This window comes from Levilactobacillus lanxiensis, from assembly GCF_016861655.1.
GTDB lineage: Bacteria > Bacillota > Bacilli > Lactobacillales > Lactobacillaceae > Levilactobacillus > Levilactobacillus lanxiensis.
This window is the reverse complement of the sequence record NZ_BOLN01000002.1, coordinates 287,420-345,090: the sequence shown is the minus strand read 5'-3', so window position 1 is coordinate 345,090 and position 57,671 is coordinate 287,420. Positions and strand designations below refer to the sequence as shown.

Sequence of the window (57,671 nt, the reverse complement as noted above, 5' to 3'; positions counted from 1 at the left end):
CGCGCATCGCTTGGGTCGTGTCACCGGTTTGATTGAAGCCGTAAGTCATCCGGAAACGGTAGGCGTCGCGGTTCGTTTGGTAATCGCTGAAGGTATCCGTGGCGGTCGTATCCTTGCTACCAAGCAGGGCATCGGAGTGCGCCACCTGGTAGGCTTGCTTCATGAGGTCGCGGTTGTTGCTGTCGTTTAAGGTGGCGGCGGTCATGGCCGTCCCGACCATCCGACCACCCATGACGGCGAGTGGGGAGTGCCGGCCAGCCAGAACGCGGTCGTAGCCGACTTCGGAAGAACGCGTCAGGAGTTCTTGGAAGCGTTCAGGCACGGCGTAGGCCAATGTCAGGCCACTTTCAAATGCAGCGGTCGTGTGGCCACTAGGGAAGTCGTAGTCGTCGGCCTTGGCAGCGGCCATGACCTTGGACAGGGCGGGCACGACTTTGACTTGATCACTCTGGCGGTATGGCCGGACGTACTTCACCACGTGCTTTACGACACCAGTTCCGGAGAATGGTGAGCGGGCCGTGGTGTTCACGAGTTGGACCAGGGGCCCGAGTGTTGAAGTCGTAGACGCCCAGTTGACCTTGCTGTAAGGGGCGTTAGCGGGAAGCGGTTCGCTAGGCATCGAGTTGAAATCGGTTTGGGCGTCGGCGTTCTTGACGAAGGCTGTGGCGTAAGGCCCTAAGCCTGAGATCAGGTTGTAGCGCAGGTCCCGCCGGTCGGTGAGGTAGGAACGCTCGGCCTCGGCATCATTTCTGTGCTGCGTGATGTCGGCTGCTTTGGCCACGTTTTGGGCCAGCAGGCCCTCATTCAGCTTCTTACCGTCTGCCCAATATGTAGAGAATTCAGCCATTTCACCCACGACTGGATTATTTTGTTGGGTCGTGTTCTTGCTGACGTTGGCTTGGTACGTGTCCACAAAGTAGCCGTAAGGCGCGGCTTGTGGGGTCAGGTTGTCCGTTACCGTTTTGGCTTGGGCAACCGTGGTCATCAGGGGTAAAGTGACGGCTGCGAGGGAAACCATCGCGGCTGCTTTGCGGGTCCAGGTGCGTTGTCGCATTTTCATGAAAATTCCGCCTTTCATCTTGAACGTGTCGAGTCGTTTTCAACTTTCAGGTACATTTTCATCATAACCGACCTAGTTTGCAAAGTCAGTAGGGTTAATGAAAATGATACAGAAAGCATACGGAATCAATACATAGCGTTCGTTTTAGACCGGTAAAGTAAGTGATTTAACTAATTAAGCACTGGGATGTCTTAATGGGTCAAATGAAAGCGATTCACTTTACTGTTATTTTGCCTGCTCATTCGATATGATGTGTGCGGAGTCGGGTTTTAAAAATTAGCATTGGAAAGGAATTTTGTGATGATCACTGTCAACGAATTAACGACCAACCTAAAGCAACCACTTCAAATTGAAATTTTAACCGGAGAGGAGTGGTATGGGGGCGACATTTTTGCTGGCTCACAGTATCCCTTGACCAAAGGGAGTTCGTACAAGTTAGACCTGTTCCACCTGGAAACGTACAATCAGGTGGCGCCAGCCTTCGTTTCGTCCAAGGGTCGCGTCTTGACCAGTCAGACGCCATTTTCACTGACAGTTAGCGGGGACCGCCTGAACGTTGTCACGCAGGATCACGTCAAATTAGTTGCGGGCAATGACGGTCTCAAGGGGTCACAGCAATGGCTAGCTCAGCATACATTTGAGTTGGGCAGCCTGCCGCCACAAGAGTTCTTCGAGCTTCCCCAGTGGAATACTTGGATGGAGCTGTTGTACAAACAGAATCAGACCGACATCTTAGCTTATGCACACAGCATTGTTGATAATGGCTTTCCGGCCGGCATCATCATGATTGATGACCTGTGGGCGGATTACTATGGTCGGTGGGAATTCTCGGCGCGTAAGTTCCCAGATGCTCCGGCAATGATTCAAGAGCTACATACTTTGGGCTTTAAAGTGATGGTCTGGGCCTGCCCATTTGTCAGCCCAGATTCACCAGAGTTCCGCGACTTATGGGACCGGGATATGCTGTTGAAACGTCCAGATGGCAAACCGGTCGTTCGTGAATGGTGGAACGGCTACAGCGCCATCCTGGACCTCAGCAATCCGGCCACCTATCAATGGTTCAAGGAAACCCTGCAAAATCTCCAGGAAACCACTGGGGTGGACGGGTTCAAATTGGATGCCGGCGATAGCTACTTCTACCGGGACGATGACGTGTCCCACATGAATTTATCCCCGGTTCAACAGACCGAGTTGTGGGGCAAGTTTGGCAAGGAGTTCCCTTACAATGAATTCCGGGCGCTCTACAAGAATCAGGGTGCACCGCTGGTAAACCGCTTACAGGATAAGCAATTCGCCTGGGGCGAGCAGGGGTTGTCTGAATTAATTCCGGATACCATTGCGCAGGGGCTGATGGGGTATTACTTCAGTTGTCCCGACATGATTGGTGGCGGGGAGATTGGTAGTCTGAAATCCCTCGAGACCTTCGATCAGGAGCTCATCGTGCGCTCGGCACAGTGCTCCGCGTTGATGCCGATGATGCAATTCTCCTTGGCACCGTGGCGGGTTTTGGACCAGGAACACTTAGATATTTGTCGGCAAACGGCTGACCTGCATCAACAATTTGCGCCAACCATTATTAAATTAGCGGAACATGCCGCTAAAACAGGGGAACCCATTGTTCAAACGATGGCCTATGACCATCCAGAAACGCCGCAAGCCTACCTGAAGAGTCAGTTCAAGCTTGGTCCCGCCTTACTGGTAGCCCCAGTCTTGGAAGCCCACGCGACGACCAAGTCCGTGTATTTCCCAGCGGGTCAGTGGCAGTCCGTGACGGACGAGACCGCAGCAACCATTACCGGTCCGGCCGAAGTGGATGTGCCTGTGACCCTCAGTAGTTTACCGGCTTATCGGCGTCTGTAATTAATTGATAGAATCGAGGATGAAAGCATGGAAATGGATCAGAGCGTCAAACAAAACAAAATTTTAACGCGAACCACGTATGCCTTTGGGGCCTTTGGTCACGATTTATTTAATCAAGTCATGAATAGCTATTTTATTATGTTCGTGACCAATCACCTATTCAACGGGAGTGATACCGCCGCCAACAACCGGATGATCGGGATTATGACGACCATTATCTTTGTTCTGCGGATTGCTGAACTGTTCATTGACCCCTTCATTGGGAACACGATTGATAAGACGAATACCAAATGGGGGAAGTTCAAGCCATGGGTGATCATCGGGACCTTGATTTCCGGGGTCTGCATGATGCTTCTGTTCAGTAACCTCTGGGGTCTGACGGAAAGTCCATTCATGTACCTGTTTGTCTTCACCTTTATTTACATCATCATGGATATCTTCTTCTCATTCAAAGATATCGGCCTGTGGTCCATGTTACCCGCACTGTCCTTCGATTCCCTGGAACGGGAAAAGACCGCAACCATTGCGCGGATTGGCTCGACCTTAGGTGGGACCATTGTGACCGTGACCATCATTCCTGTCATTCTCTTCTTCTCTAAGAGTAATGAAGGGGGTACCGGGGACTCCCGTGGGTGGTTTATCTACGCCGCCATTGCTGCCATTATCGCAATTTTGGGAGCGCTTTCTATTGGCTTTGGGACCCGTGAAGTGGAGTCACCACTGCGGGAAAACAAGGAAGAAACTGGCTTCAAGCAAGTGCTCGGTGTGTTGGTCCACAACGACCAACTGATGTGGTTATCCTTTGCCTACCTGCTCTACGGGATGGGCGCTTACCTGACCAACTCCCTGATGCTGTACTACTTCACCTACGTGCTGGGTCACGCGGCAATGTTCTCCATTCTGGGGATGGCCAACATGGTGATTGGTCTGCTGGCCGTTTCCATGTTCCCAGCCTTAGCGAAGAAATTCAAACGGCGGAACGTGTTTGTGTCATGTATCGTGATTCTTCTAGTTGCGTTGGCACTGTTCTCCTTTGCCGACAAGAACGTTTGGCTGGTCATCTTAGCGGGTGCGCTGTTTAACTTGCCACAACCCCTGATCTTCCTGGTTGTGCTGATGACCTTCACCGATATCGTGGAATACGGGCAACTGAAGTTGGGTCACCGGGACGAATCCCTGGTTCTCTCCGTTCGTCCGTTGATTGATAAGTGTGCCGGCGCCGTGGTTACTGGGATTACCGGGATGACGGCCGTCCTTGCCGGGATGTCTGGCAACGCCAAAGTTACCGACATTACCGCCAGCAACGTCATGACCTTTAAACTGATCATGGTGGTCGGACCAGCGATTGCCGTGTTGATTGGGACGTTCATCTTCCTGAAGAAGGTCAAGATTACCGAAGAAAAGCATGCGGAAATTGTGAATGAGTTGGAAAAGACTTGGAACAAAGACGAGAGTGACAAGTAAGTGAATTGACGTCAAAAAAGCGGTTGGCATGAGGTTCGTCCAACCGCTTTTGGCGTATTCAAATGGGGGCTGAGCCGGATATTAGCGAGAAAGTTCCCGCTTCAGCTGCAGATTGCCCCAGTCCTCCAGCGTCGTCAGAATCGCATGAAATGTGGCACCGTCAGTGGTCAGCCGGTAACTGTAGTCGTCCTCGGGGATGGTTTCAATCAGGCCCAGTTCGGTCAGTTTTTTCAGCCGGAGTAAGAGGTTGAACGTGGAAATACCGCGGACGGTCCGGCGAAGCTCCATGAAGTCTGTGGGAGCGGGATCAAGTTGGTACAGAATCAAGGCGTACCAGCGTTGGTGGAGCACCTCTAAGCCAAGCTCGCTACCCAAATTTAACTGTGTTAATGCCATGAGTCAGGTTCCTTTCGTGATTAGAGTGCTAGGTAATTGAACAGGCGGTAGCTGAGACGCATGCCGAAGGTTCGGTCGGGATTGTCAAAGTCGATGTCGATCAAGTCTTGAATCTTGGCGAGCCGTTTGCCCAGGCTGTTGCGGTGTAAATTGAGCTTGGCCGCCGTCTTGGTGACGTGGCAGTCGTTTTCCAAATAGACGGCCAGTGTGTGGAAGAGCGCGGCATGGTGGGCCTCGTCGTACTGCCGTAACGTGAGCAGCTGCGTGCACATGGTGTTTTTCAAGAGGGTACTGTTATCCACGTGGTCCAAAATGATGTAGATGTTGTACTTTTGCGTGGGGTTGAGCACCGTGACTGTCCCTAAGCGTCGTGCAATCTGCTCGGCCTGGCGACAGATGCTGAGAAATTCGGGCGTCTGGGCCACATCTTCGTACGGCTCAGAAATGAAGAAGACGTGGTGGGTCTGCTTTCCCAGCTTGGTCAAAACGGCCTGAGCTCGGGGCAACTGACTGGCCGACAGGAGCAGGACCAAGCCGGCCGGCGTTTCGGTCAGGGGCAGTGGTGCCGCTAAGGTTTGTAACGCGGTCACCAACGCAGCTGGATGGGCGGTTCCGGGTTCGGCGGTCACCGTGACGCAGACGATGTTGTCGGTGACCAGTGATCGGAGCAGCCGGGCGTCCGTTTGAGCGGGTGCCTGCAGGAGTTGCGCCAGCACCGCATTGACCTCACGCTGATTGGGATTGAGCGCGTACCGGTCGGTGAAGTTGTTGATGACCTGCAAGACGAGCCGTAGGTGGTCTGCGGGGATGGCTTGGGCTTGCGGCTGAACCAGGTACCAGGGATGCAGCGCTTGGGGATCTAACAGGGTCCGGGTACGTGGCTGATCAGATTGGCTGGCGGCAGTTGAACTCTGGCTGATAATCGTGCCGGCTTGATCCACGATTGAGACGGGCTGTTCTAAGTAATGACCAATCAAAGCCATGAGTGGGTCTAGTGAGGCACATTGAATGGCGTTCAGTAAAAATGCTTCGTTTGTCAAAATTATTCCTCCGGTGTGCAGAGTGCCTATTGATTTTGTTTTTTAGTGGTCATTGTTACCGCTAAACACTTGATATAACAGCGTTGTCGCGATATTTCGCTGAAAAACAGCTTAGCATTTAGTGGGCAACTTGTCCACTGATACGACGCTGGCTGGCGGGGAGCCGTTTCGATTTCAGAATGACTGTGGCCATCGTTGCATCACTCAGGAGTTGTCTGATTCGAGATGTCAGCGCTTACAAAATATGCTACGATATGTACAGCAGTTAAAACAATTGAAGGGAGCACAATCATGTCAATCTTAGTTAACCAGCACCAGTTTCACCTGCAAACGGCGCACAGTAGTTATGTCTTTCATGTGATGGAAAATGGGGAATTGGGCCAGCTTTACTACGGCCCCCGTATCCACGACCAAGCCGCTTATCCTGAGCTGATGGTCCGCGAGGTTCACGGGGCCGCGCCGGCCTGGCGGTTGGATAAACCAGACTTCCAGCCGGAAACGTTGAAGCAGGAGTTTGCTAGCCTGGGCAAGGGCGATTATCGCGACCCGGCGTTTCAGATTAGCGGACCGGATGGCAGCCGTATCAGTGAATTTCAGTATCAGGGTTATGAAATTATTGATGGTAAGCAGCGACTGGTTGATTTGCCAGCGACCTTTGACGATTCGGACGACGACGCGCAAACGCTGCTGGTCACCCTGAAGGATGCAGTGAACGGCGTCACGTTGACGCTGAGCTACGCCGTGTTCCCTAACCAGGACGTGATTGTCCGGAGTGCTAAATTTGAAAATCAGGGTGAGCAAACGGTGACGTTGGACCGCGCCTTGAGCCTGCAACTGGACCTGCCAGATGCGAAGTACGACCTGCTCCAGTTTTCTGGGAGTTGGGCTCGGGAACGTCACCTGGTGCGGTCGCCGTTACACAGCGGCACGCAAAGTATTGGCAGCTTGCGGGGCGCATCCAGTCCGCAACAGAATCCCTTCATCGCTTTGGCACGACCCGAAACGACCGAAGATCAGGGGGCAGCGATTGGCCTGAACCTGGTTTACTCCGGGAACTTCCTGGACCAAATTGAGGTGGATTCCTATGGGGCCGCCCGAGTTTTGACCGGCATCAACCCGACCGAATTTGGCTGGCAGCTGACGGCGGGAAGCAGTTTCCAAACGCCGGAAGCCATCCTGAGTTACACGTCGGCCGGTCTGAATCAACTGAGTCAGCAGATGGGGACCTTCTATCAGCATCACCTGGTCAATCCCCGGTTTGCGCAAGAACCTCGTCCCGTGCTGATCAACAACTGGGAAGGCACCTACTTTAACTTCGATGAAGCCAAGCTGACGGCGATTGCCAGTGATGCCAAGGAATTAGGAATTGAAATGTTTGTTCTCGATGACGGCTGGTTCGGCCACCGGGACGACGACACCACGTCGTTAGGGGACTGGGACGTTTACGCCGCCAAGTTGCCGAACGGCATTGCCCACCTGGCCGAACAGATTCATGGCATGGACCTCAAGTTTGGCTTATGGTTCGAACCGGAAATGATTTCCGTCGATAGTGACCTGTACCGGGCCCATCCCGAATGGTTGGTCGTGGCGCCACACCGCGAGAAGACACCAGGACGGAACCAATTTGTCCTCGACATGGCCAACCCGGACGTGGTCGATTATCTCTATGGCAAAATTAGTCAATTGATTGTGGAAGCCCATCTGGATTACATCAAGTGGGATATGAACCGGAACATCACGGAGGCCTACAGCGCCACGCTGACGGCCGACCAGCAATTGGAATTCACCCACCGCTACATGCTGGGCGTTTACCGGCTGTACGCGCGGTTGACCACGGACTATCCAGAAGTCTTGTTCGAATCCTGTGCCTCCGGTGGTGGTCGGTTCGACCTGGGCATGATGGCCTACGCGCCCCAAGCTTGGACTAGTGACGACACCGATGCCATTGAGCGGCTGCGGATTCAGTACGGCACCTCATACGGATACCCGCAAGCGATGATGGGCGCCCACGTCTCGGCCGTGCCAAACGACCAGACTGGCCGAATCACCTCGATTGAAACGCGGGCGGCCGTAGCCTACTTTGGCGACCTGGGTTACGAGCTGGACGTGACAAAATGTTCGCCAGCAGAGAAGGCGGCCATCAAGGAACAGGTGGCGTTCTACAAGCGACACCGTGAGTTGTTCCAGCAAGGCACGTTCTACCGCATCGACAATCCCTTTACCGGGGATGGCAACGTGGGTAGCTGGGCGGTCGTCAGTCCCGACGGCCAACACGCCATTGCGGCGCGCTACCAAATTTTAAACCGGCCCAACCCAGCCTACAACCGGCTATACCTGCGGGGACTGGTGCCCGACCAACAGTATCGGGTGTCCGGCGACCAGCACGTGTACTTTGGCGATGAGCTGATGCATGCTGGCCTGTTTATTCCGCACCTCCTGGCTTTAACGGAGGGTGTCGAAGAGTCGGCTGACTTTAGCTCACGGTTGTTTGTGATTGACGCGGTGAAATAGGTGAATTAAAAAATCAGGTAGCCGACGTTGTGTTGGTTGCCTGATTTTTTGTCCAATTTTGTCTGAACTAGCGTATAATTCTCATCAAATACTCATAATAGGGGGCCGAGGATATGAAAATTTTAGTTACGGGGTTTGATCCATTTGGCGGTGAGCCCATGAATCCAGCGATTGCCGCGGTTAACCAGCTACCAGATAAGATTGCTGGCGCAACAATCGTGAAGCTGGAGATTCCCACGGTGTTTGGTAAATGCGCGACGGTGGTGCGGCGGGCCATTTTGACGGAACAACCGGATGTCGTCTTGAACATTGGCCAGGCTGGTGGGCGCGCGGCCTTGACGCCGGAGCGGGTCGCCATCAATCTGGATGACGGGCGGATCCCGGATAATGCCGGGCAACAGCCGATTGACCAGCCAATTCAGGCGGACGGGGCCGCGGCGTATTTCACTCAACTGCCGGTCAAGGCGATGGCCCGGGCCATTCGGGCGGCGGGGCTGCCGAGCAGCGTGTCGACCACGGCGGGGACCTACGTCTGCAACCACATCATGTACCAGGTCCAGTACCTGCGCGCCACGGAATTCCCGCAGTTGCGGGCGGGCTTCATGCACATCCCGTTTCTCCCCAGTCAGGTGACGACTAGGCCAGGCCAACCGTCGTTGTCCTTGGCGGATGATGTTCGGGGCATGACGGCGGCCATCACGGCCATCGTGGAACGCGACGGGCAGGGTGATGTGGCGACGATTGAGGGAACGTTGAATTAGAATTTTGCTAAATGGGGATAGAAAAAATCGTGGACTGGGATGTCATCAGTTTACGATTTTTTCTGCGATGAATCTTTAGTTGAATGGTAGCTAAACCTGAACATTATCGCCGACCAGGCCAACGAAGGCGCCGTCTATATGCGCGTCCGGGTGGGCAATCAGCCAGGTGTTGGTCTTGAAGAGGAGCCGATTCAGGGGGTCATCATGGTTGACGGAAAATTCCAGGTCGCGGTTGGAGCCGGCCGGTAACATGACCAGCCAACGGAAGCCATCTTGGCCGAGCGCCTCACAGGGCACACCATGCAGGGTGGTGGCGTAGATTTCGATGGCAGTGCCTTTAGGAACCAAGAAAGCTTCCAGCTGGTCGGTGTCGTAGGTCAGGTCGTCGTGAATGTCCTGGCGTTTGCCCAACAGCAGGACCAGGTCGGTGGCGGCGAGGTTGATTTCAGAACTGCTGTGGAACTCGAGGCGATTCAGAAGGTGATTGTGCCCGATGCAGTAGCCGGTCTCGGTCGGCAGACCGCCGAAGAAGGTTTGCTCCAAGCGATGGGCCGCTTTGGTATCGGCGAGGGAAGTCTTGTTGGCCACGGCTTTCGTACTTTCAGCGGGATAGGGAACGGCAGCGAGGTTGGTGAGCAGTTCATCCAGGTCGCCAGCGTGAACGATCCGGCCGTATGGGCGAAAGCGCTCATCGGTGACATCAAAGATTTGCATCAGAATCATCCTTCCAAATTTAAGTTGCGCTCAGTATGGTCGCTAATCGTGAATTTTTTTAGACTTTGGGGTAAACATTTTAGTAAGGTGCCAATTGCGTGAAAAAAAGCCGGCTGACCAGACAATTAAGTCAGTCGACAATTTGAATTTCAGCGACGCGAAACGCTACCAGCTGGGCGATGAGGCCGGTGGGCAAAGGTTGATCATAGGGTAATTGGATAGCACCCTTAGAGGCCTTGAAGTTAGTAAGGTCATCGGCAAAATGGGCAATGGGTGCGGCCGTCGGGTACAGTCCAAGGTGGTGTTTCATAGCAGCAAAGTAAATGACCGGCTTGCCGGCAACGAAAAAGGCAGGCATGCCGTAGCTGAGTTTTTCGGTGGCGTCTGGGAGCTGGTTTTGCAGGAAGTGATACAGGTCGATTAGTTGGGGACGATGTTCTGTGGCGACTGCGGCGAGGTAGGTGGGGATGGGGGTCATTTTGGGGCCTTCTTTCTGGTTGTTTTGGGTTTATTATAGCAAAACAATGCCCCTTGAAGCCAAATGATATACTTTGGGAGCAATCTAGGTTTACTAACTATTTTACTTTTATGATTAGTAGGGTGGTAATTTGGATGAGAACTTTTAGTGCCAACGTTTGAAATTGACGGATGACTACTATCACGATACAATAGCAGGATAGATACCTTGAGAACTGATGTTTGCATTATTCTTGAAAGAGGAATTAATAATATGACGACAAGAAAGAATCCACTGGTTAAGCCATTTGTTAAATGGGCGGGTGGAAAAAGGCAGTTACTGCCAGAGATAAAAAAGTATTTGCCGAGCGGTATAAAGAGATTTTATGAACCCTTTGTTGGCGGTGGGGCAGTATTTTTGAGTATGCAGTATTCTAAGGTAACCGTTAATGACTTTAACGGGCAATTGATAACGGCATACATAGCTGTGAAGGATAATGTTGATGAATTAATTGAATTACTTAAGGAACACGAAGCCAATAATAGTAGTGAGTATTACTATCAGATGCGTTCTTGGGATAGAGATAACACGCTTTCCCAAAAGAGTGATGTTGAAAAGGCTGCTAGATTTATTTTCTTGAATAAGACCGGATTTAATGGCTTATTTAGAGTGAATTCACAAAATCAAATTAACGTGCCATATGGTAGGTATAAGAATCCATCTATTGTAAATGAGGAGGTTTTACGTGCAGTTTCACACTACTTGAATATTAATGATGTAAAAATACTTACAGGTGATTATTCGAAGGCAATTAGTTTGGCAAAGAAGGGCGATTTTGTGTATTTGGATCCACCATATGCACCGGTCTCTGATGACAAACAAAGTTTTGTTGGATATACGTTAAATGGATTTGGTGAAGATGAACAGCTTAGGTTGAAAGAGTCTTTTGATGTTCTAACTAATAAGGGTGTTAGAGCTATGATGTCTAATTCGAGGGTCCCGTTAATTGAAGAACTGTACTCGGCATATAAAGACACTACTCAGATTGTTAAGGCTACCCGTTCAATTAACTCTAATGCGGCTGGCAGAGGTAAAGTTGATGAAGTGTTGATTATGAATTACGATTATAAGTCTAATAAGTAAGGTAATGAATTATGGCTGAAAGTAAACTGGACAACGCATGGGATAAGCTATTTGAAAAATATGACATTACTAATGAGGTTGAGAGTAAGGGGAAATTTATAATAAGTGCCAATCAAATTAAGGAGTTTCGTGAGCCAAGACTAATGACAAAGTTTGATTGGAAATCTGCCCGCCCTAAAAAATTTATATCTCACAAGCTCTCTATTTTGCCAGATAGTCGCGGTGAGTATGTTATTGGCAAGTTTAGGGCTTACCAAGAACTTAACTATAAGGAGATCCGTCCGATTAGTGTGAAAATGACTGATTGGGTACGTTCCTTCGATGATTTTACTGTAAGTTCGGAGGCAGTGGCACTAAACATAGCGCAGATGACGGGTATGATCGATATGGTTTTGGGTAATGTCAGTACTCCTGCAGTAAGTACAATAACGGGACGTTTAAAGTCTGGACAGATTAACTATGATATTAGTATGATGGGCAGTCAGAAACCATATCATTTTAGTGTAAACAATAGCCAAGTAGAAATTGACGCTGGATTTGAGACACTTAATGAGTTAGTTGTAATTGAGGCTAAGAATCGTATTCCAAATGACTTTATTATTCGTCAACTGTATTATCCGTACAGATTGTTTGAGAACCTAGCAACTGGAAAGCGTGTTATACCCATTTTCTTTACTTATTCTGATGGTATTTATGCGTTTCATGTTTACAAGTTCAATGAATTGAATAACTATTCGAGCATTGAAAAAGTAAAACAAGTAAACTTCATTGTCGACAAAACACTGGACATTAATCTTGATGATATAAAGCGGATCAGCAAGGAAAGTGCTGATGTGACTCCTCAGGAAGTATCTTTTCCTCAAGCTGATACTTTTACACGTGTTCTTGATTTACTTGATGTTTTGCGAACTCCTAAAAATAAGCATCAAATTGCAGAAATTTACAGTTTTGATGAACGTCAAAGTGACTACTATGGTAATGCACTGCGTTATTTGGGGTTTGCAAAAAAGGATAGTGTCAATCATGTGTTTGAATTAACGAGACTTGGACGTAAGGTTGCGAGAATGCCTAATTCAAACGATCGAAATTTGATAATTATTCAAAATATGTTGTCGAGTAAAGCTATTAATCTAATTTTTAAAGACTTTTTGATTAACCAGGAATTCAGAAATGAATTTATCGATGATGTGATACGTAAGTATGGTGGTGTTGGTGGAAAATCAACACTACATAGACGTAATTTTACAGCCAAAAATTGGATAACTTGGATATTAGATACAGCTACGTTAGAATAACGTTTATCGACTAAAGCTAGAACCATTAAAAGTTGAACTGACAGTAAAGGCCCGGCATGCCGGGCCTTTACTGTATCAAAAAAAAACATGAGTATCATTTTCCTGTGAAATGGTTCTCCAATTAAACATACACTATTTTAGAAGATAGGTTTTACTCACATCTTTCTTAGTACTTGAACAATATCTTAATTAATTCTAAAATCTGTCATTCACTAAAACAGTGTTTCTTCTTCATTATGGATACGTCGCTTAGCGATCTCTAGGTATTCTGGTGATAAATCAATTCCGATACAGTGTCGATTAAGTAATTGGCAGGCAACAGCTGTGGTTCCGCTACCGATAAATGGATCAAGCACTAGCATTTCTTCAGTGGTTGAGGCTTCAATTATTCTTGTGATAATTGCAAGCGGTTTTTGTGTTGGATGGCGTCCAAATTTACGCTCTGATTGTTTAATAACGGGGGTTGACCATACATCTTTCATCTGTTTGCCGTGATTGTACTCACGCATTAGGTCATAATTGTAGTAGTGCTTTTGTTTGGCAAATTTTCTGGCCCAAATGATTGTCTCAGTAGAATGGGTAAACATTCGACAGCTAAGGTTGGGTGGCGGATTTAATTTTTGCCAAGTAATATTGTTGAGAATGCGATAATCGTGTTGCTTCATCAGATAGCCAACCTCATAGATATTGTGCAAACTACCAAATACCCAGATGGTACCATGAGGTTTTAGAATACGCCTAGATTCTTTCAAGAACAAATCGTTAAAAATTTCAGAGGTTTCATATTTATCATTAACCTGATCCCAAGCGCCTTTATCTACGCTAACTTTCTTTCCTCCGCGATTTGAGAATCCACCATTGGAAAGAAAGTATGGTGGATCAGCGACAATGACATCAATGCTATTGTCTGCCATTTTTTGCATGAGTTGAAGCGAATCACCTTGATATAAGCGAATTAGATTGTTTTGATAGAATGGTTGTCTCATAGGCCACCTCTTAGTATGAATTCAGATTGAATTGCCTAAGTATATGACAGTGGGTGTAAGTTGTCTCGAGAACGTACGTTTGAACTTATATGGAACACTTTAATCAGGAAGCTCTACTGTATAGAGGACTCGACTGGATAATTAGTGGTACTCAAAAAACAGCTACCTTCATCTAATTTTTGAGCTGGTGACAAGTGGAATTTGGGAGGCGAATTTGGGATTCATGTATAATGGATTGTAATTGATGGAACTAAGGCACAGATGGTCGGGGAGTTAATAATAATGGCACGTGGAACCAATAAAGCAAATAAAAATGATGTGTGGCAAAGAATATTCGACACAGTTGGCGATGAGATTACAGAGTCTATTGGTGAAAAAGGGTATTTTGATATCACTGCCTCAGAACTAAAGGATTTTAGTAACCAGCTAAATGGTCCAGATGTCCGTAATTTAGCAAAGTTCGACCGTTCGTATAGCTTGCCAACGCCGTTTAAAGCGGGTGTACAGGATATTAAAAATTACATCAACATCATGCCATTGGGGTATGTTGATAAGATCTATACGTATCGCTTGGGAAGATTCAATGCTTATGCAAATTTGGCGATTGATGAGACTAAACAGCCAGAGTTGATTCGCTTTCCGGATATTCAGACTATTTCGCCGGATACCATCCCATCAGAGAATACCTATATTGACGCGGCCTTTTCCAGTGGGATGTTAAACAAGGCATTGGATGATGGTGGTAGTCAGTTTCTGCCCGTACTGCATGGACGGATGGGGTCTGGCCCAATGGAGTTTAACATTGGAGTTGATCGGCCACAGAAGTTAACTGTGAACGGTGCGCAAATTGAGATTGACGCAACCTTTGAGAACAATCAGTCAATTGTTATTATTGAAGCCAAAGCTGTTCCAGAAGCTGATTTCTTAGTTCGTCAGCTCTACTATCCTTATTATGTGATTCATCATCGGGGAGTCACAAAGCCTGTACGTCCAGCGTTCTTATCCTTACTTGGTGGAAATTACTACTTTAATGAGTACGAGTTTACCGATCCCCATAACTACTCGACCATTCAGATGGTTAGGCAGAGGTCATTTAGATTCTTAGATAATTCACCAATTACTGAGAAAAAAGTTGTTGATATTTATAAGTCCAGCAAAGTTGTTACCGAACCTGTTGAAATTGTTTTCCCACAAGCCAATTCGTACATTAAGTTGGTCAAGACGCTCAGTCTACTAAATGATGCTTATCACGATGATGATATTGCGAGTCAGGGCTTACACAAACAAGATATTGCCAGTGTCTTTGGCTACGCAGAGCGCCAGGGGGACTATTACGGTAATTTAGTTTGGTATTTGGGACTGTGTACAAAAGTGAAAAACACTTATGTCATTAACCATAACGGACGGAAGCTATTACGGGAACTGGATACGAATGAAGGAAAATTATCGTTGATTGGGCTGCTATTGCAACATCAGCCTTTCCGGATTGTCTTCAAGTTTTTCCTCGATAATCCTAAGAAAAGAACGGTTGCACTCTCGTTAGACGACAAGCTTGAATTAGCAAACAAAGTGAAACCATATTTAAACACCGATTACAATGAATCGACGATGAAGCGGAGAATTGAGAGTACCGCTGCGTTAGTTCATTCCGTTATTTTTGATGCAATTGACGATAACTAGCCTAAATCCATGCTAAACTAAACCCAGAGAGCAGAAAGAGAACGCAAACCAACTAACAACTTATTTGGAGGCGTTTCAAATGAACCTAGAAGATATCAAGACCATTACCAACCTTGGCGCAGGGACCATGGGGCACGCTACGGCGCTACAATTTGCCATGAAGGGGTATCCGGTTCACTTACTGGACACCAGCGATACTGTGCTTGACCAAGGATTGACTGCCATTAAACATGACCTCGCCACCTTCCGTGAGGCCGGCCTGCTACACGAAGACGACGCGACCATCCTGGACCGCATCACGCCCACGACCGACTACACTGCTGCGTTGGCCGGCACCGATTTCGTGATTGAATCCATCATCGAAGACCTCGACGTCAAGAAGCAAGTCTGGCAACGCGTCGAGTCCCTGGTCAGCGCGGGGACCATTCTGGCGACCAACACGTCTGGTCTCAGTCCGACCGCCATTCAGTCGGTGTTGCAGCACCCGAACCGTTTTGTCGTGGCCCATTTCTGGAATCCGGCACAACTTATGCCGCTGGTCGAAGTCGTTCCCGGCAAGCAGACCGACCAAGCCACGGTCGACCTGACGACGGCGCTGATGAACCGCATTGGCAAGCACGCCGTTAGCCTGAAGCGCGAATCACTAGGCTTCGTCGGCAACCGCATCCAGTTGGCCGTCATGCGGGAAGCCCTGCACATCATCGACGCCGGCATCGCCTCACCCGCGGCCGTCGATGACATTATCAAATACAGTCTGGGCCGTCGCTGGAGCCTGGTCGGGCCCGTTGCCAGCGCCGACTTGGGTGGCCTCGATATCTTCGACAACATCAGCAAGTATCTCTACGCCGACCTCGGCGCAACGCAGGGCGAGGACCCCGCATTGGCGAAAAAGGTGGCCGACCACGACCTCGGTCTCAAGACCGGTCACGGGTTCTTTGACTGGGACGGGGATGCCGGCGCTGAAATTGTGGCGCAGCGGGACCGCGATTTGCTAAAACTATTGAAACAGGATGAAGACAAGTAAATTGAACGTGAAGACGGCCACCCCATGGTGAGGTGGCCGTCTTTTTGGCTATTTTTCCAAATCCTTTAAGCGTTGAAATTCCTTTTCGCCCAACAGGTGGTGGAGCGCCTGATCCTTGGGCTGGTGTTCCTTACGGCCAAGCGCGTAGAACAGCAGGCCCAGGCCAATCCAGACCGCCAGCATGATATATTCCGTCGGCCAGGCCAGCGCGACCGGAGACTTGGGATAGAGCGTTGCGACCGCAATCGTGACCGCCAACAGGCCACCCAGCAGGCTGGGCCACAGGCGTTTCAGGCGGAAACCACCATTGAGCGTCGGGTAAGTCCGGCGAATTCGCCAGAGGGCGACCGCCGTGATTGCCCAGGCCATGGCCACGAAGAAGCCACCGAGGTCTAGGAAGTAGGTCATCGCGCCCTTGCCCAACCAGCCGAAGCCGACCGCAAAGACCAGGACCAACACCGTCGCGTTGACCGGCGTATTGTGTTTTTCATTAATTTCGGCAAACTTGGGTGGCAACAGGCCCGCTCGCGCCAGCGATAAAATCAGTCGGGGCGCCGCCGTGAACAGGCCGATAAAGCTGGTCAGCAGGCCCAGAAAGGCAATCAGATAGGCCGCCGTTCCTAACAGCGGGAAGCCGGCCTCGGTAAATGCCGTGATGGAGCCCATGCTGAAGGTCGCTGTCTTCTGCCACGGGTAGACCCACGCGCTGGCCAGTAGCACGATAATATAGTAGCTGGCCGCCAGCAGAATGGCGCCGACCACAGCTTTCCCAATTTTCCGTGGGGGCATCGCCGCTTCCTCGGCCAGAATGGTCACGACCTCCCACCCCGTCAGAAAGGTCATGGCGGGCAGGACGAACCGTACCACATTGGCTAAGGGATCATTCCCGGTGGCGAAGGCCGGCCAGAAGTTTTTCGGACTCCCTTGCGTAAAGCCGGTGACGACCAGCGCGCCACCCAGGATGACCAGGCCGATAAATAGGACCGCCTGAACACCCGCCGTCAGCTTGGTGCCGCGGATATTTAACGCGAAAATGAAGAGGGTGAACGCCACCCCAATCGCCAGTTCCATCAGGGAGACGTGCGCCCCAGCAATCGTATAGCCTGGTCCCGTCGAAATCTTGGGGACCAGCGTCGCCAGCAACATGCTCGACGCCGTCACGTAGAAGGATAGCGCGCTCAAATAGGCCCCCAGGATCGCCCAACCGGTCGCGAACCCCCAACGTTTGCCAAAGGCCAAGTAACTGTACACCACGGGCCCGCCACTCCGCGGAAAGATGGAGGAGAGCTCCGCAAAGGACAGGGAGGCCAGCACGGTGATGAACGTTGCCAGCATGAAGCCAAAGATTTCGCCCCCAGCGCCGTACTTGTCGAAGAAAATACCATTGGTATAGATCCAGCTACTGCCGATGACGCTGGACGCACCCAAAATCAGGAGGCGGGGAAACGAAATGTGACGGGACAAATTCTGCATAGTTATCGCTCGCTTTCATTGAACTAAATAATGGTTTCGGGTCGTATGTACTTGTGAAATTCCTCTAGTCATTCTACCTGATGACAGCGTTTACAACAACGAATGTGGCTCGTGATTTTCACAAATAGGTTGCGAGCAGGGGCGACCGTTGCGGGATGCCAGCTTCGACGGTTAGTGAACGGCACTGGGTTGGTAAAGGTGGCGGCCAAACTATTTTTAAATTCAAAAAAATATTTGGCGATTAATTACGGAGTTAACCTAAAAGGGGGCGACAGCCATGAAGGCACGGCCAAGTCAGCGCCAGAAGTTAGCAGAGTTAGGGAACATGGAGCGACACCCATTCAAGGGGATTTTTGAACGGTACGGGATCAAGTCGGGGTACAAGGGGGAGGAGCCAACGATTTTATTGCGGCAGGTGCGGCTGATTCCCACCGAGCAATTATTAACGGACCACCTCTGGTTCAACCTGACCAAGGGCTTTCAGCGGCTAGGTCAGCTAGAGCGCGGTGATGTGATCCACTTTAACGGCCGAGTGAACAGTTATGTCAAAGGCTATCGGGGCCATCAGCTGAACCTGTTCAGCGAGCTTTCCCTGGACTATCAACTCAGTTGGCCGACGAAGGTTTGTCGACCAGCTGACAGTCCTGCGCGGCCACCGTTGCCCACGGAGCGGTGGCAACTCATCACCTTGATTCAAACGCAAAATCAGGATCTACCGCGTCATTAGCCACGCGGTTCGGCAAATGAATTGCGTCCGACCGGCATTTCCACTAAAGTAGAGCCAACGAAGATGACTTGAAATGGAGGAATGAGGATGCCAACAGGTTTGCGATTCGATGAGACTCAGGGTCAGTCGGCGACAGCGACGATGGGTGCCGAAACGGTGGCCTACCGGGCGTCCAGGGACATTAGCTACGTGATGATGCCGGTCGACCCGATTCAACGGTTGAACGTGTTTGTGCCGGAGGCCTACTTCCATGGCGGCACGGTCAACGGCTACCAGCGGGTGACGGCGCCAATTTTTATGCCCAATACCGTGGGGGGCTATTTACCCGGGCCACGTGACTTTCCGGAAAATCCGGATGCCTTTAGCCGCGGTGACACGATTGTGCGGGCCCTACAACGGGGGTACGTCGTGGTCTCGGCGGGCTTGCGCGGCCGCACGTCGACCGATGGCCAGGGCCAGAATACCGGGAAGGCCCCAGCATTTATCGTGGACATGAAGGCCGCCGTGCGTTACGTGAAATTCAATGCCGGCTGGTTACCAGGTAACCCCGAACGTATCATCACCAACGGGACCAGTGCGGGCGGCGCCACGTCAGCGTTGATGGGCGCTAGTGGCAACGCCGATTTCTTTGAAACACGCCTACAGGAGTTGGGCGCCGCTCCGGCAACCGACGATATCTTTGCCGTCTCGGCTTACTGCCCGATTCACAACCTGGAGCACGCCGATGCCGCCTACGAATGGCAATTTAAGGGGATCAATCAGTGGCACCGGCAAAAGGTTCGGGTCGAAAACGGTCGGAAGATTTGCACGCCGGTTCACGGACGCCTGACCCCCAATGAGCAACGGCTATCACCAGAGCTAAGTGCGGCCTTTCCGGCGTATCTGAATGGTTTGGCATTGACGGATCAGGCGGGGAACCCACTCACGTTGGACGCGGCGGGCGAGGGCAGTTTTAAAACCCAGATTATCCACGAACTGCTGGCCTCTGCCCAACACGCATTGGATGCCGGACAAGATGTGACCAAGTATGCCGGCGTCATTGTCAAAGGCCACACGGTCACGCGGATTGATTGGCCCCAGTATTTGCGCGCCATTACCCGAATGAAGAGCGTGCCCGCGTTTGATGCGTTGGCGGTGAACAATCCTGAAAATGACCTCTTCGGTAGTCGTTTGACGGCGGCCCGGCACTTCACGTCGTTTGCCCAAAAGCACACGACGGTGCCCGCCCAGTTGGCCGATGCCGACCTGATAGCCGCGGTTAATCCGTTGACCTATCTATTAAAGAAGCAGTCACAGGTCGCTCCGCACTGGCGGATTCGTCACGGGGCCGCTGACCGGGATACCTCGTTTGCTATTCCAATGATTCTAGCGACAAAGCTCCGCAACCAGGGTTATGACGTCGATTTCGCCATGCCATGGGCCACGCCCCACAGTGGGGATTATGATTTACCCGAGTTATTTGATTGGATCGATCAGTTGTGTCAGTAAAAAAATAATTCAGCGCCAGCATTCGCGTGCTGGCGCTGTTTTTACGTTCTGCCTTATAAAAAGTAAGCGAAAAAGCTTGCCAAAATATACCTAAGGGGGTATATTGAATCTCGTTGTTAATTAGCGACCGTTTTAAAAGCCTTGATGATGAAATGAAATAATTAGAACGCTGGCTAATTAGCAACTGAATGCCTATTGGGGTATATAACCAGGAGGAACTTAACATGATTAAAGAAATCCACGATGATAATTTTGAAACTGAAACCAATACTGGCGTCACCGTTGTTGATTTTCGGGCCGACTGGTGTCCGCCTTGTAAGATGATGGACCCGATTTTGAAGAGCCTGTCGACCAGCGAAGAGTTTGGTGAGCGGGTGACCTTCACGTCAATCAACGTCGACCATGACCAAGACGTGGCCAGTCGATTCAACGTTCAGGGAATTCCGACCTTTCTGATCAAGAAAGATGGCCAGGTGATCAATCGCCTGGTGGGTGCGCGGCCCAAGCCGTTGTTTGCTGCAGAATTAAAGAAAGTGTTAGGTGCTTAGATGACTCAAAAATTTGATTATATTGTTTTAGGTAGTGGTCCAGCTGCGTACGGTCTCGTGACCGCGTTGAAGGAAGCTCAAAGTTCTCAGACCGTTCTGATTGTGGACAATGATTTGTTCGGGGGGACCTGCCCCAACTATGGTTGCGAACCCAAGATTTTCCTAGAGGGTGCCGTGCGGTCCGTCCTGATCTCCCAACAGCTTCAGCAACGGGGGATTCAGACGGCTGCTAAAATCGACTGGCCCGCACTGATGGCAACGAAGAAAGCCACCTTTGCGCCATACCCAGCGAATGCGCAGGCAGCGTTTGATTCGGAAACGGTCTCCACACGCCAGGGTACGGCCAGCTTCGTTGATGCCCACACCGTGGCGGTCAACGATGAGCAATTTACGGCGGATAAAATCGTGATTGCGACCGGTGTGACGGCTAATCAGTTGCCAATCCCGGGTAAGGAACTCACCCACAACAGCAATGATGTGTTGGACCTGGCCGAGTTGCCGCAGCGTATCCTCTTCATTGGCGGGGGCTACGTCAGCATGGAACTCGCCACGGTACTGAGCGCAGCGGGCGCCAGCGTGGAAATTGTTGAGCACGCGCCCCATGCTTTAGGCGCGTTCTACCAGCCACACGTGAACGTGGTGGTCAAGCAAATGCAAGCACGTGGAATTAAATTTCACTTTGGCCAATCCGTGAATGCAGTGACGCAGACTGGCGCTGACTTTAGCGTGACGACCGCGGAAGGCGACAGCTACACGGCCGACTACGTGATTGACGCGACCGGGCGTCGTCCGAACATTGATAAATTAAATCTGGCAGTGGCGGGCGTTGAGACCAATCGGCAGGGCATTATCGTGGATGACCATTTGGCAACCAACGTGGCCGGGATTTACTCGGCTGGCGATGTGGTGGCGAAGTCACCCGCAGTTGCGCCGAAGCTCACGCCGGTTGCCCAGTTCGAGGGTGCCTATTTAACCGCGACTGACGACGAACCCATCCACTACCCAGTCACGGGCACGGGGTCCTTTACCTTTCCACAAGTGGCACAAGTGGGGGTGCCAGTGGCAGAAGCTGCCGAAGACAGTCGATACCATTTGAAGAAAATGGGCTTATCGCCTGACTTTGCCTATGCAGGGACCAATGATCAAGACGCTGAACTGATTGGGGTCTTTGACCACGACCAACGATTGGTGGGCGCGGCCGAGGTCAGTCAAACGGCCACGGACGACATGAACCAGTTGGTGAGTGTTATCGGCTTGAGACTGACTGCCAAGGATTTCCAACAGAAGCAGATCCTGATTTTCCCAACCTTGGGCACGAAACTGAAGGAATTTTTAGCTTAGTTTGACGGGAACCTGGAGGGAGGCTTCTGGGTTTCTTTTTTGGTTGGAAATGTGTGGAGAATACGACTGTTGAAAGAGTTTCTCGAATCAGCTATCCCAAGTCTGGCGGCCTTTGAAACGTGCTCCGTTAGCCAGGTCCCTGCGCTTAGCAAGACCTGCGACTCCTGCCCGACGTTGTCGAACAGAAGCCTCAGGTCTCCCTAATGCTCAGGGAAAGTCGGTCTCTCGAATCCTCTATCCCGAGTCTGGCAGCCTCTGAAACGTGCGTCCGCGGGCAGCTGGTTGCGCTTAACCCCACTAAGCAAACGACTCAGGCCCGGGGTCATTCACTTAGTGACGTTAATGCTCGCCAGCTAAACGCCCGCATTTTCAATCCCGAGTCTGGCGGCTTCTGAAACGTGCTCCGCAAGCCAGGTCCCTGCGCTTAGAAAGACCTGGGACTCCTGCCCGACGCTGTCGAACAGAAGCCACAGGACTCCCTAATGCTCAGAACCTAAACGGCTAGCTCCGCACTCTGTTTGTAATCCCAAACAACCTACCCCCAGCGAATTGGTTTACTTTCCGTCCAAACTCCGTTACAGTCGAGGCAATCACAACGGAAGGGTGACAATCATGCAAAGACTCTACGGCTGTGTCCCCCTGTTGAACGCAGTGGGGAGCTTGATGTTTCTCCTGATTATTTCGCTTCAGCCATCCACCATGAGTAGTTTCGGCGTCGACTTTGACTGGGGCGAGGCCAATGTTGCCATGGTAGCCATGATGCTCCTGATTATTACGGCGACGGCGTTTGCAAAACAGCGGCAGGCCAAGCGCATTGGGTTGGCTATCAATGGCGTCCTGATTATTGGCATGACCTTGGCGCTGTGGCACGCCCAGGTTCCGGCGCTCATCAGCGACTATCTGTGGCTATGGGCCTTGATTATGATTTTTAACCTGGCCTTGATTGGTTGGGGCTGGCTAAAATTAACGGCCAAAAAGAAATAACCCAGAGAAATCGTCAGTGATTTCTCCGAGTTATTTTTTTACAGAAAATTAGGTTGCTAGATAATAATGCCGTTACAGTGATCGACTTCGTGTTGAATAATTTGTGCCACAAAACCAGTGAACGTCTGATGCTGTTTCTGGTAGGCCTGATTGAGGAAGTCAACTTCAATCGTCTTAAACCGTTTCGTTGGCCGCTCGCCGGTCAGTGAGAGGCAGCCCTCAGTGGTTTGAAACGGGCCGGCCTGCTTGGTGATGACCGGATTGATCATGGCGACGGGCAAAATCCCCATATCGACCACGATGATGCGTAGGTTAACGCCAATCATGTTGGCGGCCATCCCCACGCAGTTTTCACTGTTGGCTTTGAGGGTGTCGAGTAAGTCGGTAACGGTTGCGGCGTCGGCCTTGGTGGCGGGCCGGCTCTTTTGTGCTAAACGAGTTTGGTCGTGAACAACGGGTCTAATCATGGGAAGCCTCCAAAAGTTGTTTGAGTTTCATGGTCGTGTTGTAGTTGCGGGTACTGGTCTGCTGGTAAAGCGGCGTGCCCATAATCTTGGAATAGAAGGAGCGACTAAAGTGGTGCTTGAGCGTCGACGTCCAGAAAATCACGTTAGGCGTGACCACCACCTGGTCGTAGTCCGCGGTGACGTGGTCGACCAGCCAGGTGTCATTGGCGTTGGCGTAGTCATTTAGTTTGAAGAGCGCGTTGTGCCGGAGCTGGTCGTCGGCGCCCCACCACGCGGGAGCTTGGGCGAGGTCGGTGAGAAATTCCGGCTGGGCTAACAGGCGAAACGGGAGGGGAAAGTCAAAATGACTGGTGAGCACGTGCTGAATGGTGATTTCGCAGTCGACTTGCGGCTGGTCGCTAGTGACCAAAAGGTTGCCGCTATTGATATATGAGCGCACATGGGTAAAGCCAGCGGCTGTCAGGTAATCGCGTAAATCCGCCATTGGCACGCGATGGTTACCGCCAACGTTGATGCCGCGCAGGAGAAGTAGGTAGTCCATGGGGTCAGTCCCTTCTAAACGTTGAAGTCGGTTTTATTATAGCATGATTGGGGGCACACATTTAGGATGGCTTATGGGAACTTAGCCGTGAACGGACGAAGAAACCGATGGCTCTTTCTTTTAATTGTTACAAATTCAATTTCACCAGATTTTATCGGCTGAAAAACCACCCAGAAGCGTATAATTAAGGGGATAGAGACGGGCCAGACCCACTCTTATTTCGGGGAGGATTTACACATGAAAAAGATGATGCTGGCGGTTGCGACCGCTGTGACGTTGTTGGCTGTCGGGGGCGTGTCACTGGGGACACCGGTGACGGCACAGGCGAAAACCAAGACAACTTTGAAAGCGGTGCCGCAACGTTACCGGCACACGTGGTACCACTACGAACATGGCAAGATGGACACGCTGACGTTTAGTGCCAAGCGAATCTCTGGCCTGACGTACTACGATGGGCAGGGGGCCAAGTATGTGGCCCACATTCACCATCACAAGTTAAGCGCGAAGAAATTTAAGAAACACTATTCCTGGAGTACGGTCACGAACAAAAAGGCGCACCAAGCGCAATGGATCAACGTTCGTGGCTGGAATCAAATCATGGGGGATGGCGATTTCTACAAAGTGATGACCAAGACCTATCATGGCAAGAAAATCAGCGTCCTGAGTCAGGCTGGCGGTGCCGGCATCTGGACCAGCGCACACTACTACCGGACGAAGCAACTCGCCAAGCAACGGGGACCGCGGTACTTTAGCAACGAAGTTTACTATCCCATGAATGTTTAACTGCAAGAACTAGCGGGGCGTCAAGGTCTGGCCAATCAATCCTGTGTCTAGTGTTCGGACAACTGTAGGAGGGATTTTCATGCGTATCAATGTGTTACAGCATGTGGCCGACGAGGGCCCCGGTGCCATTACGAGTTGGGCCAACGCCAACCGCCATGAGCTTTTTGTCTATCATCCAGCCGTGTATGGCAAATTACCGACCGCGGCGGAGACGGACCTGTTGGTAATTTTAGGGGGACCGATGAGTCCCAATGACGACTACCCCTGGATCAAGGCGGAACGCGCGTTGATTCAGAAACTGTTAGCCGCTCACAAGCCAATCTTTGGCGTGTGCTTTGGTGCCCAACAGATTACGAAGCTGCTCGGCTATCCGGTGAAAAAGGCCCCGGCCAAGGAAGTGGGCTGGGCCCCGGTCACGCGGCAAAGCACGGCAATCGCCGGACTTCCCGCCAGCCTGGAAGTCTTACATTGGCACGAGGAGATGTTTGAGATTCCCCAGGGCGCCCAGCTGTTATTCTCCAGCCAGCACCTGCGGAATCAGGGCTTCTTGCTAGGCGACAACGTGATTGGCCTACAGTTTCACATCGAACCGCAGCCCAACAACGTGCGCGAGATGGTAGTCAACGATGGCGATTACGCGGCCGGGTCCGTCTTGCAGCAGACACCACAAGAAATCCTTGATCATGAGGAATCCGTTGAGATGGAGGCGTTGACCTTCCGTTTGCTAGATTTTATTAGTAAGCACGTTTCGGCTGATGACAACGGTCAGCTGACCTAAACAATATAGTTGAGTGAACACCCGCTACCGAACGTTTTATCGGCGCGGGTGTTTTTGGTTTGTGACGGGTTAGAGGACAGTTTGTAAGATAGCGAGGGTGAGTCCTTGTCGAGTTCTTGTGAAAGCGCTATCATAATCATATAGACAAACGTCAATATGAACTCTGAACTAACAGAGATATTGGTAAGACAATTAAGGATTCGGTGACTGGATGTTGAAGGCACCCGTCTATGTCAGTGACCAGAGGTGGGCCAATTTGGCCAGCTGTGTCGGCGGTATTGGCTGAGGTCCTTTCTCAGCCGGTCCCCATAGCAGGCCGACTTGTCCCACCGTCGGGAACGACTGACAACGACTAGTGATTTCCAACATTCAGAGGAGCGAATAGGGAGGCGAGCAAATGGATGATGCAGATTACGTGGCCGCGCTAAAGGCGATGGCCGATGAGAACCGTTTAAAAATTATCGGGTTACTTTCGCAGGGCACGCTGTGTGCGTGTGATATTTTGGACCACTTCGACTTCACGCAGCCGACCCTGTCACACCACATGCGGGTGTTGGCAGATGCGGGCATCGTGACCAGCTATAAAGAAGGCAAATGGAAGCATTACACGCTCAGCGAGGATTTTGCGGCGGCCTTTTTCCAACAGACCACCACGCTCCTGTCCAGCGACCAGCGCTGCGTTTGTGAGCTGGAACCGGCAACGACTAAGGAAGGATGAGTGCCATGGTAAACGTTCAAGATCAACTTGATTTGACCAAGTACCTCTTTTTCACCGGCAAGGGGGGCGTCGGCAAGACCACGATTGCGGCCAGCTCGGCCGTTCAGTTGGCGGACCAGGGCAAACGCGTGGCGCTGATCAGCACCGACCCGGCCAGCAATCTCCAGGACATTTTTCCCGGCGACCTGACCAACCAGCTTCAGCCGGTGGCGACCGTGCCCAATCTGGACGTGGCCAACTTCAATCCGACCGAAGCCGCCGCGGCGTACCGGGAAAGCGTGATTGGCCCGTACCGGAATATCTTACCGGAAGCGGCACTGACCAACATGGCCGAACAGCTCTCCGGGTCCTGCACGGTCGAGGTGGCCGCCTTCAATGAGTTCGCGAATATGTTGACGAATCAAACCGTTAATGAGACCTATGATTACGTGTTCTTTGATACCGCGCCGACCGGCCACACGTTGCGAATGCTGCAGCTGCCCGCCGCGTGGAGTCAGTACCTCGACGAGAATAAATTGGGTACGAGTTGCCTGGGCCAATTGTCTGGGCTAGGCGAGGAGAAGGAACGCTACCACCAGGCCACTCAGGTGTTGGCGGATGGGCATCAGACAACGCTAGTCCTAGTGGCACGGCCGCAACGGGCAACGCTTCAGGAAGCCAGTCGGACGGTGACGGAGCTGGCCAAATTGGGAATCACGCATCACCAACTGGTGATCAACGGGGTCCTGCCAGCCGACCAGCAGGCCGCGGCGCCAGAACTTTATCAGCAGCAACAGGCCGACCTGGCGGCGATTCCGTTCAATATTTTGCCCGTCGCTTGGCAGGTGCCCCTACGTGCTTACAACGTGAGTGGCGTGCCCCAACTGCGCCAGTTACTAGCGGATGAGCAACCGGCATTGACCCAGGAAGCACCAGCGGCAACCGATTATCCAGGATTGGACCGCGTCGTGCAAGCGTTACAGAATCAGCGCATCATTTTTACCATGGGTAAGGGTGGCGTGGGCAAAACGACCATCGCCGTTCAGGTCGCCCAGCAATTAGCCCGCCAAGGCAAACGCGTGCATTTGACCACGACCGACCCCGCGGATCACCTGAGCTGGTTTCAGTTAGATTCGGCGATTCAGGTCAGCCACATCGATGAGCAACAGGTGCTCAAGGACTATCAGGAAACCGTGATTGCCCAGGTCAAACAGGACATGGGTAGCGAGGACGTTGATTACGTGATGGAGGACCTGAAGTCGCCGTGCACCCAAGAAATTGCGACGTTCGAGGCCTTTGCCAAAATTGTGGACGAAGACGACAGCGACGTGCTGGTCATCGATACCGCGCCAACCGGGCACACGCTGCTCCTGCTGTCCTCGACGGAGAGCTACGCGGCCGAGGTCAAACGCACGACGGGGACCGTTCCCGCCGCGGTCACACGGTTATTGCCCCGGTTACAGGACCCTCAGCAGACGGAAACCATCATGGTGACCTTGCCAGAGGCCACGCCGGTGTACGAAACGCTCCGGCTGCAACGGGACTTAGACCGTGCAAAGATTGCCCACACCTGGTGGGTCGTCAACCAGAGCTTGCTCGGAACCAACGGCAAATTGAGTCCGTTCCTCCAAGTCCGAGCGCAAAATGAGCAACCGTGGATTGACCGGGTCGCCACGGCCGCGGCTGATCACTTTGCGGTGGTCGGCGTGCAAGCCAATTTTGAAACCCAACGACTCCAGCCAGTGAAAAGTTAGGAGATAAGCGAAATGAAAAAAATCAATATTTATGAAGAAGCGCTTTGCTGTCCGACCGGGGTTTGTGGCCCCAGCGTCAATCCAGATTTGATTCGGTTGACTGCGCAGACCAAGCTCATCAATCACAGCGAGAATGTCCGGGTCTTGCGGCGGAATCTGGCCCAGAACCCACAGGCGTTTGTGCGGGAAAAGCAGGTTGCCAAGTTGATTGCGGATTACGGCATTGAAGTCTTACCCGTGACCATCGTGGGTGAGAAAGTCATGAAGCTGGGCGGTTACCCGACAACGGCGGAGATGGAAGACTATAGTGGTCTGACGCTGCGAGACGAGGTTCGTTAACTGAGCTAATTTAGATGGGTGGTCGACGATGAAAGTTGACCACTTTTTTGCTGCCCACAATTAGCTAAATCGCTAGGGAGACACGGGATAGCGGTCAGAGTGTCCTGTCAAAATGATAGAATTTTTCCAAGAGTTATTGACAAAAATCAGAGGTGAGTATATACTCACCTTATTGAGTAAGTGATTAATCACTCACCTATCATAAAATTTGTTTTGGGAGGCATTATTATGGCACAAGCAATGATTGATTTAGCCCATTTGGCCAAAAAATTCGGTGACCAGACCGTCTTGAAGGACATTAATTTAACCGTTAACGCTGGTGAAATCGTCGGGTTGATTGGACCATCCGGGGCTGGGAAGTCGACGGTCATCAAGGTGGCCTTGGGGATGGAAGTTGCTAACGGCGGGTCCGCCAAAGTTTTTGACACTGTCATGCCCGACCGCAAATTGCTTGGCCGGATGGGGTACATGGCCCAAACGGATGCGTTGTACGACGACCTGTCCGGGGAAGAGAATTTAAAATTTTTCGGCGTGATGAAGGGCATTGCAAAGGCCAAAATGGCCGCAGAGATTGCCCATGCCGCTGGCGTTGTTGATTTGACGGCCGACCTGAAAAAGCGCGTCGCCGGTTATTCCGGGGGGATGAAGCGGCGGTTGTCATTGGCCATCGCGCTGCTGGGCAATCCGGAACTCTTAATTTTAGATGAACCCACGGTCGGTATTGACCCGGCTCTCCGGCGTCAAATTTGGACAGAGTTGGGGAAGATTCGTGATGCGGGGCGGGCCATTCTGATTACGACCCACGTGATGGACGAAGCAGAACTGACCGACCGCGTGGCCCTGTTGCTAGGCGGCAAGGTCATGGCATTTGATAAGCCCGCAGTATTGAAGCAACAGTACGGCGTGGACACGATTGAGGACGTTTTCTTAAAGGCGGAGGGTGTTGAATAATGAGAACAATTGCGATTATGAATCGGGTGCTGAAGGAACTCATCCGCGATAAGCGAACGTTAGCGTTAATGTTTGTCGCCCCCATTTTAATCATGTTGCTAATGAGTGTGATCTTTAACACGAACTCAACCACGGACGTGAACGTGGGGACCGTTGCCGTCACTCGGAAATTAAATCAGGAAATGGGCGACATCAAGCACGTTGACGTGAAGACCTACGACACCAAGGCGGATGCTAAGCAGGCGTTGCAGGACGAAAAAATTGATGCCATCATCAAGAAAAATGGCAACAACTATGATCTGACTTACGCCAACACCGACTCCAGTAAGACGGCGGCGGTTAAGATGGCATTCAAGAACGCCGTGACGGCCACCAGCATTGACCAATTAAAGTCGGCGCTGAAAAAGAGCACGACTGGGATGGCCAAGCTCCAAGCTCAGCTGATGGTCATGCAAAAGCAACAGGCGGCTAGTACCACGGCCGCGACAGGGAATGCCGCAGCCGCCAAGCAGGCCGCAGCGACTAAGGCCAAGTCAACGACGACGGCTACCAAGAGTACCAGTCAAAAGACGCCGAAGATTACCAATCACTACGTTTATGGGGATAAGGATACCGGTTACTTTGCCAAAATGTTACCAATCTTAATGGGCTTCTTCGTGTTCTTCTTCGTCTTCCTGATTTCCGGGATGGCGCTGTTAAAGGAACGGACGACGGGTACCCTGGATCGGTTGCTGGCAACCCCAGTTAAGCGGTCGTCCATCGTCTTCGGCTACATGTTGAGTTATGGCATTCTGGCCGTGATTCAAACGGTGCTCATCGTGTTGGTTACGGTTTGGTTGCTTGGCATGGAAGTGGTCGGCAACATGGTCAGTGTGGTTGTGATCAACCTGATTCTTGCACTGGTCGCCTTGGCCTTTGGGATTCTGCTCTCAACGTTTGCCAACTCCGAGTTCCAAATGATGCAATTCATTCCGCTGGTCGTCATTCCGCAGATTTTCTTCTCCGGAATCATTCCGCTGGACTCCATGGCCGATTGGGTCAAAGGCATTTCCTACATCATCCCATTGAAATATTCCGGTGATGCCGTTAGCGATATCATCATGCGGGGGACGTCCATCTTTGACGAAGGCTGGAACATTCTGGTCTTGTTGGTCTTCCTGGTTGTGCTGACGTTCTTGAACATTATCGGTATGAAGCGGTACCGGAAAGTTTAGGAAAGTACGAGAGATTAGGCTACGAATCGCGTATAATGAATTGGATATAGATCGTAACTAACAATGAGTTGAGGACGGATTAAACCAGTAGCGAGCCCGTTCTAACGACCTAAACAGACGTAAAGCCGCAGGGTGGGTGAAAATAGGCTCAGCCGTGGGAATTCCCTTAGTGGCTATGCCGCTTATGGAATTGGTATCTTTGAGACGCACAGCGGCTCAAAGTAAGTCCGGAGACCGCACTAAGGCTCCGGGCGTCCGCCCACAGCGTCACGGCCTATTTTCACGCACCCGGAGGCACAAGCAACGACAAAGAGTTAGAAAGGGTGAAGGGTGTGGAACCAGATGTATTTAGTAGTTACCGCCAATGGCTAGACCACGAAAAGATGCCAAAGGGTAAGAAATCTGCGCTGGTGGCTGCGCTGGCGCTCTTCTCGGAGCAGGGCTTCGATGGCACCTCGACCGTTCAGGTAGCGGAAAAGGCGGGCATCAGCCAGGCCACCATCTTCAAGTATTTTCACACGAAACAGGATCTCCTGTTGGCCATCGTGGAACCCGTCATGGAAAACTTCTTTCCCCATTATCGGGATGAATTTTTCAGTGGTATCCGCGCCTGTGAGACCTTGCCAGAGATGGTGAGCTTCATGGTACACGACCGATATGCGTTCATCATGGGCAATAAAGAAGCGGTTAAAATCTTGGTCATGGAAATGATGACCAGTCAGGAAATGCGCGACTTATTTGGCAAATTGCTGGCGGCCGATGACTTTAATTTCCTGGCAGAACTTTTGAAGATGTTTCGTGAGACGGGTGAGCTACGTGACGACATCGATGCGCCAGGAATCATCCGCATCATTGCGGGTCAATTGATGGGCTTCATCATCGAGTCCAATTTTGTTCCCAGTATTATGGGCGATAAGCAGCGAGACCTGCAGCTGATCAGTGAGCAAATCGTACGCACCATTGCAAAATAACCTTAATCAGAAGTCAGTATTTCACGCGTAATAGCGGAGAAGTACTGGCTTTTTGTGTGTCGCCCAAAATAAAAGTGGCTTGGTGAAAAGGCGACCGGGCGGGTGCGCTGAGGTCGTCAAGGGAGCAGTTGGCCCGACCTGTCTAAACAGAGAAACTGGATTACTGGTATAATTTCACCCAGTAGTGACAAGAAAAGATAAAAATTGCAATATAACACAACTCGTAGTATTAAAAAGGATAACCTTAACAAGATATTGGGGATTGTGAAATAACTGAGATGCTATCATAGAATACTGGAAAACGGTTTCATAACGAATGGGTGGGAGAAAACATGAGAGTCGGGATCTTTGACGAATTGAATTTTTTTAGTCGCTTGCATCCTCTGACGGCGACAATTTATTTTGTTGAGCTTTTTGTCCTCTTACTGGTGTTTAACCATTTATTAGTGACAGGCGTTTTGTTTGTCGGGTTAGCCGTCTTATGTAGTTGGTACTTCAGTCGCCAAAAGGTTTGGGGGACGTTAAAGGGTGTCGGCTCACTGATGCTGATGATCTTTGTCTTTAACGTGATTTTAAATCAGACCGGCACCAAAACGTTGTGGTCATGGCAGTTAGGCAGCTGGACCTTTCGCATCACGCAGACCGCGACGCTGTATGGGGTGACCATGGCCCTGTCGTTGGGTGGCATGATTTTAGCATTCGTCCTGTTTAATGGCGTGATTACCACACCTAAGTTGAGTTACCTCCTGTTTCCGGTGGTTCCGCGCTTGGCAATGCTCCTGACGATTTCGTTGCGGATGGTCAATCTGTTTACCCAAAAGTTTCGACGGTTACTGATGCTCCAGAAGACCCGTAACGTGGTATTGAGTGAGGGTAGCTGGCGCGAACGGTTGCAGAAAACGGGCCGGCTACTACGCATCCTATTGATTGATTCCGTTTCGTCAGCCATGGAAACGGCGGTCTTAATGGAAGCCCGCGGATTTGGCGCCAAGAAACGCAGTCACTATCAAACGTTTCGTTGGCAGACCATGGACGGCTGGTTTATTGTTGGTAGCCTGGTTATTTTCAGCCTAACCATAATCCTCCGTTTTCAAGGATGGGGCTGGACCGGCGATGTGACTCGGTTTACCATTTTGGGCAGTCATGATGGTTGGTTACTCCTCCCATTGCTAGCGTTTGTGGGATTACCATTAGTCGGTGAGGGGGGATACAAGTTATGCGAGAATTGATTTCCTGTTCGAATTTATCATTTACATATGCGGGGCAGACCCAGCCGATGCTGGTGGACATCTCCCTGAAAATCGCTGCCGGTGAGTTCGTCACCATCGTGGGGGCAACCGGGAGTGGCAAGACCACCTTACTGAAACAATTGAAAACGGAGCTCAAGCCAGCTGGCGAACAGCGCGGCGATGTGCTGTATCAGGGAACGCCGGTGGCCGAACTCACCAGTAACGTCAGTGCCCAGCAGCTGGGCTACGTCGCCCAAGACCCGCAAGTCCAACCCATCATGGCCACGGTGATTGAGGAGCTGGCGTTCCCTTTAGAAAACTTGGGCTATTCAACGGCTGAGATGAATAGTCGCATCGCTGAGGTCTCCAACTTCTTAGGGCTAAATCAGTTTCTCCACATGCCGATTCAGGACCTTTCAGGTGGGCAACTCCAGCTAGTGAATTTAGCCTCAGTCTTAGCACTGAAGCCCCAGGTGATTCTGCTGGATGAACCCACCGCCCAGTTAGATCCGACGACGGCGCAAAACTTTTTGAACATTTTACAGCAGGTGCACGATGAACTCGCGATTACCATCGTCCTGACGGAGCACCGGTTGAATCGGGTGTTGGCCCTAGCCAACCGGCTGGTGCTCCTAGAGGATGGGCATCTTACATACGACGGGGATGTCTCGACCGGTCTGCGGCGCATGCAGGCGGCCCCCAAGCTTCAACCGTTTGTCCCGGCCGTGCCCCAGTTTTTCCTGGCCCACCACTTGGATGCGACGCCCTTGCCGTTGACCGTGACGGCTGGTCGGCGGCTGATCACCCAGCGGGGCTGGCGGTTTAAGGCGGCACCGTTAGTGGAACCCGAGTCCATCAAGCGACCGGCCGACTGGCACTTTGAAGTTCAACACGTGTCCTTACGGTATCCGACAACTGGTGACATTTTGCATCAACTCGACCTGACCGTGACGCCAGCGAGTTGGCTAGCCATCATCGGTAAAAATGGGTCCGGCAAGTCGACGCTATTAACAGTGTTAGCGGGCCTCCGCAAACCGCAACATGGTAAGGTTCGCTTGAATCATCAGATTATTTGGAAGATGAAGAATCGCGACCGACTGCGGCAGCTTAGTTATTTGTCGCAGAACCCGACGGAGCAGTTCAACGGCGACACGGTCACCGAGGAGCTAACGGCCCAAGCCAAGCTGGCATCCGGTGACGTGACCGAACGTGTGCAAAGCGCGTTGGAAACATTTAAATTGCAGGCGGTGGCCGAGCAGAATGCGTTCGACCTCAGTGGTGGCCAGCAACAGCTTCTCGGCTTAGCCTTGGCACTGATTACGCGGCCACAAGTCCTGCTGTTGGACGAACCGACCAAGGGCTTGGATCCGGCGACGAAATTGCTGGTTGGGCGTATCTTGCAAGCGAAGCATCAAGCCGGGCTAACGCTGATCATGGCCAGCCACGACATGGACTTTTGTGCGGAATTTGCGGACACCTGCACATTCATGTTTAACGGGTGTCTGACCGAACCGCAACCAACGCGGCAGTTCTTCACGGAAAACTTCTTGTCCACGACCGCTGTCAACCGGCTGCTTCGGCAACAGGTCCCAACCGCCTTGTTTAGTCAAGACGTCACACAGATAACCGATTAAGGAGGTGAGAAAAATCGTACAGCGTGGATGGTGGAAAAACAATTGGAATTTGGTTGTGCCGGTGGGCTTAATCCTGGTTCTGTTAGCGGGGATGCTCCTGTTAAAGGGACATCATTTTGTGATTTTTAGTTTTGCTTGTCTGGCCGTCAGCTTATTGCCAGCCTACTGGCACTTTGAGAAACGGCAAATGGGTACGCGATTGTTAGTCTTTTTAGCGGTCATTGTGGCCCTAGGCGTCATGGGGCGCGTGCCCTTAGCCGCAATTCCCAACGTGCAGCTGACTAGTTTTGTGGTCATCGTCAGTGCCGTCAGCCTGGGACCGGAGCTCGGCTTCGTTTCTGGGTCGATGATGGCGTTGGTCTCCAACCTGTTCCTGGGACAGGGACCGTGGACCCCTTGGCAAATGCTAGCCTGGGGGCTCATGGGACTGACCACAGGACTCCTCGGCCGCACCCAGTTGAAGAATAATCTTTGGGTGATGGTCATCTGGGGAACTCTGTGGGGCCTCTGGTTCGGCTGGATCATGGATCTTTGGTACGCGTTGGCCTACGTTCGGCCATTACGTCCCGCCAGTTTCTTCCTGTCGTTTGCAGCCAGTCTCATGTTTGATGCTATGCATGCCGCAACGAACGGGATTAGTTTACTGCTTCTGTATCAACCATGGCGTAAGCTTATGGATCGTTTGATTACCAAGTACAATATTTTATAAAAGGGGATAGTTTTATGTTGAATAATAAGTTAATCACAGCTTCATTGACCGCCGTAATGGCTTTAGGGGCAGTTGTACCCGTTATGGATGTTAATGCCGCTAGCATCAAAGTCGCTTCCAAGAGCTCCCAAAAGAGCAAAAACAAGGCGATGTATACATATGCCAAAAAGATGATGAAACAAAATAAAGACGGTGTGAACGGCACTGCCAAGATCTTTAGCAAGACCGATTTCAAGACGACGGGTGCCGCTTCCGGTTACTCCGACTTCCTGTTAGGCTTGAAGAAGCAAGGTTACAAATTTACCAAGGCTAACAAGAAACTGGTTAAGAAGAACCTGATTGTGTCCAGCAAGAGTGATCCCGCAACGTTGGCCACGGCCATCATCGGCCTGCAAGCAATTGGGGTTAACCCAACCAAGTACACGCCAGCCGGCTCTAAGAAGAGCTTGAACCTGGTCAACACGTTGTACAAGCAATCCATGAGCAAGCAAACGGTTAACGTCCAAAGCCAAGCACTGGTTGCCGTTTCCTCAAACAAGACCTTCAAGAAGCCTAGCAAGGCGAAGTTCTCCAAGTCTTCTTTGAGCTTGAAGATTGCTAAGAGCCAACAATCCAACAAGGGGTGGGCTTACAACAACACCGTTGCTAGTGTCGACAGCGATACCACTGCCGCTGCTGTAAATGCTTTGATGATGGGTAAGAGCACCAACAAAACCGTTACCAAGGCCGAAATTGCTGGTCGCAGCTACCTGAAGAAGAACATCTACAAGAGTGGGGCCTTTGGTTACACGTACCAGGGCAAGCAAAATCCTAACGCCAACTCAACTGCCGAAGGGATCTTAGCCTTATCAACTACCAAGACGTCCTTCAAGTTTGTGAACAAGACGGCGCTTAAGAAGGGTCAAACCGCAACGCCATTGAAGACGATGTTCAGTTACGTTAAGGCTGATGGTTCCGTGAAGGATGCTTACAGCATGGTCTTGGCTTACGGTCAAGTTAGCTTAGCTGCAACGGCTGCCAACAACGGGAACTACAGCAAGAAGCTAGTTTACACGTTCAAATAAGCGTTGGAATAAGGAGTAGTCAACATGAAGAAGACAAGATGGATCATCGCGGCGGTCGTCGTCACGATTTTGGTGATTGGCGGCGCGCTCGCGCTACAACAAAGTCATCAGAGTCAGGCGACCTCGGCACCGGATACGGTTGCGACGAGTAGTTCCTCGTCTGCCCAATCTGCCAGCAAGGCCAGCAGTTCAGTAGCCAAGAAGGCGCACCACAAACGGGCAAGTTCGTCGTCGAAGAAAGCCGCAACCAAGCGTCACGTATCTAATGTCAGCTCAGCCGCAACCACGAGCCATCAAGCTAGCCAAACAGCCGGTACAAAATCGAGCTCAGCCGCCAATACCGGTTCGGCGACTACTCATCGGCAGGCAACTAAGTCGAAGGCCGCAACAACCACGACGCATCACGCAGCCGCAACTAAGAAAGCCGCAAAGAAGACGCAGACAGCCAAGAAGGCCCATTTAGTGGTCACTGGCTATAAGAAGACCTTCTTTGACGGTGATGTCACCATTAACAGTCAATCAAATGCATTTACCGTGCTCCAGTCCTCCAAACTGAAACTGGTTTACCAAAATGGTGCCGTCGTCTTTGTCAGCAGTGTGAATGGTTTAGCACAAAACGACGTCAAGGTCGGTAGTGGTTGGAAGTACCGCGTCAATGGTAAGTTTATTGACAAGGCTGCCAACAAAAAAGCAATTAAGAATGGCGATAAGGTTCACTGGTACTTTACGACTAAGGGCTACTAAGATTACCTTGGTAGCAAGTGAATCAATCGTTATAATAAGAAAAAGCTCAGCCATTTCGGCTGAGCTTTTTGCTATAGTTAATTAGCGTAATTCATGTAAACCCATTGAATTACGGATTTGTTTTGTGCGTTTACTTCATTAGCAGATTGTACAGGCTGCTGGCCATCGACGGTGTAGACCCAGCCTTGTGAGTCTTCTTTATCAGCTAAATTGCCGATGCGGGTTAAATAAGTTGCGCCATCGTCGTCAGCATCTGTTTGGTAGTTAATTTCATGGCGTTCAAAATAATTTTTAGTGACGTCGTAGATGGAGGCAGAATCATCCCAATCCAGGTCACGGGGAATCGTGTAAACTTTTTGGATGGCATGATTGTGTTGTCGAAATTCTGAGGGCGTTAGATGTGTTTTGCGCTTAAATATTTTCGTAAAATAGCTGGTTTGTGAGAAGCCCAATTGTGCCGAAACTTGATTAATGGGTGTGAGGGTCAGGGCCAGTTTTTCTTGAGCCAGGGCAATTTTTTGATTATTGACGTACTCAACAAAATTAACATGCAGATATTTTTTAAATAGACGGCTCAGGTATGACGGGGAGAGGTAGGCCGCTTCCGCCACGTCGTTTAAGGAGAGTGACTGTTGGATGTTTCGATGAATATACGCCATGGCGAGCTTGATACTGTGGTAAGCATCAGAGTTGGCAATGGGATGTCCGTTGATGGTTGCCGGATTTGAAGGCGTGGCTAGCGGGTTAGGCTCAGAAAGCGGGAAGAAATTGTGGAAATAATTGATCTGTTTGACTTGGTGGGCAGTTAACGCATCCCAGATAGTAAAAGAATCCGTGTTGCTGGCGAAGGATTCCCGTAGGACATTGGTGAGGTAATCTTGTGCGAGTGACAAGCGCTTGGAGGAGACGTTCTTGGCGGTACACATGATGGTACCCCAGAGTTGCGTGCCCAGGGTAACCGGAAAGATGGCGAAGTGTGTCAGGTCCTCGTCAGCTAGCGCCTGTTTGATAGCTAAACTATTGAGAAACACAGCGTCGTCTTTTAACAATATGCCATTAAAGTCATAACAAAGAGCTTTTATTTGCGTGAGACTAGTAAATTTTGCCAAAGCATGGGCGAGGTTACTATAATTTTTTTGTGTTGATGAAGAATTAGACATAATCAGACCTTCTTAATAGTAATGGCAAATCCTTCATTAAATCAGTGATGTATCCGTTAACACCTATTTAAATTGTAGCGGATGAATCACTTGGGTTCAATGAAAGGACAAGATATTACTAGCCGATGGGTCAAAATAGTGCTATTTCAAAGAGCCAGCCACCCAGACTCACTAAAACAGCGCACAGACTGGATGGCGACCTCACTGGGAATTCCCCAAAGTATCTATCGTTTCCTATAGAATCAGGCAGAGTTTTCAACAACTTACTGGCGGAAGCTCTTTTAATTTTCTCTAACGACAGCGTCGCAAATAGTGTACCCTAAAAGAAAGCAGTTTTTTCTGATTGGAGGAACGAAAATGAACAAGTATCGCTGGCAGGCCAGTGCCTTGGTGCTCGTGGCGTTTATGCTGGGCTGTAACGAATTTATGGTGGTCGGGGTCATCTCAGACATCGCCCGTTCACTGCGCGTGACCGTGGCGACGGCCGGCTACCTGGTGACCATCTTTGCCATTGTCTATGCGATTAGCACGCCGTTGATTACCATTTTCGGCAACCGCTTTAACCGGTATAAAACGCTGATGGTCTTGCTGCTCATCTTTTTGGTGGGCAATACTTGGAGTGGCTTTGCGACCAGCTACGGGTGGTTCCTGGTATCCCGCATGCTGACGGCGGCGGTTGCCGGGGCGATTGAGTCGTTGATCATTCTCTTTGCCAACGATATTGCGCCCCGGAACAAGCGGGCGATGCTGATTTCCTGGCTAGCGGCCGGCTTCAGTATTGCCTCCGTCGTGGGGGTACCGATTGGCACGGCCATCAGTACCGCAACCAGCTGGCACGTGGCCTTCCATTTGATTTCCGTTCTGAGCCTCCTAACGTGTGTGGTCATGGCGGTTATTTTGCCCCGAGACCTGCCCCAAGCCGCGGGTGGCATCAAGGACCAACTAGTCATGTTGACGGACAAGCGCATTTATTTGGGTGCCATTCTGATTCTCTTCTCCGCCGCGGCTCTGTACGCGTATTACACCTACATCCGACCGCTACTCACGACGGGTCTAGGCTTCGGGACCATAGCGCTAAATTGGTTGCTGTTTGCGCTGGGCCTCATGAGTATCCTGGGCAACCGGCTGTCGGGAACCGTGGCAGAACGGGATGGGTTGACCACGATGCCCCGCTTTTATGTCGTTGATATTATCTTGCTATTATTGTTGCCCGTTGCGATGAGTAATCGGGTGACGGGCTTTGGCCTCTTCTTAGTGTTGACCCTCATCATTTCCGTGGTGAATTCACCGATTCAGATTCACTTTCTCGATGTGGCGGAGGCAGACTATCCCCAGGCAACGCTCCTGGCGTCCTCGCTCAACGCTATTTTCTTTAATATCGGTATCTCACTAGGGTCGGCCACAGCCTCAGTTGTCCTGGTCCGCGGCGGACTCCTGAGCCTAGGATATGGCGCCACAGTTTTTGCCATTCTGTCATTGATTGTTGCCGTCATTTTAAATCGGGCCAACGCAGCCCATCAGCGGCAGCGGGTCGCGGTTAAGGAAGACTGAACAATCGGGTTTCAGAGTGCCTAGAGAATGCTCAAAAAATAATTTGCGAATGTAAGGGATTACCTGAGTCGTCCCCCTAATATTTTGGGGCGAGATAGTGTAATGTTAAAGATAAAGTTACTGTCATTTCCCCCAAAATTGAAAAGTGGGGATGACCAGTAGAAAATCATTCGTATGCGGACATCGGTTTTGACCCGTTCGCAAGTTTAAGAAATCAGAGGAATTGCAAATGAACAAGTATCGTTGGCAAGCCATCGTGTTTGTCCTAGTTGCCTTCATGTTGGGGTGCAACGAATTTATCGTGGTCGGGGTCCTGTCCGACATCGCTAAGGAGTACCAGATTCCGGTGGCGACCGTGGGGTATTTGGTGACAATCTTTGCGACGGTGTATGCCGTTAGCACGCCGTTTATCACGATTTTAACCAACCGGTTTAGTCGCTACAAGACGCTAATGACCCTGATGGTGATCTTTTTGATCGGGAATACGTTGAGCGGGTTGGCGATGAGCTATCCGGTCCTACTGCTGTCACGAGTTCTGACGGCCGTGGTCGCGGGGGCGATTATTTCCCTCATCATGACGTTTGCCAGTGCAATTGCGCCGCGAGAAAAGCGGGCGAGCCTGGTCTCCTGGATCTTTGCCGGCTTCAGTATTGCCTCCGTCTTTGGGGTGCCAATTGGGACGGCTATCAGTACCAGTTATAGCTGGCACGACGCCTTTTACCTGATTTCCGTCATCAGTGCCATCACCTGTGTTCTGTTGGGCTGGCTGTTGCCACGCGAGGTCGAGCAGGTGCAAGGCAGCGTGAAGAACCAATTAGTCTTACTGAAGGACCGCCGAATCTACGTGGGTATCGCGCTCGTGCTATTCACGGCGGCCACGATGTACGCGTACTACACCTACATTCGGCCACTGCTGACGACCGCGCTAGGCTTTAGCACGACCAGTTTAAATTGGCTGCTGTTCCTGATTGGGATTATGAGCATTCTCAGCAACCGGTTCTCGGGGATGCTGGCGGAACGTAATGGACTACGCATCATGCCGCGTTTTTACGTGGCGGACGTGATCCTATTAGCCCTCCTGCCATTTGGTCTAGGCAACAAGTTTGTCGGCCTGGCCATCCTATTAGTGATGAGCCTGATCGTCACGATTCTCAACTCACCCATTCAGATTCACTTCTTAAATATTGCTGAGAAAGACTACCCGCAATCAGCCGTATTGGCATCATCCTTAAATTCCATCTTCTTTAACTTTGGAATTTCTCTGGGGTCAGCCACGGCTTCCGGGATGCTGGGCGTCGTTGGCCTGAACCGCATCAGCTGGGGCGCAGCTGGGTATGCCGCCATCTCCTTGGTCTTAGCATTAACGCTGAATCATGTGATCAAGCAACATCGGCAGACCGAGCTGGAGCAACAGACGGACTAGTTAACACGAAATTAGCTTAATCATATAAATGCATGAACGCGCAATCATTGTGGTTGCGCGTTTTTTGTCGGGCAAAAGACGTGCCACCAGCAGGAGTGGATGGTGAATCGGCGGTAGCGTCAATGGGAAGGCGTTTTAAACTGCGGGTTGGCGGCCAATGCTTTTTTAACCCCCATTTTTAAATTTAGGACTTAACCCCTAAGCCGGTGTTGGGCCTATAGTGAGGGCAAGGTTGCGGATAGTCAGGAAGAAGTTAGGAAAGCATGTGTTAGATTGGAGGAGGATTGCAATGCGCAGGAAGATCTATCAGGTCGTGCTGGGCTTCGTTATAGCTCTGGCCGTCTTCCTTGGCGGGGGAGCAGTCTTTGACGGCGTTGTCGCCCATGGCATGCCCGTCGCCACAGGCGGGTTAAGTGGGAGCGACGCCACGATTACCGATGTTCATGGCAAACCCATTCAGAATGGCAGTAGCTTGGACAAATGGACAACTTATTCCGTCGAGTACGAGTGGGGCATCAAGGATGGTGCACCAATTGCCGCGGGCGATACCGCGACTGTTGAGTTACCAGCCGGGTCCGTTGCCGAACACGATACGACAGTGCCACTGCTGGACTCATCGGGTTATGAAGTGGGGACGTTTGTCATTAAGGCTGGTCAAACCAGCGGGACCATCACATTTAATGATGTACTGGCTGGTGTTGGGACCAACCGGGGTGGCAAGCTCCAATTTTACGTCAAAGGCACGACCAATAATAACGGCTCCGGCCTCGACTGGGGCATCAACAAAATTGGTTGGGTTGCCGAGAAGGATGAGAACGGGGTGCCGACTAAGCTGACCTGGAATATTGCGTTTAATCCTGGTGGTCAGAACGTGGGCTCAACCGTGGTGACCGACACCTTGGGCGGCGACCAGGATTATATCCCGGGGTCGGTCCACGCCGAAACCGGGAACTATAGTGCCGATGGGAGCTTTACGTCGACCGGCACGATCACTCCTGAGGTCACCAATAATGACCGTGAGATGACGTTTAAATTTGATAACGTGACCTCTGCTGTGAACATGACCTACCAAACCAAACCCATCTTAAATACCGGTGGTAGTTGGTTCAACCAGGCCACCTGGGATGGCAAGACGGTCGGGTCGCAGATTGCCTGGGGCGGCAACGGTAGTGGTAACGGGCAGAACGCCACGGGTGAGGTTGTCCTGACGAAACGGGATAATAAAACCAGAGAGGAATTGCCTGGAGCCATTTATCGGTTGCAAAAGACTGATGGCACGGTCATTGCGGACCGGTTAGCTACCGATGAGCAAGGACAAATTGCGTACACAGACTTGCCCGCAGGTGATTACGAATTCGTTGAACTGACGCCACCAGCCGGCTTTGCGCTAGATCCAACACCCATCCCATTTACTATTGTGGCGGGGCAAACGACGCCAGTTGAGGTCTTCGCGGTCGATGAACGGGAAGACAGTGGTGACATTGGTGGCGGTGGCGAACCAAATCCAGGAAATCCTGGTGGATCTGTAACTCCAGAGAATCCAAATCCTGGTCCTGGCGGAGGTGGTAGTACGACAACACCAGGGAACCCTGGAACCGGTGGTGGCGGTAATACGATTGTGCCGCCAACAACGCCAACAGAACCGCAGCAACCAACTAATCCGCAGAAACCGCAAAAGCCACAAAAGCCACAAAAGCCTCAGAAACCAACCAGTCCTCAGAAACCACAAAAGCCACAGAAACCGGGAACCAGCACGCACAAGCCAGGAACTTCAGCGACCACGCAGCATCCCGTGACGGGCGGCAGTGGTGCGAATGGCACTGCTACAACGACGGGAACTACGATGTCGCCAGCTGGGAATGCGACTGGAAATGGCTCTGCAACCGGAACTGGTAGCGCGACGACTAGTTTGCACCACGCTAGCAGCACACCGCAGTACGCCGGCCACACGTTACCACAAACTGGTGAACGGCCAATCAATCAGGCCTTGACCTTAGCAGGTTTCGCCTTACTGATTGTCACGTTGCTGGGGTTCTATGATCGTCAGCGGCGGCATTAATTTTGATAAGTGACCGTAGCACAAAACGACCAGGACGCCATTGTCCTGGTCGTTTTGTTATGTCTTTGTTTTCGCCTCCGGGCCGGTGAAAATGGGTCGGAACGCTGTGGGCGATGAAATTATCGTAACTGTTCGTTCCCGGCGGCGAATTCAAGGTGCCCTGCTGTGGGGCCGGTTGCAGCCTGAGAACCGGGCTTCCACCTCGACTTTGAGCCTGAAGTGCGGTCTCAAAGGTCGTCCCATGGCCTAAGCTGAGTGGGAAACCTCAGCTAACGCCATCGACACAGCTGGTTACCTTGATTCGCCTCTGGTCACTGACATGGGGACCAGAGGCGTCCACGTGTGCAGAAATGACTCATTTTCATCGTCATTGTAGCTAATATTGATTTAACGCATAACCCGTGAGACAACAACGTCGTTGCCCGGTGGTAGTAGTTAATCAAATAGCAATAATCCAGGTGTACCGTCAGAGGTGAACAAAATACGTAAATTTGAGAGTTCAACCTGAAAAAATTAGGGTAACTAGAACAATTTAAGCAGGAAGAAAACCAACGTAACCGGAGGCTCCAGGGATGGAGGTAGCTGTGTCGATGGTGTTAGCTGGTGGGTTGCCAGCTTACAGCATGGGCCGACTTTGGAGACGTGTGGTTTTCGCGCCTTCAAAGCGAGGTGGAAGACCGGTCCTCAGGCTGGAGCCGGGCCCCATAGCAGCCGGAATTCCTGGAAGCCGGAGGTGGCTGACGACGTTAGTTTTCTGGTTTCTTCTATTTTGCTGGTTGTTGCTGCGCTTGCTTTAACAGGCGGGCTAAGCCGTTGGCAGCTTGTTGTGTCGCTTGTTGTTGAGCAGTGCGCGTGGCTTTCTGTTGAATCTGTTTGAGCTGTTGTTGTGTCAGGTCAGGTTGAGCTTCTTTGGCCGCAATGACAGCCGCGGTGACGGCCTTCGTTGTCTTAGACTTGACCGTTGCTTCCTGCTTGGCGACCGTTTGTGACAACCACTTGGCCTGCCGCACACTGAGCGTGGTCCAGCTGTGTGGCAGAATGAAGGTGTTTTGGCGCTTGATCAGCGTTTGGTGTTGGCCGGTCCAGGAGAATAATCCCCGCCACAACGCGTTATTATAGTGCCAGCGCGTGGTTTTGGTTTGCAACTTAGCTTGCGACACGTCGCGATAATTAAGTTGATTATGGGTCTTTACGCTGGCCGCGGTGTGCCGCTGTTTTTGCTGATTCGGCAGCCGGTAAACGTAAACCCGTTCCTTTTTGGCTTGCCGGATTGGCTGATAAACTAAGAGGTTAACTTGCTTAGAGGGTGAAATGGACGCGATGTTGGTTGTTCGCGTCGTCGTTACTTGGTGCATCCCCCAGTGCCAGTTGTCGTTGCCAATCATTAAGGTAGCGGCACCGACCAGAACGATGAACCCCAGGCCACCACCGACGAACCGTTGGCGTTTCGTGGGTAGTAGCAGGAAGCCGCCGATGAACAACAGAATCCCGAGTAAAAGTAAAATTAAAATCATGCGGTGGCCTCCTGTTCTTGATCCTGGACCTGTCGTTTAACGAAGCAGGCAAAGATGAAATCGATGATGCCAAAGGCCGTGGCCACCAGGAAGGCAGCGTGGAAACCGGTCATGGCCGCGTCGTAGGCCTGGTTCTGGTACGCAAGCGGTGCGCTGGTCAGTAAAGCATGCGCCGGCGTGTGTTGGGTCGTGACGTTGGTGAGAACGCTGCCGAGAATGGCGGTCCCCATCGAGGTCATGACCTGCCGCATGGTACTGTTGACGGCGGTTCCGTGACTCAGCTGCAGGCCGCGCAAGTCAATCGAACTAGCGGCGGTCAGCGGCATCGTGACAATGGCGACCCCAATCATTAGAATCGTGTATTCACAGATGATGTAGCTGTACGGCGTCGAACGAGTGAGAAAGGCAAAGGGCAGGGTTCCCAGTGTTAATAGGAACGTGCCGACCAAAGCCAGTCGCCGGCCACCCATTTGGTCGTAAAGGTGGCCACTCAACAGGCTGACCAGACCATAGACCAAGGCCCCGGGGAGAATCATTAGCCCAGAGTGGAAGGGCGTCAGGCCGCGCACCTGTTGCAGGTACATGGGTAAGACCACTTGAATCCCAATCATGGCGGTGTTGGAAAGGGCCGTGATAAAGGAAGCCACGGTAAAGGACGGAATTTTTAACAGGCGGACATTGAGAAAAGGATGGGCTTGCGGCCACTCGTGACGGGCGAAAAGTCCAATGAAGAAGAGGCCAATCAGGATACCAGCAATGACGCTGGTCGAGCCCCAGCCATTTTCACCGACTTCGGAAAAGCCGTAGAGCAGGCTCCCAAATCCAATCGTCGACAATAAAATCGCCAGCAGGTCGATGGGGGATTTTTTCACGGGGATGACTGGGCGCACGAAGATCAGCGACAGGATCAATACCAAGATGACCGGTGGAATCATGACGCCGAACAGGTCGCGCCAACTGGCATTGTCGAGAATCCAACCGGAGACGGTCGGCCCTAAGGCTGGTGCGAGGCCAATCACGACACCGCCCAGCCCCATCATCGTTCCCCGTTTATCGGCGGGAAAGGTGACGAGCAGAACGGTTTGAATGGTCGGGAAGGTAATTCCCACACCGATAGCCTGAATCAGCCGACCTAGAAAAATCAGGTTAAAGCTGTTAGCGGTATAGCTGATAACCAGTCCGGCCAGGAAAAAGCTCAGGGCGGTCAGGTAAATGATGCGTAAACTAAAGTTGTTGATCAGCCAGGCACTGATGGGAATCATAATCCCCATGACCAGCAGAAAGCCGGTCGTCAGCCACTGAACGGTGGCACTAGAAATATCGAAGCGGGTCATTAACGTGGGGTACGCGGTGACCAGCATGTTGGTGGTCAGGGCCGTACAAAATGTCCCGAACATTAGCGTCACCATTAGCCACACGCGGCTAAAAGGTTTGCCATTGGTATCTGTCATGATAAAAGCCTCTTTTGGTGGGAATCATCCGGTTCCCGTAAATTTTAAAACCATTATAACCTGTTAAAGGAAATAAATAAACTACTTAGAACAGTTTATTAAAAATTCTTTTCAGGGTATAATAATAGTACGTGGTGCCACGGGTACCAAAGAGCTTTTAACTGACGCAAAAACAATTATGAAAACAACTCAGTTTGTTAATCGAACGCTGAAATTTCAGTCAGGTTGAAGAAGACTGAATGGCAGTCTGCTATCGCCGTAAACGACAGCTTACTTGAGGAACAGACAGGAGAAGAGGGGTAACAATATGGTAAAACGACGGACATTAACCAGGGAAAAGGTCTTGGACCAGGCCAGTGACATCATTGCTGTGGATGGGTTAGACCATTTAACGATTCGGGAGTTGGCCAGCCGATTAGAGGTACGGCCACAATCCATTTATAATTATGTTGATAGTTTGAACGACCTGTTGGATCAGGTGGGGGTCGCCTTCGTGCAGGAAATTGCGGATCGTTTAATGCGGCGCCTGGTGGGGGTCGCTGGCAAGGAGGCCTTGTGGGTCTTTGCCCAGGAATTTCGGGCGGGCTGTTTACAGCAGCGGCATCTAGCCCCCATCCTGTTAAATCCCAATGACCTGCAACATTTGACGGCGACCCATCAAGCCTTGGTCGACCTGTACAAGCAAATGTTTGCCAGTCTACATCTAGATGAGGTCGACAACACGGCGCTGGTTGAATCCACGCTGTACAGGTCCGCCTTATTTGGCTTTATCTTGCAGGAAATTGGTGGCTTCTTACGGTTGCCTGCCCGCAAGGTTGACGACCGGTTTGACCAGACCATGCAACTCGCGATTGACCAGTTCACAACGATTCAGTAGGGGATGTGAACGGTCGACCATAAGTTTGACGTTAAGACGCGATCACGCCGTTTCGGCGGGGATAGCGTTTTTATTTTTTATTTTTTTGGTAAATAACCCTTGCCTTCGAGTGCACTCAAAGGTGTTTACTAGGGTCTGTAAGCAAGAGAGGGAGGCGTTAGGTGTTGCACGAAAAGCAGTATCGGATTGGCGAGTTTGCAAAGCTGGTGGGGCTATCAGCCTACACGTTGCGATATTACGAGGACCAGGGCCTGATTCGGTCTCAGCGAGATGAGCATGGCGTTCGGTACTATACGGCAGAAGATATTCGTTGGATCGGGTTCATTTTGCATCTGAAAGGCACCGGCATGCGACTGAATGAGTTGAAACGTTACGTCCAGCTTCGTGCCGAGGGTGACGACACAATTGCCGAGCGTCGGGCGATGCTGCAGAAGGTCAAGGACGATGCCGAAGCAGATATCGCTGAACTTCAAATGCATTTGAAAGTTTTGGGTCGCAAGATCGACTGGTATGACGGCAAGACCGACCACACCATTCCGGACACCGAGAGCTTTCACGATTATCTACAAAAATTTAATAAATAAAAGGAGCAATCAATAATGGCAAAAAAGGAGCAATCAATAATGGCAAAAAACGAAGATGTTAAAAACGGGGTTATCTTCCCCCTCGGCGACAAGAACGAGGCGTACCAACAATTCTTCACCGGTCAAAGTTATTTACAAGGATTAGTCAGTGATCCCGACGTCAGTGTGGGCGTGGGCAATGTCACCTTTGAACCCGGTTGTCGGAACAACTGGCACATTCACCATGATGGCTTCCAAATCTTATTGGTGACCGGTGGCGAAGGCTGGTACCAAGAAGCAGGCAAGCCAGCTCGGCGGTTACACGCCGGCGACGTGGTGGTGACCAAGGATGGCGTGAAGCACTGGCACGGCGCAACCGAGGACAGCTGGTTCAGCCACGTGGCGATTACTGCGGGCACCCCAGAATGGTTGGAACCCGTTGATGACGCGCATTACGATGCATTAGACTAGGAGGTCATAACCATGACAAAGAAACAAACAGCTGGTCGGGATAACTTAGGTGAATTTGCCCCCAAGTTTGCCGAACTGAATGACGACGTTTTATTTGGGCAAGTCTGGTCACGTGAGGATAAACTATCCGCCCATCAACGCAGTCTGATCACAATTTCCGCCCTGATTTCCGCTGGGAATTTTGAACAATTACCCGCACATCTGAAGATTGGGAAGGGTAACGGCATTACTAAGGACGAAATTGCAGAAGTGATTACGCACCTGTCCTTCTATGTTGGTTGGCCAAAAGCTTGGTCTGCCTTCAATATCGCTAAGGAAATCTTCAAGGATTAAACTAGCTTTTTATTGACGCCTCCGGGATGGTGAAAACTGATTCGGTGGAGGTGCTGTTCGTTCCCGGCGGTGGGTTCAAAACACCCTGCTGTGGGGTCGGTTCCAGCCTGGAAAACGGGATTCCACCTCAACTTTGAGCCTGAGGTACGGTCTCAAAGGTTGCCCCATGGTCTAAACTGAGAAAACCGCTCAGCTAAGACCATCGACACAGCCGGGAATTTTGACCCGCCTCTGGTCACTAACGCTGGGCCAACCAGGTTCATTTTCACCATCTCTGCGGCTGAGACTGGTTTAGTGCGTAAAGAAAACCATAGATTTAGTCGTCTGTTGAAATGGTTCAACGACCAGACGTGGGCCAAGATGGCTAGCTGTGTGGGAGTTGTTTCCCACAGCAGGGATTCTTGAGCCCGCTGGCGGAAACGAACTATTATAATATAAAAACTTTAGCCATCGAATCCATTTTGGGTTCGGTGGCTTTTTGAATTTAGCTTATAATAGAGGTAAGCAAGTATGAAAGGGGTTTCGCACACATGAATTTACATAAATTTTGGGCCAGCCTAGCGGGAATCGTCGCCGTCAGTGGGTTGGCCTTGACCGCGACCACCATCGCGACGCCAACGACTACGGCTCACGCGGCTTCGGCCACAACGTTGTACAAGCAGTGGCAAAAGGTTTACGTGGGTGGCAAGACGCAGAAGTACGTGAAGACCAACAGCGGTTCTGGCACCACGACCGCGCTGTCTGAAGGACAAGGTTATGGGATGCTGGCCGCAGTTTTGGCCGCTAAGAAGGGGGTCAATACGCGGACTACGTTTAACCAAATGTACAAGTATTACCGCGCCCACCGGGTCTCCAGCAAGGTGCCGTTGATGCAATGGCAACAAACCAAGCGTAACGGTAAGATGACCAGTGTGGGGCAACAGAAGAATTCCGCGACCGATGGGGATTTGGACATCGCCTACGCGTTGATTTTGGCTGACAAAAAGTGGGGTAGCAAGAAGGTCAACTACAAGGCCGCTGCCAAGAAACTGATTAAAGCCATCAAGCAAAAGGAAATCAACCAGACGACCTATCTACCCAAGATGGGGAACTGGGCGACTAATTCCTACGACGTCAGCAAGCTCCGGACGGCTGATTTGATGACCGGGTACTTTAAGACGTTTGCCAAGTACACCAAGGATAGTACTTGGACCAAGGTGGCGACTCGCAGTCAAACGGCCGTTAAGAAGCTGAGTGCGCGGCATAAGACCGGGCTATTCCCCGACTTTATTTTTGCGACCGGGAAGAGCATCAAATTAAAGGCCGTGAAGCCCTACACGATTGAGTCGGGAACCGACAACCAAGTCGGCTACAATGCTTGCCGGGTCCCATGGCGGTTAGCCCAAACTTACAAAATGAAGAAAGATACCATCACCAAGAAAGCACTGAATAAGCAACTCAAATTCTATAACCAGAAAAAGAAAATTTTAGCTGGTTATACGTTGGGCGGTAAGGCGGTCAACAATTACACCAACACGGCCTTCACGGCACCCGTTAATTTTGGTGCCAAGGTCATGAAGAAGACCAGCTTGAAGAACAAGTCGGCCAAGCAGTTACCCAAGTCGATTGAAAAGAAGAACTATTTCTCCGCCACGCTCCAGGTCGTCATTGCCTTAAGCTAAACGGACAAGTGAAAAAGGTGTGTCAACGACAAGCAAACTTGTCGTCGGCACACCTTTTGTGATTGTGGTGCAAGTGAATTTTGGTCGCAAAAAAAGCGCCTCCCGCGGGAGACACTTTTAGAAAAATCAGTTTAGTAAGTTGAAACGTAAGCCTTGTTGGCCGTGACGTACTTACCGTTGGTTAATTGGAACCGGTAAGCATCCTTGCTGTTTTTGGTGATGCCTTTAACAGCTAAGGTCTTGCCAGCGGCTAACTTGGTGCTCCGTTGGCCATTGGTAAAGAGAATGTTGTTGTATTCGTAGACGGCCTTCTTGATTTTGATACCCTTCACACCACTGATACTACTGTAGTAGCTAGCGGTTGAATGAGAAGAGGTGTCAGCGAACCAGCTCTTAACGACGGAACTGTTTTGAATCTTGTTCAAGTCAACGTTACCACTGATACCGGAAACGCGACCAGAACTGGTGTATTGCCAGAGGTCGATGGACGTGCCAGAAACCTTAGGCTTAGTGGAGCTGTATTTGGCGATCCAAGACCCATCGAACTTGGAGAAGTTCAAGTTGTGTGAGTTGGCGTAGTACTCGCCGGCGTACATGATCAGGGGCTTGTCGGTCAAGCTCCGCATCGTCTTCAACCAAGCGTTCACGTAGGTTTGTTCGGAACTCTTCGCAGATGGCATCCGCTTTTCTTCGTCCAGGACAAAGAACTTGGTGTGGGAATTACTCCGCTTGTAGAAGTCCTTGGCTTCTTGTTGGGCGTCCTTAACGCTGGTAAATTCGGCAAACATGTATTGACCGAATGGCACACCAGCTTTGTAAGCACCGTTAGCGTTGACGTTACGCTTGCTATCGACCATGTAGCCAGCGTCGCCCTTGCTACCATGTTGCACCCGAATGATGGCGTACTTTAAGTCCTTTGACGCCTTCGTCCAGTTGATGTTCCCTTGGTATTGCGAAACATCGGCAACTTTATTGCCGGCTGCGTTAGCGGTCGTGGTGTTCAAACTAACGCCCACGGCTAAGACAGCGGCAAATGCAGCGGCCCCAGCGACAAATTTATGTAACGTGATCTTCATGAATGATGTCCTCCTCAAGTCTTTGGGTTCATTGTACACGGTATGGGTTGCCCGGAGGTTACGCGCAATTTACATTTGATTACAGTTCCGTTGCAATTAAAAAGAGTGGGACACAAGGCGGTTAGCCGGCGAGCATTAAGGCTGTTAACCGAATAATCCTGGTCTTGGATTGTTTGGTTAGCAGTTTTAAGCGGAACCGGGTGCCTTTTGTCGCACGTTTCGGCCATATAAATGGGTGCAAAAAAGCCCGGGCTCATCCCAGGCTTCTTGCTTAATTGTGATTCGTTTGGCGGTTGCGCATGAGAATCGCGGCACACAGCGCACCAGCAATGGCAATGCCAGCCGAAGTCAACGTGACCGCACGCGTGCCATTCGCATAGGCTTGCCACACGGTCTGTTGGACCGCATGAGCGAAGGGCATTTTAGCCAAACGGGCGCTGAAGGCAATGCCGTGACCAGAGAAGGGCCCGGCACTGACCAAGGCCTGATGAATCGCGGTGGCGGCCTTGTGTGGCATGTTAATTTGGCCAAAGTGGTTGGTCAAATAATTTTGGTAAACGTTATTTTGAACTAATCCGAGGCTAACGATCCCTAAGGTCACCCCGATTTGGCGGAAGACGTTGATTAAGCCAGAGGCCATCCCCATCTCCCGAACCGGCACACCTTCCATCCCCGTACTGTTTAGGAGCGGGTTGACCATCCCGTTGGTGATTCCCATGAGCACCATTCCTGGCCACAACTCGGCGAAGGAGACGTGAATGGTCATGGCGTTGGCTAACATTAAGAAACCGATGCCGCCCAGGAAGAGGCTACCACTGATCATCCATTTTTTAGAATAGCGGTTACCCAGGTATCCGGTCAGTGGGCCGAGAATTAGGGACCAAATGCTGATGGTTAATTGCCGAACCCCGGCCTGCAACGCTGAGTAGCCCATATAATTTTGCATCAAGGCGGTCAGGTAGGTGTTGTAGGAGTAAATACCGGCACCCAATGCTAGGGCAACCATGACCGTTCCCACAAAATGGGGGTTCTTGAACATGGCCAGGTTGACCATGGGCTGTTTCAAACGGGCTTCAACCATGATGAAGACGACGAAGAACAGAATAGCCGCGCCAAACCAGCCCAACATTTGGGGACTCGTCCAGTGCCAGTCCTGATGGTTTTCCTTCAAAATCAAGCCGTAGATGAGGGCAAATAAACTTGCGGCGGATAGGGCCATGCCGGCAAAATCAATTTGATGGTTTTGACTTAAGTCAGGCACCTCATCCACGTAAATCAGAGTTAAAATAATGGCAATAATCCCAATGGGGATGTTCACGTAAAAGATTGAGCGCCAGCCAAATTGGGCGACTAGATAACCGCCGACCAGGGGACCGGACGCTGAGGATAACCCGATGATGGAGCCCAAAATACCAAGCGCCACGCCCCGTTTGCTGCCCTTGAAGCTGACGGCGACCAAGGCCATGGCGAGGGCGTTCATCCCAGCACCCCCAAGGGCTTGAACACCACGCCCGATGTCTAAGACTAGCAGATTAGGTGCCATGCCGTTAACGGCGGAGGCCAGGACAAAGATGGCCAGGGAAATGACAAAGATGCGTTTCAGCCCGTACATGTCCCCAATCTTAGAAACAATCAAGAGGGTGACCCCCAGAACCAAGGAGTAGGCGTTTAGGACCCATTGCACATTATTAAAGGATTCATTGAAATCCCGGACCATGGTAGGTAACGCCACGTTAACAATGGTGACGTCTAGTAGGGCCATGAAGACCCCGAGGGAAAGGGCGCCAAGGCCAATCCAGTTTCGTGTTGAGTTAGTCAATTTACTAAGTTCCTCCGTTTCGGTCAGTTGAAGTCAGCTGCCGATTTATTTATTATTTGGGATCTGACAATTTTCGGAAAAAAAGTTGCCGATTAAAAAATAATCAGCAACTTTTGACGCAGTTAATTAGTGTACGGCCGTGTAAATCTTGATAGCTAACTTGGCCCGGTTCTTATCCGTTTTGGTAATTGGATTGTATTTGGACAGGCCGGCCTTGACCTTTTTGTAGCTGTAAACGTTGGAACTGCCACTTTCGAAGTACATCAAATCAGCTTTCTTCGGGGAGTGGTTCAGGCCAAGCACGTGGCCAAGTTCGTGGGCAATTGTGCTGGCGTACTGGTACTTCCGACCTTCATTGGCTAACGTCGAACGGACCAGAGCCACATCTTTTTTCAAGACGGCGTAGGATGGCAGGGCCTCTTCCACGCGGGCAGCCTCTTCATTAAATAGTTGATCGTAATTTTCATCTGTAGCGGCAATACCTTCAGCCTCTAGATTGGCTTTCGCTTTACTCTTAACGGTATTAGAATATTGGTTGTAGAAGGCGTCGTTCAACTGGTTGGTCATCGCGGTACCAATGTCTTGCTTGGCAGCCGTGTAGAAGGATGAACGAATCTGCAGTTGCTTCTTCGCTGGTGTCCACCAGGCATCACTCTGATCGCTCTTAGTGGCGGCGGACTTGGAAACGGAGAAGGTTAGCGTATGGTTCTTCTTGGACCCTTGCGTGAATTCCTTCTTACCTAACTTGTTGTTCCAGTAAGCCATGGCAATGGTGACACTCTTCTTTAAGGTTTTATCCTTGGTATTTACGTAGACCACGGCTTTACCATTTTTCTTGAGGGCCGTCTGGGCGTCGTAGGCAAGCTTGTACTGCTTTCCTAAAGCCTTGGCGTGCTTCTGGTAGTAGCTCTTGGACTTCTTTAGCGTGGCGGCCGATGGATTGACGCTGGCGGCCTGAGCGGTGACGGTACTAGTGGTAATGGCGGGCGCCACGATGAGGGTTGCCGCAACAGCCATCATCAGTGAACGCGCGCGAATGTGGTGAAATCTGCGCATGATGTTAACCTCCCTTAAAAATCCCCAAAACAATTCGTATTTACAATAGCATAGGCCAAACGTCGCGTGGGGTCAAGAATTAACGGTTCAGTAAATATTGATGGTGGAACTCATTAATACCGGGGTTGGACCCGGTTTCAAAAAGCAATTAGTAGAACATTTGTTTGGTCTTAAATCAGGAATCTGGTATAGTAGTTTCAGAAGCAAAATTGGAGGGAAAGCAATGGTTAAACGATGTGATTGGGCAACGTCTTCACCTGAGATGGAACGGTATCATGACGAGGAATGGTGCCGGCCGGAACACGATGAGCAGCGGCTCTTTGAACTGCTTTGTTTGGAGACCTATCAAGCGGGACTCAGCTGGCAGACCGTGTTAAATAAGCGCGCCGCTTTTCAGCGTGATTTCTACAATTATGACCTAAAGCGGGTCGCTGCCATGACCGATGCCGATATCGAACGGCTGTTACAGGACGCCGAGATCATTCGGAATCGCCAGAAATTAGTGGCAACCGTTAACAATGCGCGGGTCATTTTAAATTGGCCAGCAGAGAGTACGTTTAGCGCGTGGTTGTGGAGTTTTGTCGATGGCAAACCGATTCGGCATGCCATTGCAAGTGATGCCCAGTTACCAGCAACCACGGATCTGGCCCAACACATTTCCCGCGAGATGAAGAAGCGGGGCTTTAAGTTCGTGGGACCGACCACGACGTATTCATTCCTACAGGCGGCGGGCTTGGTGAATGACCACCTGTTGAGCTGTGACTGGGCACCAGAGAACCAATAGAAAGAGGGCAGAACCATGCGTTTTTTACATACAGCAGATTGGCACATTGGTAAGAAACTCCACGGATATGATTTGATTCCCGAGCAGGAGGATGCTTACCAGCAGATCAAGGCGATTGCTAAGCGAGAAAAGGTCGATGCCGTCGTGATTGCCGGAGATCTATACGATCGAGCACTCCCCAGTGAACCGGCTGTGACGGCGTTGACTAACATGTTGGTTGATCTGAATCGTAAAGAAAAATTTCCGCTGTTAGCAATTAGCGGGAATCACGATTCGGGCGTGCGCTTGGGCTACGGTCAAGAGTGGTTTGCCAGTACGGACTTTTTCTTACGGACGCGGCTAGCAGACGCCTTAAAACCGGTTACGTTACAGGATACGCAATTTTTCTTATTACCCTACTTCGAACCCGTTCAGGCGCGCCAATTTTTTGACGACGAATCGATTCGAACGGTTAACCAGGCCATGGAGCGGCTAGTTGCCGCCATGCAGGAAAAATTTGATGCCACGAAGAAACATGTGCTGATTGCGCATTTCTTTGCGGCGGGCAGTAATCACTCGGATTCGGAGACCTTGGTCCAGGTTGGTGGGTTAAATGCCGTGCCCGTGGACATGTTGGCACCATTTGATTATGTTGCGCTGGGCCATTTGCACCGGAAGGAAGCCTTGCAAAATGAACCGACTGTTAAATACAGTGGGTCACCCCTAAAGTTTTCGACCAGTGAGGCAGCCGACACGAAGGGCGTTTGGATCATTGATACGGATCAGACACCGGTCTCGGTGACGTTTGAGCCGTTGAAGCCTTGGCACGACCTGGTCGTTTTGGAAGATAGCTTTACCAATCTGATGGACCGCGACCACGCGTATGCGGTCACACCAGAAGATTTTGTGGCGGTTAACTTAACGGATACCACGCCGATTACCAACGTCATGCAGCGCTTGAAAACGCGTTTTCCCCGGGTGATTGAACTCAACCGCGTGAACCAGCTGGATGTGACACCGGATGAATTAGACGTGAAGCAAGTTCAGCAAGATCCGTTAACTTTATTGGGTGATTTCTTTGAACAGGTCACGCAACACCCACTAACGGAGCAGCAACAGGTATGGGCCCGGCAAGCCTTACAAGCTGCAGAGAAGGAGGCAGACGAATGAGTCCCGTAACTTTACATCTAGAATACTTTGGTCCCTACCGAGATGAAACGGTTGATTTCACAAAATTTTCCGCCACACCTTTATTTTTGATTAGCGGGAAGACTGGGAGTGGCAAGACCACCATTTTTGATGGCATGTGTTATGCCCTGTTCAACCAGACCTCTGGCGTTGACCGGGAAGCCAAATCCATGCGGTCAGACTTTGCGACCCACACGGACCAGACGCGGGTCACGTTCACCTTTACCCACCGGAATCGGTCTTATGAAATTGTGCGCGAACCCACGCAGATTTTAGCTAAGAAGCGGGGAACTGGATTGACGGAGGCCGCGGCCAGTGTGACATTGACCGTCTTTGAAAACGATACAGAAATCACACAGTTGACGAAAGAAGGTCAGGTTCGCGATTACCTGCAGGACTTGTTGCAGATGGATGGCAAGCAGTTTGCCCAAATCGTTTTACTGCCACAGGGCCAGTTCCGCCGGTTCCTGATTGCCCCCAGCGAGGACAAAGCGGTGGTCTTGGAACAACTATTTAATACCACAATCTTTGCGCGGTGGACGGACCGCCTTAAGCGCCAGCTTCGGCAAAATGAGGCTGCGAATAAGGAAACGGCGGCGACCCTTGACCGGCTACGGGGTGAGCTGCAGTGGACAACTGAAAATAAAGAGAAAGCTACTAGTCTGCTGGCCAATCAACAAACGACTGATATTTTAGCATTAATGGCTGAACAGCAAGCTACGACTAAGACCCAACAAACGGCAGTTACCACCCAACTCAAGCAAGCAGACCATTTGCACAGTCAATTGGTCCGGCAAGATGAGCAGGAATCGGTCTTACTGGCCGATCGTAAGCGACTCGCCGACCGCCAACAAGAACAACAAGCATTGACCCAACAACAACCAGCCATGCAGGCACTGAAGAAGCGAATTGCTGAGTTGGACTGGACGCAGCAGATTCAGCCCCAGTGGCAGGACCAAACGCAGGCCCAGCAAACGTTCCAACAGCGGAAACAGGCCAGTGAGCAGGCAGCAACGGCCTTACAATCAGCGAAGCAGAAGTACCAGGTAGCCGTCGCTGAGCAACAGAAGCAGCAACCGCTGGTCAAAAAAATCAAGCAAGAAAATGATCAATTAGCCCAACAACAGGAACTGATTCCGGTCTACCAACACGTGGCTGAATTGACCCAACAAACGCAACTTGAACAAGAACAGGTTGATCAGACTCAGGCGCACCTCAAGCAAGTCCGAACCGCCGTCGCTGAAAATAAAACGGCTCAGCAGGCTCAGCAACAGGTCGTGGACCAGCAACCGGCTATTTTTGACCGTCAAAATCAGCTGACGCAGCGTGACGCTCAGCTGCAGGCCAGCGAGAAGCAATTGGCAAGTGTACAGCAGGCGGACCACCAACTCACAACTAGTCAACAGAAAGTGACTAGTTTAAAGACACAAGCGCAGACGGCCCAAACAGCTGCTAAGGAAAAGCGGACGGCCGCCGATGCCAGCTACCAAGCCTTCTTGCGGAGCCAAATTGCTGAACTGAGTGCGCAACTAACTGAGGGGGCGCCTTGTCCAGTCTGTGGGTCGGAACATCATCCCCATCCAGCTGCCACCACGACGGCGACTACGGTGTCAGAGGATGCCGTCAAGACGGTTCAAGCACAAGCGGACCGGTTAGAAAAGCAGGCCAGCGAGGTCGCTGCCCAGCTAGCCAGTTGGCAACAGCGTGTGACGGAACAAGCGGCAACTCAGGCTATCCAATTGGCTGAGCTACAAGCGGCCTTAGATCAACCAACGACGACCACGCTAGCCGAACTGACCCAGCAACAACATTCGGCCCAGCAGGCTTATCAGCAGGCAGAAACTAAGAACGAACAAGAGCGGCAAGCCTTGCACCGAGC

General features: G+C 51.1%; 52 protein-coding genes (2 of these 52 running past the window's edge). 37 read left to right on the top strand and 15 right to left on the bottom strand.

The annotated features are described in order from the left end of the window. Positions 1-1,060, bottom strand: the 5' portion of a protein-coding gene (locus tag JUF22_RS03580) for a phosphatase PAP2 family protein (RefSeq protein ID WP_203643406.1). 665 nt of this gene lie to the left of the window's left edge; only the first 1,060 of its 1,725 coding nucleotides appear in the window; it begins with the start codon at positions 1,058-1,060; its stop codon lies beyond the left edge, outside the window. Positions 1,061-1,360: 300 nt separating this feature from the next. On the opposite strand from JUF22_RS03580, the gene JUF22_RS03575 reads away from it, so the two are divergent. After that, complete coding sequence (locus tag JUF22_RS03575) at positions 1,361-2,920, top strand: glycoside hydrolase family 31 protein (RefSeq protein ID WP_203643403.1); 1,560 nt, start codon at positions 1,361-1,363, stop codon at positions 2,918-2,920. 27 nt (positions 2,921-2,947) lie between these two features. Then, positions 2,948-4,384 (top strand): glycoside-pentoside-hexuronide (GPH):cation symporter, encoded by a 1,437-nt coding sequence (locus tag JUF22_RS03570; RefSeq protein ID WP_203643400.1) that lies wholly within the window; start codon positions 2,948-2,950, stop codon positions 4,382-4,384. Positions 4,385-4,465: 81 nt separating this feature from the next. On the opposite strand, the gene JUF22_RS03565 is transcribed toward JUF22_RS03570, so the two are convergent. Together JUF22_RS03565 and JUF22_RS03560 are read right to left on the bottom strand one after the other, a co-directional pair. Further along, positions 4,466-4,780 (bottom strand): winged helix-turn-helix transcriptional regulator, encoded by a 315-nt coding sequence (locus tag JUF22_RS03565; RefSeq protein WP_203643397.1) that lies wholly within the window; start codon positions 4,778-4,780, stop codon positions 4,466-4,468. Between the two features lie 20 nt (positions 4,781-4,800). Continuing rightward, a complete protein-coding gene (locus JUF22_RS03560; RefSeq protein ID WP_203643394.1) occupies positions 4,801-5,820 on the bottom strand; it encodes a PucR family transcriptional regulator in 1,020 nt (339 codons plus the stop codon). Between the two features lie 291 nt (positions 5,821-6,111). Between JUF22_RS03560 and JUF22_RS03555 the strand changes: the two genes are divergently transcribed. Further along, complete coding sequence (locus tag JUF22_RS03555; RefSeq protein ID WP_203643391.1) at positions 6,112-8,331, top strand: alpha-galactosidase; 2,220 nt, start codon at positions 6,112-6,114, stop codon at positions 8,329-8,331. A gap of 113 nt (positions 8,332-8,444) precedes the next feature. Further along, positions 8,445-9,092, top strand: coding sequence for a pyroglutamyl-peptidase I (pcp, locus tag JUF22_RS03550; protein WP_203643388.1), 648 nt, complete (start codon positions 8,445-8,447; stop codon positions 9,090-9,092). Between the two features lie 90 nt (positions 9,093-9,182). Here pcp and JUF22_RS03545 read toward each other — a convergent pair whose 3' ends face one another. Together JUF22_RS03545 and JUF22_RS03540 are read right to left on the bottom strand one after the other, a co-directional pair. Continuing rightward, entirely contained in the window at positions 9,183-9,806 is a 624-nt protein-coding gene (locus JUF22_RS03545) for a DUF4867 family protein (protein ID WP_203643385.1), read from the bottom strand. Between the two features lie 130 nt (positions 9,807-9,936). Next, positions 9,937-10,284, bottom strand: coding sequence for an iron chaperone (locus JUF22_RS03540; RefSeq protein ID WP_203643382.1), 348 nt, complete (start codon positions 10,282-10,284; stop codon positions 9,937-9,939). A 252-nt stretch (positions 10,285-10,536) separates the two neighbouring features. Here JUF22_RS03540 and JUF22_RS03535 point away from each other — a divergent pair, with 252 nt between their 5' ends. Continuing rightward, entirely contained in the window at positions 10,537-11,406 is an 870-nt protein-coding gene (locus JUF22_RS03535; protein ID WP_203643379.1) for a DNA adenine methylase, read from the top strand. A gap of 11 nt (positions 11,407-11,417) precedes the next feature. After that, positions 11,418-12,701, top strand: coding sequence for a type II restriction enzyme (locus tag JUF22_RS03530; protein ID WP_236000701.1), 1,284 nt, complete (start codon positions 11,418-11,420; stop codon positions 12,699-12,701). A 212-nt stretch (positions 12,702-12,913) separates the two neighbouring features. Here JUF22_RS03530 and JUF22_RS03525 read toward each other — a convergent pair whose 3' ends face one another. Beyond that, positions 12,914-13,687 carry a DNA-methyltransferase gene (locus JUF22_RS03525; RefSeq protein ID WP_203643376.1) on the bottom strand — a complete coding sequence of 258 codons (774 nt, stop codon included), beginning with the start codon at positions 13,685-13,687 and terminating at the stop codon, positions 12,914-12,916. A gap of 282 nt (positions 13,688-13,969) precedes the next feature. Between JUF22_RS03525 and JUF22_RS03520 the strand changes: the two genes are divergently transcribed. Both JUF22_RS03520 and JUF22_RS03515 read left to right on the top strand, forming a co-directional pair. Next, a complete protein-coding gene (locus JUF22_RS03520) occupies positions 13,970-15,367 on the top strand; it encodes a type II restriction enzyme (protein ID WP_203643373.1) in 1,398 nt (465 codons plus the stop codon). Positions 15,368-15,446: 79 nt separating this feature from the next. After that, positions 15,447-16,391, top strand: a complete 945-nt coding sequence (locus JUF22_RS03515) for a 3-hydroxyacyl-CoA dehydrogenase family protein (RefSeq protein WP_203643370.1) — start codon at positions 15,447-15,449, stop codon at positions 16,389-16,391. Between the two features lie 48 nt (positions 16,392-16,439). Here JUF22_RS03515 and JUF22_RS03510 read toward each other — a convergent pair whose 3' ends face one another. After that, positions 16,440-17,864: an APC family permease gene (locus tag JUF22_RS03510; protein ID WP_203643368.1), complete on the bottom strand. Its 1,425-nt coding sequence runs from the start codon at positions 17,862-17,864 to the stop codon at positions 16,440-16,442. Between the two features lie 277 nt (positions 17,865-18,141). Between JUF22_RS03510 and JUF22_RS03505 the strand changes: the two genes are divergently transcribed. The 5 genes from JUF22_RS03505 to JUF22_RS03485 all read left to right on the top strand — a co-directional run bounded on the left by JUF22_RS03505 (position 18,142) and on the right by JUF22_RS03485 (position 22,952). Beyond that, entirely contained in the window at positions 18,142-18,591 is a 450-nt protein-coding gene (locus tag JUF22_RS03505) for a hypothetical protein (protein ID WP_203643365.1), read from the top strand. 87 nt (positions 18,592-18,678) lie between these two features. Then, positions 18,679-20,079, top strand: a complete 1,401-nt coding sequence (locus JUF22_RS03500; protein ID WP_236000700.1) for a subtype B tannase — start codon at positions 18,679-18,681, stop codon at positions 20,077-20,079. 224 nt (positions 20,080-20,303) lie between these two features. Beyond that, a complete protein-coding gene (locus tag JUF22_RS03495; protein ID WP_203643362.1) occupies positions 20,304-20,627 on the top strand; it encodes a thioredoxin family protein in 324 nt (107 codons plus the stop codon). Continuing rightward, complete coding sequence (locus JUF22_RS03490; protein WP_203643359.1) at positions 20,628-21,968, top strand: dihydrolipoyl dehydrogenase family protein; 1,341 nt, start codon at positions 20,628-20,630, stop codon at positions 21,966-21,968. It abuts the gene before it with no gap. Positions 21,969-22,580: 612 nt separating this feature from the next. Then, on the top strand, positions 22,581-22,952 hold the full coding sequence (locus tag JUF22_RS03485) for a hypothetical protein (protein ID WP_203643356.1): 372 nt from the start codon (positions 22,581-22,583) through the stop codon (positions 22,950-22,952). A gap of 56 nt (positions 22,953-23,008) precedes the next feature. Here the strand turns inward: JUF22_RS03485 and JUF22_RS03480 are convergent, their stop codons facing one another. Both JUF22_RS03480 and JUF22_RS03475 read right to left on the bottom strand, forming a co-directional pair. Then, complete coding sequence (locus JUF22_RS03480; protein ID WP_203643353.1) at positions 23,009-23,419, bottom strand: peptide deformylase; 411 nt, start codon at positions 23,417-23,419, stop codon at positions 23,009-23,011. Continuing rightward, positions 23,412-23,960 (bottom strand): DUF1697 domain-containing protein, encoded by a 549-nt coding sequence (locus JUF22_RS03475; RefSeq protein WP_203643344.1) that lies wholly within the window; start codon positions 23,958-23,960, stop codon positions 23,412-23,414. The genes JUF22_RS03480 and JUF22_RS03475 overlap by 8 nt, the downstream gene beginning before the upstream one ends. Before the next feature lie 237 nt (positions 23,961-24,197). Here JUF22_RS03475 and JUF22_RS03470 point away from each other — a divergent pair, with 237 nt between their 5' ends. The 13 genes from JUF22_RS03470 to JUF22_RS03410 all read left to right on the top strand — a co-directional run bounded on the left by JUF22_RS03470 (position 24,198) and on the right by JUF22_RS03410 (position 36,827). Further along, positions 24,198-24,743 carry a hypothetical protein gene (locus JUF22_RS03470; protein WP_203643342.1) on the top strand — a complete coding sequence of 182 codons (546 nt, stop codon included), beginning with the start codon at positions 24,198-24,200 and terminating at the stop codon, positions 24,741-24,743. Between the two features lie 79 nt (positions 24,744-24,822). Continuing rightward, positions 24,823-25,521 carry a type 1 glutamine amidotransferase gene (locus JUF22_RS03465; RefSeq protein WP_203643339.1) on the top strand — a complete coding sequence of 233 codons (699 nt, stop codon included), beginning with the start codon at positions 24,823-24,825 and terminating at the stop codon, positions 25,519-25,521. Between the two features lie 397 nt (positions 25,522-25,918). Further along, the gene (locus JUF22_RS03460; RefSeq protein ID WP_203643336.1) at positions 25,919-26,239 is read left to right on the top strand and encodes an ArsR/SmtB family transcription factor; all 321 of its coding nucleotides are present in this window, start codon (positions 25,919-25,921) and stop codon (positions 26,237-26,239) included. A 5-nt stretch (positions 26,240-26,244) separates the two neighbouring features. Continuing rightward, positions 26,245-27,972, top strand: a complete 1,728-nt coding sequence (gene arsA / locus JUF22_RS03455) for an arsenical pump-driving ATPase (RefSeq protein WP_203643333.1) — start codon at positions 26,245-26,247, stop codon at positions 27,970-27,972. Positions 27,973-27,984: 12 nt separating this feature from the next. After that, complete coding sequence (gene arsD, locus JUF22_RS03450; protein ID WP_203643329.1) at positions 27,985-28,311, top strand: arsenite efflux transporter metallochaperone ArsD; 327 nt, start codon at positions 27,985-27,987, stop codon at positions 28,309-28,311. Positions 28,312-28,539: 228 nt separating this feature from the next. Then, positions 28,540-29,262 carry an ABC transporter ATP-binding protein gene (locus tag JUF22_RS03445; protein WP_203643321.1) on the top strand — a complete coding sequence of 241 codons (723 nt, stop codon included), beginning with the start codon at positions 28,540-28,542 and terminating at the stop codon, positions 29,260-29,262. Continuing rightward, complete coding sequence (locus tag JUF22_RS03440; protein WP_203643318.1) at positions 29,262-30,476, top strand: ABC transporter permease; 1,215 nt, start codon at positions 29,262-29,264, stop codon at positions 30,474-30,476. Before JUF22_RS03445 ends, JUF22_RS03440 begins: the two co-directional genes overlap by 1 nt. Before the next feature lie 332 nt (positions 30,477-30,808). After that, the gene (locus tag JUF22_RS03435) at positions 30,809-31,447 is read left to right on the top strand and encodes a TetR/AcrR family transcriptional regulator (RefSeq protein WP_236000699.1); all 639 of its coding nucleotides are present in this window, start codon (positions 30,809-30,811) and stop codon (positions 31,445-31,447) included. A gap of 332 nt (positions 31,448-31,779) precedes the next feature. After that, positions 31,780-32,676, top strand: a complete 897-nt coding sequence (locus JUF22_RS03430) for an energy-coupling factor transporter transmembrane component T (RefSeq protein ID WP_203643314.1) — start codon at positions 31,780-31,782, stop codon at positions 32,674-32,676. Then, positions 32,664-34,310: an ABC transporter ATP-binding protein gene (locus JUF22_RS03425; protein WP_203643311.1), complete on the top strand. Its 1,647-nt coding sequence runs from the start codon at positions 32,664-32,666 to the stop codon at positions 34,308-34,310. Before JUF22_RS03430 ends, JUF22_RS03425 begins: the two co-directional genes overlap by 13 nt. A gap of 70 nt (positions 34,311-34,380) precedes the next feature. After that, complete coding sequence (locus JUF22_RS03420) at positions 34,381-35,019, top strand: ECF transporter S component (protein ID WP_203643671.1); 639 nt, start codon at positions 34,381-34,383, stop codon at positions 35,017-35,019. A gap of 14 nt (positions 35,020-35,033) precedes the next feature. Next, positions 35,034-36,083 (top strand): fucose-binding lectin II, encoded by a 1,050-nt coding sequence (locus JUF22_RS03415; RefSeq protein ID WP_203643306.1) that lies wholly within the window; start codon positions 35,034-35,036, stop codon positions 36,081-36,083. Positions 36,084-36,107: 24 nt separating this feature from the next. Further along, complete coding sequence (locus JUF22_RS03410; protein ID WP_203643305.1) at positions 36,108-36,827, top strand: DUF4430 domain-containing protein; 720 nt, start codon at positions 36,108-36,110, stop codon at positions 36,825-36,827. A 77-nt stretch (positions 36,828-36,904) separates the two neighbouring features. Here the strand turns inward: JUF22_RS03410 and JUF22_RS03405 are convergent, their stop codons facing one another. Further along, the gene (locus tag JUF22_RS03405; RefSeq protein ID WP_236000698.1) at positions 36,905-37,876 is read right to left on the bottom strand and encodes a helix-turn-helix domain-containing protein; all 972 of its coding nucleotides are present in this window, start codon (positions 37,874-37,876) and stop codon (positions 36,905-36,907) included. Between the two features lie 468 nt (positions 37,877-38,344). Between JUF22_RS03405 and JUF22_RS03400 the strand changes: the two genes are divergently transcribed. From JUF22_RS03400 to JUF22_RS03390, 3 genes are all read left to right on the top strand, one after another. After that, complete coding sequence (locus JUF22_RS03400; protein WP_203643300.1) at positions 38,345-39,538, top strand: MFS transporter; 1,194 nt, start codon at positions 38,345-38,347, stop codon at positions 39,536-39,538. Positions 39,539-39,767: 229 nt separating this feature from the next. Next, positions 39,768-40,961, top strand: coding sequence for an MFS transporter (locus JUF22_RS03395; protein ID WP_203643298.1), 1,194 nt, complete (start codon positions 39,768-39,770; stop codon positions 40,959-40,961). 289 nt (positions 40,962-41,250) lie between these two features. After that, positions 41,251-43,020, top strand: a complete 1,770-nt coding sequence (locus JUF22_RS03390) for a SpaA isopeptide-forming pilin-related protein (protein WP_203643296.1) — start codon at positions 41,251-41,253, stop codon at positions 43,018-43,020. Positions 43,021-43,784: 764 nt separating this feature from the next. Here JUF22_RS03390 and JUF22_RS03385 read toward each other — a convergent pair. Both JUF22_RS03385 and JUF22_RS03380 read right to left on the bottom strand, forming a co-directional pair. Then, entirely contained in the window at positions 43,785-44,534 is a 750-nt protein-coding gene (locus JUF22_RS03385; protein WP_203643293.1) for a DUF4811 domain-containing protein, read from the bottom strand. After that, positions 44,531-45,985, bottom strand: a complete 1,455-nt coding sequence (locus JUF22_RS03380; RefSeq protein WP_203643291.1) for an MDR family MFS transporter — start codon at positions 45,983-45,985, stop codon at positions 44,531-44,533. The genes JUF22_RS03385 and JUF22_RS03380 overlap by 4 nt, the downstream gene beginning before the upstream one ends. 307 nt (positions 45,986-46,292) lie before the next feature. Here JUF22_RS03380 and JUF22_RS03375 point away from each other — a divergent pair, with 307 nt between their 5' ends. From JUF22_RS03375 to JUF22_RS03355, 5 genes are all read left to right on the top strand, one after another. Then, positions 46,293-46,862 (top strand): TetR/AcrR family transcriptional regulator, encoded by a 570-nt coding sequence (locus JUF22_RS03375; RefSeq protein ID WP_203643288.1) that lies wholly within the window; start codon positions 46,293-46,295, stop codon positions 46,860-46,862. A 164-nt stretch (positions 46,863-47,026) separates the two neighbouring features. Beyond that, entirely contained in the window at positions 47,027-47,446 is a 420-nt protein-coding gene (locus JUF22_RS03370; RefSeq protein WP_203643662.1) for a MerR family transcriptional regulator, read from the top strand. Between the two features lie 39 nt (positions 47,447-47,485). Beyond that, positions 47,486-47,896, top strand: coding sequence for a cupin domain-containing protein (locus JUF22_RS03365; protein ID WP_203643285.1), 411 nt, complete (start codon positions 47,486-47,488; stop codon positions 47,894-47,896). A 12-nt stretch (positions 47,897-47,908) separates the two neighbouring features. Then, entirely contained in the window at positions 47,909-48,229 is a 321-nt protein-coding gene (locus JUF22_RS03360; protein WP_203643282.1) for a carboxymuconolactone decarboxylase family protein, read from the top strand. 530 nt (positions 48,230-48,759) lie between these two features. Next, positions 48,760-49,890, top strand: a complete 1,131-nt coding sequence (locus JUF22_RS03355; protein WP_203643279.1) for a glycosyl hydrolase family 8 — start codon at positions 48,760-48,762, stop codon at positions 49,888-49,890. 131 nt (positions 49,891-50,021) lie between these two features. Here the strand turns inward: JUF22_RS03355 and JUF22_RS03350 are convergent, their stop codons facing one another. From JUF22_RS03350 to JUF22_RS03340, 3 genes are all read right to left on the bottom strand, one after another. Next, positions 50,022-50,966, bottom strand: coding sequence for a GH25 family lysozyme (locus tag JUF22_RS03350; protein WP_203643277.1), 945 nt, complete (start codon positions 50,964-50,966; stop codon positions 50,022-50,024). A 271-nt stretch (positions 50,967-51,237) separates the two neighbouring features. Further along, positions 51,238-52,785, bottom strand: coding sequence for an MFS transporter (locus JUF22_RS03345; protein ID WP_203643275.1), 1,548 nt, complete (start codon positions 52,783-52,785; stop codon positions 51,238-51,240). Between the two features lie 126 nt (positions 52,786-52,911). Beyond that, a complete protein-coding gene (locus JUF22_RS03340; protein ID WP_203643274.1) occupies positions 52,912-53,841 on the bottom strand; it encodes a matrixin family metalloprotease in 930 nt (309 codons plus the stop codon). Between the two features lie 223 nt (positions 53,842-54,064). Between JUF22_RS03340 and JUF22_RS03335 the strand changes: the two genes are divergently transcribed. The 3 genes in view from JUF22_RS03335 to JUF22_RS03325 are tightly spaced (at most 15 nt apart) and all read left to right on the top strand, a layout consistent with a single transcriptional unit that may run on beyond the window. Continuing rightward, a complete protein-coding gene (locus tag JUF22_RS03335; protein WP_203643272.1) occupies positions 54,065-54,625 on the top strand; it encodes a DNA-3-methyladenine glycosylase I in 561 nt (186 codons plus the stop codon). A gap of 15 nt (positions 54,626-54,640) precedes the next feature. Continuing rightward, positions 54,641-55,774 carry an exonuclease SbcCD subunit D gene (locus tag JUF22_RS03330; protein WP_203643270.1) on the top strand — a complete coding sequence of 378 codons (1,134 nt, stop codon included), beginning with the start codon at positions 54,641-54,643 and terminating at the stop codon, positions 55,772-55,774. Continuing rightward, positions 55,771-57,671, top strand: the 5' portion of a protein-coding gene (locus JUF22_RS03325; protein ID WP_203643268.1) for an SbcC/MukB-like Walker B domain-containing protein. It continues 1,249 nt past the right edge of the window; the window shows 1,901 of its 3,150 coding nt (coding positions 1-1,901); the start codon lies at positions 55,771-55,773; the stop codon falls past the right edge of the window. The genes JUF22_RS03330 and JUF22_RS03325 overlap by 4 nt, the downstream gene beginning before the upstream one ends.

What these genes read in the sequence shown, in the direction of transcription:
- JUF22_RS03475 (WP_203643344.1), bottom strand. Translation starts at nt 23,960, where the DNA reads ATGGACTACCTACTTCTCCTGCGCGGCATCAACGTTGGCGGTAACCAT.
- arsA (WP_203643333.1), top strand. Translation starts at nt 26,245, where the DNA reads ATGGTAAACGTTCAAGATCAACTTGATTTGACCAAGTACCTCTTTTTC.
- JUF22_RS03545 (WP_203643385.1), bottom strand. Translation starts at nt 9,806, where the DNA reads ATGCAAATCTTTGATGTCACCGATGAGCGCTTTCGCCCATACGGCCGG.
- JUF22_RS03330 (WP_203643270.1), top strand. Translation starts at nt 54,641, where the DNA reads ATGCGTTTTTTACATACAGCAGATTGGCACATTGGTAAGAAACTCCAC.
- JUF22_RS03355 (WP_203643279.1), top strand. Translation starts at nt 48,760, where the DNA reads ATGAATTTACATAAATTTTGGGCCAGCCTAGCGGGAATCGTCGCCGTC.
- JUF22_RS03395 (WP_203643298.1), top strand. Translation starts at nt 39,768, where the DNA reads ATGAACAAGTATCGTTGGCAAGCCATCGTGTTTGTCCTAGTTGCCTTC.
- JUF22_RS03445 (WP_203643321.1), top strand. Translation starts at nt 28,540, where the DNA reads ATGGCACAAGCAATGATTGATTTAGCCCATTTGGCCAAAAAATTCGGT.
- JUF22_RS03460 (WP_203643336.1), top strand. Translation starts at nt 25,919, where the DNA reads ATGGATGATGCAGATTACGTGGCCGCGCTAAAGGCGATGGCCGATGAG.
- JUF22_RS03385 (WP_203643293.1), bottom strand. Translation starts at nt 44,534, where the DNA reads ATGATTTTAATTTTACTTTTACTCGGGATTCTGTTGTTCATCGGCGGC.
- JUF22_RS03440 (WP_203643318.1), top strand. Translation starts at nt 29,262, where the DNA reads ATGAGAACAATTGCGATTATGAATCGGGTGCTGAAGGAACTCATCCGC.
- arsD (WP_203643329.1), top strand. Translation starts at nt 27,985, where the DNA reads ATGAAAAAAATCAATATTTATGAAGAAGCGCTTTGCTGTCCGACCGGG.
- JUF22_RS03480 (WP_203643353.1), bottom strand. Translation starts at nt 23,419, where the DNA reads ATGATTAGACCCGTTGTTCACGACCAAACTCGTTTAGCACAAAAGAGC.
- JUF22_RS03360 (WP_203643282.1), top strand. Translation starts at nt 47,909, where the DNA reads ATGACAAAGAAACAAACAGCTGGTCGGGATAACTTAGGTGAATTTGCC.
- JUF22_RS03350 (WP_203643277.1), bottom strand. Translation starts at nt 50,966, where the DNA reads ATGAAGATCACGTTACATAAATTTGTCGCTGGGGCCGCTGCATTTGCC.
- JUF22_RS03500 (WP_236000700.1), top strand. Translation starts at nt 18,679, where the DNA reads ATGCCAACAGGTTTGCGATTCGATGAGACTCAGGGTCAGTCGGCGACA.
- JUF22_RS03415 (WP_203643306.1), top strand. Translation starts at nt 35,034, where the DNA reads ATGTTGAATAATAAGTTAATCACAGCTTCATTGACCGCCGTAATGGCT.
- JUF22_RS03530 (WP_236000701.1), top strand. Translation starts at nt 11,418, where the DNA reads ATGGCTGAAAGTAAACTGGACAACGCATGGGATAAGCTATTTGAAAAA.
- pcp (WP_203643388.1), top strand. Translation starts at nt 8,445, where the DNA reads ATGAAAATTTTAGTTACGGGGTTTGATCCATTTGGCGGTGAGCCCATG.
- JUF22_RS03470 (WP_203643342.1), top strand. Translation starts at nt 24,198, where the DNA reads ATGAAAAAGATGATGCTGGCGGTTGCGACCGCTGTGACGTTGTTGGCT.
- JUF22_RS03535 (WP_203643379.1), top strand. Translation starts at nt 10,537, where the DNA reads ATGACGACAAGAAAGAATCCACTGGTTAAGCCATTTGTTAAATGGGCG.
- JUF22_RS03335 (WP_203643272.1), top strand. Translation starts at nt 54,065, where the DNA reads ATGGTTAAACGATGTGATTGGGCAACGTCTTCACCTGAGATGGAACGG.
- JUF22_RS03375 (WP_203643288.1), top strand. Translation starts at nt 46,293, where the DNA reads ATGGTAAAACGACGGACATTAACCAGGGAAAAGGTCTTGGACCAGGCC.
- JUF22_RS03555 (WP_203643391.1), top strand. Translation starts at nt 6,112, where the DNA reads ATGTCAATCTTAGTTAACCAGCACCAGTTTCACCTGCAAACGGCGCAC.
- JUF22_RS03510 (WP_203643368.1), bottom strand. Translation starts at nt 17,864, where the DNA reads ATGCAGAATTTGTCCCGTCACATTTCGTTTCCCCGCCTCCTGATTTTG.
- JUF22_RS03525 (WP_203643376.1), bottom strand. Translation starts at nt 13,687, where the DNA reads ATGAGACAACCATTCTATCAAAACAATCTAATTCGCTTATATCAAGGT.
- JUF22_RS03380 (WP_203643291.1), bottom strand. Translation starts at nt 45,985, where the DNA reads ATGACAGATACCAATGGCAAACCTTTTAGCCGCGTGTGGCTAATGGTG.
- JUF22_RS03505 (WP_203643365.1), top strand. Translation starts at nt 18,142, where the DNA reads ATGAAGGCACGGCCAAGTCAGCGCCAGAAGTTAGCAGAGTTAGGGAAC.
- JUF22_RS03495 (WP_203643362.1), top strand. Translation starts at nt 20,304, where the DNA reads ATGATTAAAGAAATCCACGATGATAATTTTGAAACTGAAACCAATACT.
- JUF22_RS03410 (WP_203643305.1), top strand. Translation starts at nt 36,108, where the DNA reads ATGAAGAAGACAAGATGGATCATCGCGGCGGTCGTCGTCACGATTTTG.
- JUF22_RS03540 (WP_203643382.1), bottom strand. Translation starts at nt 10,284, where the DNA reads ATGACCCCCATCCCCACCTACCTCGCCGCAGTCGCCACAGAACATCGT.
- JUF22_RS03490 (WP_203643359.1), top strand. Translation starts at nt 20,628, where the DNA reads ATGACTCAAAAATTTGATTATATTGTTTTAGGTAGTGGTCCAGCTGCG.
- JUF22_RS03520 (WP_203643373.1), top strand. Translation starts at nt 13,970, where the DNA reads ATGGCACGTGGAACCAATAAAGCAAATAAAAATGATGTGTGGCAAAGA.
- JUF22_RS03425 (WP_203643311.1), top strand. Translation starts at nt 32,664, where the DNA reads ATGCGAGAATTGATTTCCTGTTCGAATTTATCATTTACATATGCGGGG.
- JUF22_RS03565 (WP_203643397.1), bottom strand. Translation starts at nt 4,780, where the DNA reads ATGGCATTAACACAGTTAAATTTGGGTAGCGAGCTTGGCTTAGAGGTG.
- JUF22_RS03485 (WP_203643356.1), top strand. Translation starts at nt 22,581, where the DNA reads ATGCAAAGACTCTACGGCTGTGTCCCCCTGTTGAACGCAGTGGGGAGC.
- JUF22_RS03575 (WP_203643403.1), top strand. Translation starts at nt 1,361, where the DNA reads ATGATCACTGTCAACGAATTAACGACCAACCTAAAGCAACCACTTCAA.
- JUF22_RS03430 (WP_203643314.1), top strand. Translation starts at nt 31,780, where the DNA reads ATGAGAGTCGGGATCTTTGACGAATTGAATTTTTTTAGTCGCTTGCAT.
- JUF22_RS03365 (WP_203643285.1), top strand. Translation starts at nt 47,486, where the DNA reads ATGGCAAAAAACGAAGATGTTAAAAACGGGGTTATCTTCCCCCTCGGC.
- JUF22_RS03570 (WP_203643400.1), top strand. Translation starts at nt 2,948, where the DNA reads ATGGAAATGGATCAGAGCGTCAAACAAAACAAAATTTTAACGCGAACC.
- JUF22_RS03400 (WP_203643300.1), top strand. Translation starts at nt 38,345, where the DNA reads ATGAACAAGTATCGCTGGCAGGCCAGTGCCTTGGTGCTCGTGGCGTTT.
- JUF22_RS03340 (WP_203643274.1), bottom strand. Translation starts at nt 53,841, where the DNA reads ATGCGCAGATTTCACCACATTCGCGCGCGTTCACTGATGATGGCTGTT.
- JUF22_RS03465 (WP_203643339.1), top strand. Translation starts at nt 24,823, where the DNA reads ATGCGTATCAATGTGTTACAGCATGTGGCCGACGAGGGCCCCGGTGCC.
- JUF22_RS03390 (WP_203643296.1), top strand. Translation starts at nt 41,251, where the DNA reads ATGCGCAGGAAGATCTATCAGGTCGTGCTGGGCTTCGTTATAGCTCTG.
- JUF22_RS03515 (WP_203643370.1), top strand. Translation starts at nt 15,447, where the DNA reads ATGAACCTAGAAGATATCAAGACCATTACCAACCTTGGCGCAGGGACC.